Raw genomic sequence first — 45810 nt, 5'->3', positions numbered from 1 at the left:
GGGCCGCATGAGCACGCCGCTGACCCTGAGGGTGCTGGGCACCTCGGTGACACTGCTCGAACCCATCCGCCAGCGGGCGGAGGCGGAGCTGGGCATCCGCCTGGTCTACCAGATCCATGACGTCCAGACCGCCCAGCGCATCGCGGTGCTGGAGCCGGGCAGCTACGATCTCTATGACCAGTGGTTCCACAACGTCGACTTCGTCTGGCCGGCGCGGGCGATCCAGCCCATCGACATCCGCCGCATCGCGCTCTGGGAGGAGATCAACGACCTGCCCAAGCGCGGCCGGCTGCATGCCACCGATCGCCTGGCGCCCGGTTGCCGGCCGTGCGACCGCCTCTATGTGCAGCACGACGGCAGCCTGGGCGGCCAGCCCAGCGAACGCATCAGCATGCTGCCGCTGACTCACAACGCCGACAGCTTCGCCTATCGTCCGGAAAGTCTGCCTGCCGCCTTGGCGGGTCAGCAGGAGAGCTGGGCCTGGCTGATCGACGAAGGCTGGTGTGGCCACAGCGCCCTGCAAAGCGACGCCGCCATCGGCGCCCTGGACGCCGCCCTGGCGATCCAGGGCGCCGGTCTCGCCCGTTTCGACGACATCGGCAATCTGCGCCTGGAGGAGATCGACCGTCTGGCCGAATTGCTGGTGGAGCGCCAGCGCCATCGGCATTTCGCGGCGTTCTGGTCCGACGACCGCAGCGCCGGCGAGCTGACCCTGGCCGCCGGGGTGGACATCCAGAGTCTCTGGTCGCCCATGCTCATGGCCCTGCACCGGGCGGGGGTGGACTACCGGGTGGCGGTCCCGCGCGAGGGCTACCGCGCCTGGTTCGGCGGGCTGTCGCTGTCGCGCTGCGCGGAGGGGCGGGTGCGCGATGCCGCCTATGCCTACCTCAACTGGTGGCTGGCCGGCTGGCCCGGGGCGGTGATGGCGCGCCAGGGGTTCTATATCGCCAATCCGGTGCGGGCGCGGGATCACCTGAGCGCCGCCGAGTGGGACTTCTGGTACGGCGGCCTGCCGGCCCGTGAAGAGCTCGCCGGCAGCGACGGCCTGCCGCTGATCGAGGTGGGTCAGCGTCGCGAAGGCGGTTCCTATGCCGAACGCATGAGCCATATCGGTGTATGGAATTCGGTGATGGACGAGCACAACTATCTGGTGCGGCGCTGGAGCGAATTCCTGCGCACCACGGCCGCCTGAGGCGACATCCTCTAGGCGAGAACCGCGCGCCAGACGCCTTGCTGCGCTGTTGCCCAGGCGACAGCAGCTGGACAGCTGCCCTTGGCGCTACACCTGAAATTGTCTTACATTTGATCGCAAGTTATTGATGTAAAACGAATTTTTGACTTGGTTCGGTTCTTGATTGAAGGCTCAGGGTCACTGTTTCGCTCGTCCTCGTGGCGAGCCCAACCCGGAGAGCCCTTGCATGTCGCAGAACCCCGTCAAATTCGCCTATTGGGTCCCCAACGTCAGCGGCGGCCTGGTCGTCAGCACCATCGATCAGCGCACCCACTGGGGCATCGACTACAACCGCACCCTGGCCCAGCTCGCCGAGCGGGCCGGCTTCGACTACGCCCTGACGCAGATCCGTTTCACCGCCGGCTACGGCGCCGAATACCAGCATGAATCGGTGGCCTTTAGCCATGCGCTGCTGGCCGCCACCGAGCGGCTCAAGGTGATCGCCGCCATCCTGCCCGGCCCCTGGAATCCGGCGCTGGCGGCCAAGCAGCTGGCGACCATCGACCAGCTCACCAACGGCCGGGTCGCCATCAACCTGGTGTCCGGCTGGTTCAAGGGTGAATTCCACGGCATCGGCGAGCCCTGGCTGGAGCACGACGAACGCTATCGGCGTTCCGAGGAATTCATCCGCGCCCTCAAGGGCATCTGGACCCAGGACAACTTCAGTTTCGCCGGCGACTTCTATCGCTTCCGCGACTACACCCTGAAACCCAAGCCGCTGCAGCAGCCGCACCCGGAGATCTTCCAGGGTGGCAGCTCGCGGGCCGCGCGGGACATGGCGGCACGGGTTTCCGACTGGTACTTCACCAACGGCGGCACCCGCGAGGAGATTCGCGCCCAGGTGCAGGACCTGCGCGCCAAGGCCGCGGCGGAGGGGCGTGAGGTCAAGGTCGGGGTGAATGCCTTCATCATCGCGCGCGACACCGAGGCCGAGGCGCGCGAGGTGTTGCGGGAGATCGTGGCCAAGGCCAATCCGGAGGCGGTCAAGGCCTTTGGCGATGCGGCGCGCCAGGCTGGTGCTGCCAGCCCGGAAGGCAAGGGCAACTGGGCCAATTCCAGCTTCGAGGATCTGGTGCAGTACAACGACGGCTTCAAGCCGAACCTGATCGGTACGCCCGAGCAGGTCGCCGAGCGCATCGTGGCGCTCAAGGCCGAGGGCGTCGACCTGGTGCTGGCCGGCTTCCTGCACTTCCAGGAGGAGGTGGAGTACTTCGGCCAGCGCGTGCTGCCGCTGGTGCGCGACCTCGAAGCCCGGGCCGCGGCCCAGGCGGCGGCCTAGGCTGAGCCAGCCGAATCGAGGCCAGGCCAGACCAGGAAAGCTGCCAAGAGCGAGAGGCAGGGCCGGAAGCCGGCGGCTGGGTGGGCTAAGCTCCCGGGACGACCAGGGAGCCCATGCCATGAACAAGACCTCCTACAACGCCATCGCCGACACCTTTCGCCAGGCCCGCGTCAGCCTCAGGGACGACGAGCGTCGCTATCTGGACGTGCTCCTGGAAAAGCTCGAACCCGGCGCCACCCTGCTCGATCTGGGCTGTGGCACCGGCACCCCGGTGGCCGCCGCCATCCTCGCCCAGGGACATCGCGTGCTGGGGGTTGACCAGGCGGCCGCCATGCTGGCCCATGCGCGGCGGGAATTTCCCAAGCAGCGCTGGATCGAGGCGCGGCTGGAAACCTACGCCTGCGCCGAACGCTACCAGGGTGCGCTGCTGTGGGATTCGCTGTTCCATCTGGAGCGCCGCTGGCACGCGACGCTCCTGGCGCGGGTGATCGCCGGGCTCCCGCAAGGGGGACGACTGATGCTGACGGCGGGCGGCTCGGCGGCGGATGCCTTCGTCGATACCATGTTCGACCAGCCGTTCTTCTACGACTCCCACCCGCCGGAGGAGCTGCGCGCCCTGCTCTTGGGGCAGGGCGTGCGCATCCTCATCGACGAATTCATGGACCTGCCCGACGGCGACCGCAACCGTGGACGCTGTGCCTTCGTCGTGGAAAAGCTCTGACGCTCCAAGAGAACGAGGCGCGAATCACTCCTTCCAGCCCGGCTGGTAGAGGCTGCCGTGGGCCTGGTCCAGGGCGGCGCGGACCTTGGGCGAGTGCTGGTAGAGATCGATCAGCTTGGCCAGGCGCGGATCGTCCCGGTTGTCCGGGCGGGCGACGAACTGGATGACGTACTCCGGGTGGTCGAGGCCATCGAAGAGCAGGGCCTGGTTGGGATCTATGGTCTTGGCCAGGCGCAGGTAGTGCGGATAACCCTGGGCCACGTCGACGTCGTCCAGCGAGCGGGCCAGCTGCACGGCCTCCAGTTCGACGATCTGGATGTCGCGCGGATTGCCGGTGATGTCCGCCAGGGTGGCGTGGTAGCCGACGCCGGGCCTCAAGGTGATGAAGCCGGCCTTCTCCAGCAGCAACAGGCCACGGCCGCCGTTGATGGCATCGTTGGCGATGGCCACCCGTGCGCCCTGGGGGACCTCGGCCAGGGTGCGGTACTTCTTCGAATAGAGCCCGACGTTGTTGATGATCCCCGGCGCCACCGCCACCAGGTCATAGCCGGCGGTGCGCTTGGCGTTCTCCAGGAAGGGGATGTGCTGGTAGTAGTTGGCGTCGATATCGTGGTTGGCGAGGCTGGTGTTGGGGGCGATCCAGTCGCTGAATTCGACGATCTCGACGTCCACCCCGGCGGCCCTGGCCTCCTGCACCGCGACTTCCAGCGGCGGGGCGAAGGCGGCGGTGGTGCCGATCTTGAGCGGCGCGGCCAGGGCTGCGGTGCTGCAGAGGCCGAGGGCGAAGAGCAGGGGTTTGAGGCGGGTCATGGGGCGTCCTTGAGGGGTCGGTCCTGGCGGAAACGGCTGCCGAAATGGCGGGTGTCGAGGTGGTCGCCGCGGCCGAACAGCTTGTGTCTGAAGCTGCCCTCGGCATAGGCGGTCTTGTAGCGACCCCGGCTCTGCAGCTCCGGGATCACCAGGTCGATGAAGTCGCCGTAGCACTCGGGGGTGACGGTACGCGCCAGGTTGAAGCCGTCCAGCCCGGTTTCGTCGATCCAGCCGAGCAGGGCATCGGCCACCTGCCCGGGATCGCCGACCAGGGCGGTGTAGCGGCCACCGAGGGCGTGCTGCTCCAGCAGCTTGCGGCGGGTCCAGCCGGCGTCCTTGGCCACCAGGCGCTTGAGCGCCGATTCGATGGCCTCGGTCCGTTGCGGGCGGATGGGTTCGTCGAGGCCATATGCGGCGAGGTCTATGCCCACCGAGGCCGAATGGTGGGCGACGCCGGCCTCGGGGCTGGCGTAAGTCAGGTATTCGACGTGCTTGTCGCGGGCTTCAGCAGCGGTGGGGGCGACGATCACCGTGAGGCCCATGAACAGCTTGACGTCATCCGCGCGGCGGCCGGCGGCCACTGCCGCGCCCCGCACTCGCTCGACCTGGGCGCGGGTGGCGGCCTGGTCCTGCCCGGAGATGAACACGCACTCGGCATGACGCCCGGCAAAGGCCAGGCCGCGATCCGAGGCGCCGGCCTGGAACAGCACCGGGGTGCGTTGCCGCGAGGGCTCGCAGAGGTGATAGCCCTCGACGTCGAAGAATTCGCCATGGTGCGCGACCTTGCGCACCCGCTCGGGACGGGCATAGATCCGCTGGACGCGATCGCGGACCACCGCATCGTCGGCCCAGCTGCCTTCGAGCAGCTTGTAGAGCACTTCCAGGTATTCGTCGGCCTGGTCGTAGCGCCGGTCGTGGGCGATCTGCCGGTCCAGGCCCATGGCGCGGGCGGCGCTGTCCAGGTAGCCGGTGACGATGTTCCAGCCGACGCGGCCTTCGCTCAGGTGATCCAGGGTGGAAAGGCGGCGGGCGAAGGGATAGAGCGGCTCGTAGGTGAGGTTGGCGGTGAGGCCGAAACCCAGGTGCCGGGTGCTGGCGGCCATGGCCGAGACCAGCAGGAAGGGATCGTTGACCGGCAACTGGATGGATTCGCGCAGGGTCAGGTCGACATTGCCGTCATAGACGTCGTAAACGCCGAGGATGTCGGCGATGAACAGCCCGTCGAACAGCCCGCGTTCCAGCAGCTGGGCCAGTTCGGTCCAGTAGCCGAGGGTGTGGTAGCGGCTGGAGGTGTCACGCGGATGGGTCCAGAGGCCGTGGTTGATGTGACCCACGGTGTTCATGTTGAAGGCGTTGAGCAGCACCTGCTTGGCGGGAGCAGTCATGGGGCGGGCGCCCCCATGGGGAGAAGAGTCCGGAGCACGGCCATGGGATCCTCGGGTTCAAGGCGAAAGGAGAGATCCGGTGGTCCGGTGGTTATACGTTAGCTTCAAGATATACAGGGCTATAAATAGCTTTTCGGAATAACGTTAAGACGTTCACGGGCGTGGGGTTCGCCTCTAACCAAATTCCAAATCGGTATTAATATGACCTTTGCTTATTCCTTATCGTGGCCGGCACCCATTCGCCGCCCGCTGAGGAATTCATGGCCGCTATCCGCTTTTCGTTCCGCGCAGGTCTTCTCCGCCGGGGCCTGCTCGCGCTGGGTCTGCTAGGCCTCGCCAGCACCGTCCAGGCCGATACCAACCTGCGTATCGGCTACCAGAAATCCTCCACCCTGCTGGTGCTGCTCAAGGAGCAAGGCACCCTGGAGCGGGATCTGGCAGCCAAGGGCATCACCGTCAGCTGGCATGAGTTCTCCAGCGGCCTGCCGCTGCTGGAATCCCTCAACGTGGGCAACGTGGATCTCTCCGCCGACGTCGCCGACACCGTGCCGGTGTTCGCCCAGGCGGCGGGTGCCAAGCTCACCTATTTCGCCCGGGAAACGCCATCGCCCCAGGCCCAGGCCATCCTGGTCCCGGAAGGCTCGCCGCTGCAGAGCGTTGCCGATCTCAAGGGCAAGCGCATCGCCGTGACCAAGGCCGCCGGTAGCCACTACCTGCTGATCGCCGCCCTGCAGCAGGCCGGTCTGACCTTCGCCGACATCCAGCCGGCCTATCTCACTCCGGCCGACGGTCGCGCCGCCCTGGAGAACGGCAAGGTGGACGCCTGGGTGACCTGGGAGCCCTTCGTCGCCAGCGCCCAGCACCCAGCGCCAGCAGCACGTTCGCATCCTCGCCTCGGGCGAGGGCCTGGCCAGCTACCAGCGCCACTACCTGGCCGCCACGCCCTATGCCCAGGCCCACCCCGAGGTGTTGGCCCTGGTCTTCGCCGAATTGCAGCGCACCGGCCAGTGGGTGAAGCAGCATCCCGCCGCGGCGGCACGCATCCTCGGTCCGCAGTGGGGCCGCCTGGACGAGGCCACCGTCGAACTGGCCAACAGCCGCCGCAGCTACGCTGTCCAGCCGGTCAGTCGCGCGGCCCTCGGCGAGCAGCAGCGCATCGCCGATGCCTTCCATGCCGCCAAATTGCTGCCCACTGCGGTGGACGCCAGCGCCGTGGACCTCTGGACCCCCAGCGCTCCCCTGCCTTCTCGCTAGCGGACAAGGAACTCGAGATGCACAAGACCACGCTACGCTGGGCCGCCGGCCTGGCCCTGCTCGGCAGCGCGCTGCTGGCGCAGGCCGCACCGCCCAAGGAAGTCCGTCTGGACTACGCCTACTATGCCCCCACCAGCCTGGTGCTCAAGGAGCAGGGCCTGCTGGAAAAGCGCCTCGCCGACCAAGGCATCGCCGTGCGCTGGGTGTTCAGCCAGGGCAGCAATCGCTCGCTGGAATACCTCAACAGCGGCAGCACCGATTTCGCCTCCACCGCGGGCCTCGCGGCGCTGCTCAGCCGCGCCAATGGCGCCCCGATCGAAACCCTCTATCTCGCCAGTCGCCCGGAATGGACCGCCCTGGTGGTACCCAAGGATTCGCCGCTCAAGTCCCTGGCCGATCTCAAGGGCAAGAAGATCGCCGCGACCAAGGGCACCGATCCCTATCTGTTCCTGCTGCGCAGCCTGCGCGAGGCGAGGCTGCAGAAGGGCGACGTGGAAATCGTCCATCTCCAGCACCCGGACGGTCGCGCCGCCCTGGAGCGCGGCCAGGTAGACGCCTGGGCCGGTCTCGATCCGCACATGGCCGCCAGCGAATTGCAAGCGGGCTCGCGCCTGCTCTATCGCAATCTCGACTTCAACAGCTATGGCGTGCTGAGCACTACCGAGACCTTCGCCAAGGCCCAGCCGGAGCTGGTCAAGGCGGTGCTGGGCGCCTATGAAGACGCCCGCCACTGGACCCTGGCCCATCCGCGGGAGACCGCCGAGTTGCTGGCCAAGGCGTCCGGCCTGCCGCTGGAAGTCGCCCGGCGCCAGCTCGCCCGTACCGATTTCGGCCAGCCGCTGCCGGGGCCGCAATTCATCGCCGCGCTCAAGGACGCCGCGCCGCTGCTGGCCGAAGAAGGCCTGGTACGCCCTGGCGTGGACGCCGTCGCGGCGGTCGATTCCCTGGTCCAGCCCGAACTGGCCCAGGCCGTGCTCAAGGGCGAACCCGCCGTGGCCAAGGTGACCGCGCCGTGAGCGATGAACTGACCCAGGCCGCGCCGCTGGTCCAGGCCGCCCGACCCGCCCGCGGTGCGGATGGCCGCTGGCGCGGCGCCGTGCTGCCCCTGGGGCTGGTGGCGGTGCTGGAAGCGGTGGTGCGCCTGGGCTGGCTGCCGGCCTACCAGATGCCACCACCCAGCGAGGTGCTGCGGACCTTATGGCTGCTGGGGGAAGGGGAGTTGTGGCGGCACCTGGCGGCCAGTCTGGCGCGGGTCGCCAGTGGCTTCGCCCTGGGCGCGGGTCTGGCGCTGCTGATCGGCGCCTGGGTCGGGCTGTCGCGCCGCGCCGAGGCCTATCTCGATCCGCTGTTCCAGGCGCTGCGCGCCATTCCCAGCCTGGCCTGGGTGCCCCTGCTGCTGCTCTGGCTGGGCATCGATGAAACGCCCAAGATCGTGCTGATCGCTCTGGGTGCCTTCTTTCCACTGTACCTGGCGCTGGTCAGCGGCATTCGCGACGTCGATCGCCGCCTGGTGGAAGTGGGGCGCCTCTATCGCCTGTCGCGCCCGGCGCTGATCCGCCGCATCCTGCTGCCGGCCGCCCTGCCCAGTCTGTTCACCGGCCTGCGGGGAGCCCTGAGCATGAGCTGGATGTTCCTGGTGGCCGCCGAATTGATCGCCGCCACCGCCGGCCTCGGCTACCTGCTCAGCGACGGTCGGGAGACCTCGCGACCGGACGTGGTCATCGTTGCCATCCTGGTGCTGGCGGTGCTCGGCAAGCTCAGTGACGCATTGCTGCTGCGCCTGGAACGCCGGGCGCTGGCCTGGCGCGACACCTACCAGGGTGGCCAGTGATGAGCGAACCCCTGCTGTCCCTCGAACGCATCGGCAAAGCCTTTGCCGGACGCCGGGTGCTGGAAGGCGTCGACCTGACCCTGGCCGCCGGCGAGGTGGTCAGCCTGCTGGGTGCCAGTGGCTGCGGCAAGAGCACCCTGCTGCGTATCGCCGCCGGGCTGGACGACGCCTTCAGTGGCCACATGACCCTGGCCGCGGCCAGCCAGGGCGTCGGCGTGGTGTTCCAGGAGCCGCGGCTGATGCCCTGGCTGGACGTGGCCGCCAATGTTGGTTTCGCCGACGGCGCGCGCTTCGATCGCGCCTGGACGGCGCAGTTGCTCAGTGACGTCGGGCTGGAGGGGCAGGGCGCCTTGCTGCCCAGGCAACTCTCTGGCGGCATGGCGCAGCGGGTCGCCATCGCCCGCGGGCTCTATGGTCGCCCACCGCTGCTGTTGCTCGACGAGCCCTTCAGCGCGGTGGACGCCTTCACCCGCTGGCAATTGCAGGATCTGGTGCTGCGCCTGGTGGCCCGGTATCACATCGGCGTGCTGCTGGTGACCCACGATCTGGACGAGGCCTTCTACCTGGGCGACCGCGTCCTGGTCCTGGGCGGCGCGCCCTCGCGCGTGCAGCGCCGCTTCGCCGTTGCGGCGCCCCATCCGCGTGAGCGGCGCAGCCCCGCCTTGCTGGCCCAGGCCGCCGAGGCCTATGAGGAATTGCAGCGGCTCAGGGTGTGAGGCAACGAGCACGGAAGGGTCGACGAAGGCGTGCGCAATCGCCCGCGAGCGGGCAGTATCGGATGGCCGCGGCGAGCCCCAGCCGCACCCCGACAGTCGACCCCTCCAAGGAGCTTCCATGAGCCCATCCGCAGCGGTATTGGCCGAACTGGCCCCCCAGGGCGTTCTGCGCACCGCGATCAACTACGGCAATCCGGTGCTGGCGCAACGCGGCGCCGATGGTGAGCCGGCCGGCGTCTCGGTGGCCCTGGCCCGGGCGCTGGCCGAGCGCCTGGGCGTGCCGGTGCAGTTCACGACCCACGATGCCGCCGGCAAGGTCTTTGCCGCGCTGCAGGAAGACGCCTGGGACCTGGCCTTTCTCGCCATCGAACCGGTGCGGGCGGCGCAGATCGCCTTCAGCGAACCCTATGTCATCATCGAGGGCACCTATCTGCTGCGCGCGGACGATCCGGCCCAGGGTGTCGTCGAGCTGGACCAGGCCGGGCGCCGCATCGCTGTGGGACAGGGCGCGGCCTATGACCTCTATCTCAGTCGCACCCTGACCCAGGCGGAGCTGATGCGAGCGCCCACCTCGCCAGCGGCCATCGACTGGTTCGTCGAGCAGCGCCTGGATGCCGCCGCCGGGGTCCGCCAGCCCCTGGAAGCCTATGCCGCGGCTCATCCGGGCTACCGCGTGTTGGCCGACAGTTTCACCGAGATCCGCCAGGCCATGGCTGTGCCCAAGGGGCGCGCCGCCGCGGCGGCCTTCGTGCAGGACTTTCTCGATGAGCAACTGCGCAGCGGCCTGGTCGCCCGCGAACTGGCGGCCAGCGGTCAGGGCGACGTGCGGATCGGCGCGCCCTCGACGGGCGGCTAAAAGGGTCGCCCGGCGCCAGAGGGAATCGGTCCGCGGCGCCGTTTCGTCGGCTGGATGACAGCTTGGGGCGCTATTCTTGGCGCTACGGCAGGGGCTGGATGAAATCATCGACGCCCCCTGCTGCCAAACGCCTGTCCCAGCACCCTTAGCTTCGAGGTCGATCTTGCTCGCCACCCTGTCCGATCCTGCCTTTCTCGCCGGTCTCCTGCAGATCGTCGTCATCGATATCCTGCTCGGCGGCGACAACGCCGTGGTGATCGCCCTGGCCTGTCGGCGGTTGCCGGAGGCGCAACGGCGCAAGGCCATCCTCGGCGGCGTTGCCGGCGCGGTGATCCTGCGTATCCTGTTGCTGTTCGTCGCCAGCTATGTGCTGGGCTGGCCGCTGCTCAAGGTGGTCGGCGGCGTGCTGCTGCTGTGGATCGGCATCAAGTTGCTGACCCCCGAAGAGGACGAGGCCAACGTCAAGGCCGGTACCACCCTGGGCCAGGCCATCTGGATCATCATGGTGGCCGACGTGGTGATGAGCTTGGACAACGTCATCGCCGTGGCGGGCGCTGCCCAGGGGCACCTGGGCCTGGCCATTACCGGGGTGCTTATCAGCATCCCCATCATCATCTTCGGCAGCCAGCTCATCCTGAAACTCATGGAAAGGTTTCGCTGGCTGGTGGTGGCCGGCGCGGCGCTGCTGGGCTGGATCGCCGGCAAGCTGATCGCCAGCGACGAACTGCTGCAGGGCTGGCTGGGCTTTGCCGATGTGCACTGGGTGCCCTATGCGGCCGGGGCGATCGGCGCGGCCTTCGTGCTGGCGGTGGGTCAGCTGCTGGCGCGGCGCGCGGTCACCGCCTGAGCTTCGCCAGCTGCTCTGGAGCTGCTGAGCGGCAGCTCCCAAGTGAGGGCGTAACCCGCGTCTGCATCGTCACTGCATATCGTTAGTCAAATTCCGTCTTTACCAAAAGTTATAACAGCTCATTAGCCTATAACGCTTTCGGATGGCCAGTCGGCACGGAGCGTAAGGATGAGCAGGGTAGGGAAGGGCCTGGCAGTTATCGCTGCCATGATGGGTGTCCTGGGCTTCGCGGGCAGTGCCGCTGCCGAGGGCAGGATCAGCATTGCCCAGCAATTCGGCATCGGCTATCTGATCCTCGACGTGGTGCGCGATCAGCAATTGATCGAAAAGCACGGCAAGGCCGCCGGCCTGGACATCCAGGTGGACTGGAACAGCATCTCCGGCGCCACCGCCATGAACGAGGCGCTGCTGGCCGGCGCGCTGGACGTGGTCTCCGCCGGGGTACCGCCGATGCTGACGGTCTGGGATCGCACCCGCGGCCGGCAGAACGTCAAGGCCATCGCCGCCCTGGGCGCCATGCCCAACTACCTGTTGAGCAATCGCGCCGAGGTCAGGTCAATCAGGGACCTGACCGACCAGGACCGCATCGCCGTGCCGGCGGCGGGCGTGGGCTCCCAGTCGCGCACCCTGCAGATCGAGACGGCCAAGGTCTTCGGCGACGCCCAGTTCAAGAAATTCGATGCCATCAGCGTAAGTCTGCCGCACCCCGATGCCAGCGCCGCCCTGATGGCGGGCGGCTCGGAGATCACCACCCACTTCTCCAGCCCGCCGTTCCAGTACCAGGCGCTGGAGAATCCTCGGGTCCACCGCATCCTCAGCAGCTACGACGTCCTTGGCGGACCGGGCACCTTCAACGTGCTCTACACCACCGAGAAATTCCACGACGAGAATCCCAAGACTTATCGCGCCTTCTACGGCGCCCTGGTAGAGGCTGCCGCCTTCATCCGCGCCAACAAGGCCGCGGCCGCGGAGGCCTATATCCGCGTCGAGCATTCCAAGCTGCCGCTGGCCCTGGTACAGCGCATCGTCGAAGACCCGGAGATCGACTTCACCGTCGAGCCCCAGCGCACCTTCGTCTACGCCCGGAAGCTGCATGAGCTGGGCGTGCTGAAACACCAGGCTGCCTCCTGGCAGGACTACTTCTTCCCCGCAGCCCACGAGCGTCCCGGCAGCTGAGCTGGACCACCAAGGAGAACACTCCCATGACTCTCGCATCCCCCCGTCCGGCCGGCGGCCAGACGTTCGAGATCCGTCCCTTCGGTAACCTGGGGGCCGAGATCCTCGGTATCGATCTGGCCCAGCCGCTCAATGCCGACGACTTCGCCCGCGTTCATCGCGCCCACCTGGACCACCATGTGGTGGTGTTCCGCGACCAGCGCATCTCCCCTGAGGAGCAGATCGCCTTCAGCCGCCGCTTCGGCGCGTTGCAGATCCATGTGCTCAAGCAATTCCACCTGGCCGGCCACCCAGAGATCCTCATCGTCTCCAACATCGTCGAAGACGGCCAGCCCATCGGCCTGGGCGATGCCGGCAAGTTCTGGCACTCCGATCTCTCCTACAAGGAGCTGCCGAGCCTGGGTTCCATGCTGCATGCTCAGGAGTTGCCGGAGGTGGGCGGCGATACCCTCTTCGCCAACATGCACCTGGCCTACGACACCCTGCCGGCGGCGCTCAAGCGCCAGGTCGAGGGTCTGCAGGCCGAGCATTCCTACACCGCCACCTACGCCAAACCCAAGTTCGAGGGCAACTGGCGGCCGACCCTGACTGCCGCACAACTGGCCGAGGTCAAGGCGGTGGTGCATCCGGTGGTGCGCACCCATCCGGAAAACGGCCGCAAGGCGCTGTTCGTCAGCGAGGGCTTCACCACCCACATCGTCGGCCTGCCGGAAGACGAGAGTCGCGAGCTGCTGGCCGAGCTCCATACCCACAGCGTCAAGCCCGAGCACCTCTATCGCCACCAGTGGCAACCCCACGACCTGGTGTTCTGGGACAACCGCTCGCTGCTGCACCTGGCGGCCGGCTGCCCCAATCATCTGCGGCGCAAGCTGTATCGCACGACCATCCAGGGCGATGCGCCTTTCTAAAGGATGAGACGACCATGAACGCTCCCCTCGCTTCCCGTCCGCACCTGACCCTGGCACAGACCCAGCCGTTGCTGCAGGTGCAGGATCTCGACCTCGATTACCGCACCCGCGAGCGCCGGGTGCGGGCTACCCACCAGGTGTCCTTCGAGGTGCATGGTGCCGACCGTTTCGTGCTGCTCGGCCCGTCCGGCTGCGGCAAGTCGAGTCTGCTCAAGTCGGTGGCGGGTTTTCTGCCGCCGCTGCACGGCAAGATCCGCCTGGATGGCCAGCCGATCAAGGGCCCTGGACCGGATCGCATCGTGGTGTTCCAGGAATTCGACCAGCTGCCGCCCTGGAAGACGGTGCTGGAGAACACCATGTTCCCGCTGCTCGCCAGTCGCCAGGCCAGTCGTGGCGAGGCGCGCGAGCGGGCGCTGCATTACCTCGACAAGGTCGGCCTGGCGCGCTTCGTCGATGCCTATCCGCATCATCTTTCCGGCGGCATGAAGCAGCGGGTGGCCATCGCCCGCGCCCTGGCCATGCAGCCCAAGATCCTGCTGATGGACGAACCCTTCGCCGCCCTGGACGCCCTGACCCGGCGCAAGATGCAGGAAGAATTGCTGGCGCTCTGGGACGAGGTGCGCTTCACCCTGCTGTTCGTCACCCACTCCATCGAAGAGGCGCTGGTGGTGGGCAATCGCATCCTGCTGTTGTCGCCCCATCCGGGCCGGGTGCGCGCGGAACTCAACTGCCACCAGTTCGGCCTCGAAGACTTCGGCGGCGCCGAATTCCAGAGCACCGCGCTGCGCATCCACAACCTGCTGTTCCCCGACGACGTCCAGACCCTGCCGCCGGAGGTCGCCGACGAGCGCCTGCGCCTGCAGCAGGCCATCGTCCAGGGGCGCATTTCCTACTAGTTTCGAGGTAGACCCATGACTCGACAGCCCCCGGTGCGGGCCGAATACCAACGCGACCTCGCGCCCCTCGACGACTTGCCGCTGGCGGTGGAGCTGCCCCTGGTGACGCGCCTGTGGAGCCAGGCCTGGCTACGCAAGCTGGTGATCCTGGCGATCCTGATGCTGGCCTGGGAAGTGGCCGCCCGCTGGCAGGGAAACGACCTGCTGCTACCCAGCTTCCTGCAGACCGCCGCGGCCTTCTGGGATGGCCTGGTGACCGGCGAATTGCCGGCCAAGGTCGCCATTTCCCTCGGCACCCTGCTCAAGGGCTATCTGCTGGGCGTGGTCCTGGCCCTGGCGTTGAGCGCCCTGGCCGTGTCCACCCAGTTCGGTCGCGACCTGCTCGGCACCCTGACCTCCATGTTCAACCCGCTGCCGGCCATCGCCCTGCTGCCCCTGGCACTGCTCTGGTTCGGCCTGGGCGAGAACAGCCTGGTGTTCGTGCTGGTGCATTCGGTGCTCTGGCCCATGGCGCTCAACACCTACTCGGGCTTTCTCGGCGTCTCCGACACCCTGCGCATGGCGGGGCGCAACTACGGCCTCAAGGGGCTGAGGTACGTCGGGCTGATCCTCATCCCGGCGGCGCTGCCGGCCATCGTCTCGGGCCTGAAGATCGGCTGGGCTTTCGCCTGGCGCACCCTGATCGCCGCCGAGCTGGTATTCGGTGCCTCCAGCGGCAAGGGCGGTCTGGGCTGGTACATCTTCCAGAATCGCAACGAGCTCTACACCGACCGCGTCTTCGCCGGTCTCGCCGCGGTGATCATCATCGGCCTGCTGGTGGAAGGCCTGGTGTTCGCCACCCTGGAACGGCTGACGGTGAAGAAGTGGGGCATGCAGCGGTAGGGTCTGGCGCCTTTTTGTTGGGCTTCGCTGCGCTCAACCCAACCTACGGGATAGCATCGTGGGTTGGGCTGAGACGGCTCCACCGTCGAAGCCCAACAGACCACCGACTTTGCCCCGGGAGCAGCAGCATTCAACCCTCGCTCGGACCACCCCTCTCCCTCTGGGAGATGGCTAGGGTGAGGGCGCCCTTCGCAGCGAAGTCCTCCAGTGGAAAAGGCTGCGCCGTTTTCCACGCTACGGTGCTCAACCCTTACTCGGACCACCCCCTCTCCCCCTGGGAGAGGGCTGGGGTGAGGGCGCCCTTCGCAGCGAAGTCTTCCAGTGGAAAAGGCTGCGCCGTTTTCCACACTACGGCGGCTGATCGCGGCCGTGGGCCGCTCCTACAGTAGCCGGATATCCCATAGGAGCGGCCCATGGCCGCGATCAGCACAATGCTGAAGTCTCGTAGGAACGGCCACGTGCCGGACCGCCAAGACCGTGATAGAAAATCTAGTACCCCATGTCTTTAAATGCGCGTTATAAATAAATCTCGCATTTGGATATGCGCATAAGGAATTTCCTTCTTATGCCCTGGCTGCCTAAGGTGAACCCCAGCCAACGCCCTTCCCAAAAGGCGTCCCCTTTAACTCGGCACGGGATTTACCACCATGAGCGTTCAGTTCCTCGGCATGATCGGCCATCGCCTCACCTCGGAGATCATCGCCCCCTCCGGTCCCATCTTCGACAAGGGCTATGTCACCCGCTTCGCCCAGGCCCACGAGCAGGCCGGCTTCGACCGCATCCTGGTGGGCTACTGGTCCGATCAACCCGACGGCTTCCTGGTCACCGCCCTGGCCGGGCAGGTGACGCAGACGCTCAAGTTCCTGCTGGCCCATCGGCCCGGTTTCGTCGCCCCGACCCTGGCGGCGCGCAAGCCGGCGACCCTCGACCATCTGCTCGACGGCCGCCTGGCGGTGCACATCATCAGCGGCGGTAGCGACGGCGAGCAGCGCAAGGATGGCGACTGGCTCGACCACGACCAGCGCTACGCCCGCACCGAGGAATTCCTCGACGTGGTGCGCCAGGAGTGGACCAGCACTCAGCCCTTCGACCACGAGGGCGAGCACTACCGGGTGGCGAAGGGCTTCTCCGCCATCAAGCCGCTGCAGCAGCCGAGCCTGCCGGTCTATTTCGGCGGCTCCTCGCCAGCCGCCCTGCGGGTGGCCGGCAAGCACGCCGATGTCTTCGCGCTCTGGGGCGAGTCCCTGGCCCAGACCCGCGAGACCATCGCTGCGGTCCGCGCCGAGGCGGCGCGCCATGGCCGCACCCCCAGCTTCAACGTCTCCTTCCGGGTGATCCTCGGCGATACCGAGGACGCAGCCTGGGCCAAGGCCGAGGCCATTCGCCAACAGGCCAGGGCGCGCCTGGCCGCTGAAGGCGCCGTGCATCCGGCCAAGCCGGAAGCGGTCGGGGCCCAGCGCCTGCGCGATACCGTGGCCCTGGGCGATCGCGTGGATCGCCGGCTCTGGACCGGCATCGCCGCCCTGGTCGGCGGCGGGCACAACTCCACCGCCCTGGTGGGCACCGCCGAGCAGGTGGCGGATGCCTTGCTGGACTATTACGACCTGGGCGTCGACAGCTTCCTGATCCGCGGCTTCGATCCGCTCAACGACGCCGTCGAATATGGCCGCGAGCTGATCCCCCTGACCCGGGAGAAGGTCGCCGCGCGCCTGGCCGGAGCCCGTCGCACCGGCTGAAGCCTGCTGGCCCACTAACCGCGCGACCGTACCCACGGAGCGCTCCCGATACCTTCGAGGAGACGCCTTCGTGATCAAGGGATTGCTATTCGCCGCCGGCCTGCTGGCCGGCACCTCCGTCAGCCTGGCCCAGGCGGTCACCCTCACCATCGGTGACCAGTTCTACTACAGCAGTACCCTGCTGGAGCAGGCCGGCGAGCTGAAGGACCTGCCGTGCCAGATCCAGTGGAAGAGATTCAACGCCGGGGGGCCGGTGGTGGAAGCGCTCAATGTCGGCTCCATCGACCTGGGCATCGTCGGCGATACCCCGGTGATCGCCCTGGCCGCGCGCGGGGGGCCGGTCAAGGTGGTGGCGGTGACCCGCAACCGCCCGGACGGCACCGCCATCGTGGTCGGCAAGGATTCGCCGATCAGGACGGTGGCGGACCTGGCGGGCAAGCGCGTGGCCATCTGGAAGGGCTCCTGGAGCCAGCAGCTGGTCTATTCGGCGCTGGAACAGGCCGGACTGCCCAGCGACGCCCCGCGCTACAGCTACCTGATGCCCACCGAGGCCGTCGCCGCCCTGAGCCAGGGCACCCTGGACGCCACCGCCACCTGGGAGCCCTATGTCAGCATGGTGGAACGCCAGGGCGGACGGGTGCTGGTCACCGCCAAGGACCTGATGCCGGCCCCGGTCTATGTGGTGGCCAACACCCAACACCTGGAGGAGAACCGCGCCGCCATCGGCGATTTCGTCGCCCGCCTGCAACGCGCTCGCAGTTGGGCCCGCGACCACGTCGACGTCTATGCCCAGGCCTGGGCCAGGCGCAACAACTCCGATCCAGCCATCGCCGAGCGCTGGTTCCGGCGCGATGCCACTTGGGTCGAGCCAATCAGCGCCCAGACCCTGAGCGATGGCCAGAAGACCGCCGATTTCCTGGTCAAGGCCGGGGTGCTGCCGCAGCCCTATGACGTCAAGTCGCTCTATGACCAGAGCTTCAATCGCTACCTGCAAGCGCCCCGGGAGGCCAGCCGATGAGTCGCCACCTGCACCTCGCCGGCTTTCTGCTGGCCGGTCCCGTCGTCCATAGCCACGCCGTCTGGCGCCATCCCGAGACCCAGGGTGATTTCCTCGACCCGGCCTACTACGTCCGCGCGGCCAAGGCGCTGGAGGAGGGGCTGTTCGACTTCCTGTTCTTCGCCGACCGCCTGGCCGTAGGCGACCAGCTCGGCGGCTCACGGGAGACCGCCCTGCGCCTGGGCGCCCAGGACGCCACCCGACTCGATCCGCTGCCGCTGTTGTCCTATTTGGTGGCCCACACCCGCCACCTCGGGCTGGGTTGCAACCGCTCCACCACCTACTATGAACCCGCCCATATCGCCCGGGCCTTCGCCACCCTGGATCACCTTTCCCGGGGGCGGGCGGCCTGGAACATCGTCACCTCGATGAACGACAGTGAGGGGCGCTTGTTCGGCAAGGACCGCCACCTGGAGCACGATCTGCGCTACGACCGCGCCGACGAATTCGTCGAGGTGGCCATCAAGCTGTGGCGCAGCTGGGGACCCGCGGCGCTGCGCCTGGATCGGGACGCCGGCGTGCTGGCCGATCCCGCGCAGGTGCGCGCCCTCGATCACCAGGGCGACTGGTTCCGCGTGGAAGGCCCGCTCAATATCCCGCGCAGTCCCCAGGGGCGCCCGGTGCTGATCCAGGCCGGTTCCAGCGGCCGCGGCCGGCGCTTTGGCGCGCGCTGGGCCGAGGCCATCTTCACCATCCAGCCGAATCTGGCCGCCATGCGCGCCTTTCGCGACGACGTCCGCCGCCAGGTGCGGGAGCAGGGGGGTCGCCCGACGGCTGCAAGATCCTCACCTCGGTCATGCCCTTCATCGGCGGCAGCGAAGCCGAGGCGCGCGCCAAGCAGGAAAGACACAACGCCCTGGCGCAACCGGAGGTGGGGCTGATCACCCTCTGCTCCCAGCTCAACATCGACCTGTCGCGCTTCACCCTGGACACCGCCCTGGGCGAGGTGGTCGAGGTCGGCGACCTGCCGCCGGCCGCTGCCGAGAAGCTCCTGGCGCTGGGGCCGCGCACCACCCTGGCCGAACTGGGTCGCAGCTACGCCGCCAGCGTCCGGGTGCCGCAGCTGGTGGGTACCGCTGCCCAGATCGCTGACCAGCTGGCCGAGTGGTTCGAGGCCGGCGGCTGCGACGGCTTTGTGATTTCCCCCGGCTACCTGCCGGGTTCCTTCGTCGAATTCAGCGAGAGCGTGGTGCCGCACCTGCAGCGTCGCGGGCTGTTCCGGCGCCAGTACCAGGGTTCGACCCTGAGAGATCACCTGGGCCTCGGCCCCCTGGAGGACTAGATGAGCACGATCGAGGATGTCGCTGGCTGGCTGACGCTGGCCCGCGAGATCGGCGCGGAATTCGCCGCGAGGGTGGTGGCCGACGAACGCGAGCGCCTTCGTCCCGACGCCCAGCTGCAACGAATCAAGGACAGCGGCCTGACCAACCTTGGTCATCCCCGTGCGGCTCGGGGGTGCCGGCCAGCCCTGGTCGCTGGCCATGCGGGTGCTGCGCGAGATCGTCGCCGGCGACGGCTCGGTCGGCCTGCTCTTCGGCTATCACCTGCTCAATACCGTGAACCTGCGCCGCGAACCCCAGCCGCGGCGCGATCGGCTGCTGGCGGAGATCGCCGAGGGACGGCTGTGGCTGGCCGGGGTGGTCAATCCACGCGATGACGACATCCTCGCCACGCCGAGCCCTGGCGGCGGTTATCGTCTGACCGGGCGCAAGGGCTTCTGCAGCGGCGCCGCCTTTGCCGATCGCCTCACCATCAGTGCCCGTGATCGGGAAAGCGGGGCGCGCCTGATGGTCACCCTGCCGGCGGACCGGCCGGGACTGGCCTACGCCGACGACTGGGACCACTTCGGCGTGGCCCGCAGCGACAGCGGCAGCTTCACCCTTGACGACGTCTGGGCCAGCGCCGAGGAGGTCCAGATCTGCGACCTGGAAGACGCTGACGACTTCGCCGCGGTGATCCGCACCCCGGTCAACCAGTCGGCCTTCACCCAGTACTACCTGGGCGCCGCCCAGGGCGCGTTGCGCGAGGCGCGGCGCTATCTGCATGCAGAAGCGCGACCCTGGGTGCATTCCCTCGCCGCCAGCGCCAGCGAGGATCAACTGGTGCTGAGCCAGATGGGCGAACTCTGGATCGCCCTGCAGGGCGCCGTGGCCCTCGCCGACGTGGCGGCGGGGCGGGTGGATGCCTTGCTGGCCGCCGATGACGCCTTCACCGCCGAGCTACGCGGCGAGACGGCCATTGCCGTGGCCAGCGCCAAGGTGCTGGCCGCCCGCACCGCCCTGGACGTCACCACCCGGGTATTCGATGCCCTGGGTGCCCGCGCCACCCACAACCGCCTCGGTCTGGATCGCTTCTGGCGCGATGTGCGCACCCATAGCTTGCACGACCCCCTGGCCTACAAGGTGCTGGAGGTCGGGCGCTATGCGGTCAGTGGTCAGTACCCCGATATCCGCGCCTATACCTGACTAAAGCCGGCCTGCTCTGGATTCACCCATTGGCCGGCGCAACGCTGAACCCAATACAGGCGAGGGGCTTGCGTTATGCTTGAGGCGCATGTCCAGCAACGGGAAGTCAGACGCCTCCTCATGAAGACCGACGATATCGAAGCCTTTGTCGCGGTGCTCCGCAGCGGTTCCCTCAATGCCGCTGCCCTGTCCCTGGGACTTACCCAGCCAGCCATCACCCGCCGGCTACAGAGCCTGGAACAGGATCTGGGTGTCGAGTTGCTCGACCGCCACACCAAGCCGCTCAAGCCGACGCGCCTGGGTCAGGAGGTCTACGGCCACTGCCGCGCCATCCTGCGCGAGATGGACGCCCTGCGCGAGCGGGTGGCGGGCGATGCCCCGCCGTCCGGACTATTGCGCCTGGGCGTGCCCCAAACCCTAGGCGATGCGCTGTTGCTGGAGGCGGTACGGGAGATCCGCGCCCGCTATCCGGAGTTGCGCCCCCAGGTGGCGACGGGCTGGGGCAGCGTGCTGGTCAGCCGTATCGAGCATGGCGAGCTGGACGGCGCCCTGGTGCTGTTTCCGGCCAACAAGGTGTTCCCCGACAACGTCGAGGCCCAGGCCCTGGGCACCATGCCACTGCAGGTCGTATGCCCCCGCGACCAGGCGCCGGCCAGGGCGCAGCGGCTGGCCGATATCCAGGGCCAGGGCTGGGTACTCAACCCCGACGGCTGTGGCTTTCGCGCCAGCCTGCAACGCACCCTGGCCGATCAGGGCCAGGCGCTGCGCATCAACCTGGAGACCTATGGCACCGAACTCCAGCTCGGCCTGGTGGCGGACGGCCAGGGCCTCGGCCTGGTCCCGGCACCGCTGCTGGCCCGCAGCGCCCACCGCGAACGCCTGGCGGTGATCCCGCTGAAGGATTTCAAGCCGGAAATCCAGCTGTGGCTGATCCACCCGCGCTTTCTCGGACCGCTCCAGGAGGTAGTCGAGGGATTCGGGCGGGAGGCGAGTCAGCTGTTGGCAGCCTCCTGACAGCAGAACGCCCGGCAGCCAAGCTGCCGGGCGTCCGTTGGCGCCAGGTTAGGCCGCAGGCTTCGCCAGGAACTCCCGCAGCACGTAGTGCAGGATGCCGCCGGCCTTGAAGTAATTCACCTCGTTTAGCGTGTCGATTCGGCAGAGCACCTCGACGCTTTCCAGGCTGCCATCCTCGCGGGTGACTTCCAGGGTCAGCGGCATGTGCGGGCGCAGCTCGACACCGTCGATGCCCAGCACGGCGATCTTCTCCTTGCCGGTCAGCCCCAGGGACTTGCGATCGACGCCGTCCTTGAACTGCAGCGGCAGCACGCCCATGCCCACCAAGTTGGACCTGTGGATACGCTCGAAGCTTTCGGCGACCACGGCCTTCACGCCCAGCAGGTTGGTGCCCTTGGCCGCCCAGTCACGGGAGGAACCGGTGCCGTATTCCTTGCCGGCGATGATCACCAGCGGGGTGTTTTCCAGTTCGTACTTCATGGCCGCGTCATAGATCGACAGCTTTTCGCCCGTGGGGACGTGGAAGGTATTACCGCCTTCCTCGCCACCGAGCATCTCGTTCCTGATGCGGATATTGGCGAAGGTGCCTCTCATCATGACTTCGTGGTTGCCACGGCGCGAGCCGTAGGAGTTGAAGTCGGCATAGTCGACGCCATGCTCGGCCAGGTAGCGGCCGGCCGGACTGTCCTTCTTGATGTTGCCGGCAGGGGAGATGTGGTCGGTGGTGACCGAATCGTCCAGCAGCGCCAGGATGCGGGCATCGTGGATATCGGCGATGCGCGGCGGATCGCCGGCAATGGTCTCGAAGAAGGGCGGGTTCTGGATGTAGGTGGAGTCGGCATCCCAGACATAGGTCTCGGCATCCGGCACCTGGATCGCCTGCCACTTCTCGTCACCGTCGAACACGGCGCCGTATTGCTTGTGGAACATGGCGGTGTCGAGCTTCTGCACGGCGTCGGCCACCTCCTGCTGGGTGGGCCAGACGTCCTTCAGATAGACCGGCTGGCCATCGTTGCCGGTGCCCAGCGGCTCCTGGGTCAGATCGACCTTGACGCTGCCGGCCAGCGCATAGGCCACCACCAGCGGCGGCGAGGCCAGCCAGTTGGTCTTGACCAGCGGATGCACCCGGCCTTCGAAGTTACGGTTGCCGGAAAGCACTGAGGCGACCGTGAGGTCGGCGTCCTGGATGGCTTTCTCGATGGGGTCGAGCAAGGGGCCGGAGTTGCCGATGCAGGTGGTACAGCCGTAGCCGACCAGATCGAAACCGAGGTCGTTGAGATAGGGGGTCAGGCCGGCGGCGTTGTAGTAGTCGGTCACTACCTTGGAGCCGGGGGCGAGGGACGACTTGACCCAGGGCTTGCGCATCAGGCCCTTCTCGGCGGCCTTCTTCGCCAGCAGACCGGCGGCCATCATCACGCTGGGATTGGAGGTGTTGGTGCAGGAGGTGATGGCGGCGATCACCACGGCACCGTCCTCCAACTGGAAGGTCTGGCCGTCGAGCTGGACTTCCACGCCACTGCCAGCCTTGGGGGCCTCGGCTTTTTTCGGCGCCAGGGCAGTGAAATCGCCGAAGGTCTTGGCGACCTCGCCGAGCAGCACACGATCCTGCGGTCGCTTGGGGCCGGCCAGGCTGGACTGGACTTCACCCATGTCCAGCTCCAGAACGTCGGTGAACACCGGCTCGTCGCCGGGATTGCGCCACAGGCCCTGGGCCTGGGTGTAGGCTTCCACCAGTTGCACGGTCTCCTCGGGGCGACCGGACAGGCTCAGGTAATCCAGGGTGATCTGGTCCACCGGGAAGAAACCGCAGGTGGCGCCGTACTCCGGCGCCATGTTGCCGATGGTGGCGCGGTCGGCCAGGGGCAGAGTGGCCAGGCCATCGCCGAAGAATTCGACGAACTTGCCCACCACGCCCTTCTTGCGCAGCATCTGGGTCACGGTCAGCACCAGGTCGGTGGCGGTGATGCCCTCGCGCAGCTTGCCGGTGAGCTTGAAGCCCACCACCTCGGGGATCAGCATGGACACCGGCTGGCCGAGCATGGCCGCCTCGGCCTCGATTCCTCCCACGCCCCAGCCCAGCACGCCCAGGCCATTGATCATGGTGGTGTGGGAGTCGGTGCCGACCAGGGTGTCGGGGAAGGCATAGGTGCGGCCGTCCTCGTCCTTGGTCCAGACGGTGCGGCCCAGGTACTCCAGGTTGACCTGGTGGCAGATACCGGTGCCCGGCGGGACCACGCGGAAGTTGTCGAAGGCGTTCTGGCCCCAGCGCAGGAAGGCATAGCGCTCGCCATTACGCTCCATCTCGATCTCGACGTTCTCGTGGTAGGCGTTTTCGCTGGCGTAGCGGTCCACCATCACCGAGTGATCGATCACCAGGTCGACGGGGGAAAGCGGATTGATCCGCTGCGGATCGCCACCGGCCTTGGCCACGGCTTCACGCATGGCGGCCAGGTCGACCACTGCCGGTACGCCGGTGAAGTCCTGCATCAGCACCCGTGCCGGCCGGTACTGGATCTCGCGATTGGCGGAGCGGGTCCTGGTCCAGTCGGCCAGGGCCTGGAGGTCCTCGCCGGTAACCGTCTGGTTGTCTTCCCAGCGCAGCAGGTTCTCCAGCAGCACCTTGAGGGATTTGGGCAGCTTGTCGAGATTGCCCAGGGTCTGGGCCGCGTCGGGCAGGCTGTAATAGTGGTAGGTGCGCTCACCGACCTGCAGGGTCTTGAGGCTTTTGAGGCTGTCCAGGGCTGGCATCAGGGGTCTCCTTATCGACGGTTCGACGGTTGCCCGCTGGCCGTACGAGCCTCGAAACGTGAAGGAGACCCGTACCAGCGCTGGGCGGACTGATTTTTCTAGGTGTAGTACTGGACCGATAGGCGCCGCTGGCGTTCCCCAGCGGGCGCGCTGGGGTATAGTGCGCGCCCTGCGTGACCCCTTGAGGAAGCCCCGTCGTGAATACCCTGTTGCTGCTGTGCCGTACCGGATTCGAAGGCGAGGTCTGTGCCGAGCTCGGCGAGCGGGCGGCGCTGCTCGGCGTGGCCGGTTATGCCAAGGGCAAGCCGGGTGCGGCCTATGCCGAATTCGTCTGTGGCGACGCCGAGGGTGCCGCCCGGTTGATGCAGAACATCACCTTCGCCGAGCTGATCTTTCCCCGTCAGTGGTCGCGTGGCGCCTTTCTCAGCCTGCCCGAGCAGGACCGCATCGGCCCGCTGCTGGAGCTGCTGGCCGACTATCCTGTCTGCGGCAGTCTGGCCCTGGAGATGCCCGACACCAACGATGGCAAGGCGCTCTCCACCTTCTGCAAGAAATTCGAGCGCCCCCTGACCCTGGCGCTGCGCAAGGCCGGCCGCCTGGTGGATGATGCCCGGGCGCCACGGCTGCAGCTGACCTTTCTCAGCGGGCGCGAGGTTTTCGTCGGCGTGGTCGAACCGGGCAACGCCGCGCTCTGGCCCATGGGCATCCCGCGGCTGAGATTTCCCCGCGAGGCCCCCAGTCGTTCGACCCTCAAGCTGGAAGAGGCCTGGCACCACTTCATCCCGCGTGCCGATTGGGAAACCCGCCTGTCCTCCGAGATGCGCGCTGTCGATCTGGGCGCCGCCCCGGGTGGCTGGACCTGGCAGCTGGTGGCCCGCGAGATGCTGGTGACGGCGGTGGACAACGGCCCCATGAACGAGGCGTTGATGGATACCGGCCTCGTCGAGCACCTGCAGGTCGACGGCTACGCCTTCGTGCCCAAGCGCCCGGTGGACTGGATGGTCTGCGACATCGTCGAGAAGCCCGCGCGCACTGCGGCGCTGATCGAGCGCTGGATCGGCGAGGGCCACTGCCGCGAGGCGGTGGTCAATCTCAAGCTGCCGATGAAGCAGCGCTATCGCGAAGTGGCCGGCATCCTCGAACGCCTGCACGCCCATTTCGCCGGGCGCGGCCAGCGTGTCGCCATCGGCTGCAAGCAGCTGTACCACGACCGCGAGGAAGTGACCTGTCATCTTCGCCGGCTGGATCGGAAACCCTAGGCCGCCATCAGGCTCTGAATGCAGATCGCTGTAACCGTTCTATCCCTGGAGACCCCATGACCCTCGAAGCCGATGCCACCCTCGATGCCAGCGGGCTGAACTGCCCGGAGCCGGTGATGATGCTGCACAACAAGGTGCGCGACATCGCCCCCGGCGCCCTGCTCAAGGTCATCGCCACCGATCCCTCCACCCAGCGCGACATCCCCAAGTTCTGCGTCTTCCTCGGCCATGAACTGATGGAAAAGAGCGAAGAGGAAGGGCGTTATCTGTACTGGATTCGCAAGAAGGTGGAGTGAGGGTGCTTCGCCTGGGCCGAGATGGTGCCATCGTCGGAGCCCGACGGTGCGCTGCGAAGTCTGGCCTGTTGGGCTTCGCTTGCGCTCAGCCCAACCTACGATGCACCGCCGCGCAGGCCCGGCTCTCGTAGGTTGGGTTGAGACGGCTCCATCGTCGAAGCCCAACAGGCGCTGCGAAGTTCGGTCTGTTGGGCTTCGCTTGCGCTCAACCCAACCTACGATGCGCCGCCGCGCGGGCCCGGCTCTCGTAGGTTGGGTTGAGACGGCTCCATCGTCGAAGCCCAACGGACCGATGCCAAGCGAGTCGTAGCGTGGAAAACCGCGCAGCGTTTTCCACTGTGTGGTCTCCCGTCCGCGGACAAGGCTGCGCCATTGTCCACGCTACGCTCAGGCGCTTGCGGCCGCTCTGACCACCTCCACCAGATGCTCCCCCAACCGCCGATGCTGGTCCGCCTCGAAATGCACGCCGTCCACCGGACTCACCTGGATGATCTCGCCCGCATCGACGAAGGCTGCGTCCTGGGCTTCGGCCACCTGGCGATAACGTGCGGCCAACTCGCGGGACTTGGCCGCACCGCCGGCGAAGATCTCGCCGAGAAAGCCCACTTCCTCGATGGGCGCCGGCGCCATGACGATCAGCCTGGGTGGGGCGCCGTCCGGGCCGGCATTGCAGCGCCTGATCTCTTCCAGCAGCACCTGCAGGGCACTGGCGATGTCCGCCGGGGCCACCGAAAAGCGCGCCTTGAGGTCGTTGGTGCCCAGCATCAGCAGCAGGACATCCACCGGCAGCTGACTCTCCAGGCAGGGCCGGAGATAGCTCAGGCCGTTCTTGTGGCGGCCATCGATGGGGTCGTCGTGCACCGTGGTGCGGGCGGGCAGGCCTTCCTCGATCACCCGCCAGTCGGCGCCAAGCCCGGAGGCCAGGACGCCAGGCCAGCGCTCGTCCCAGCCGAAGCGTTCGAGTACCCCAGGCTGGGTTAGGGGCCGGGTACCGTGGGTGTTGGAGTCGCCATAGCAGAGCAGGGTGCGCAAGGGCATGGGAAAGCCTCGTCGGGACAGGTCATCCTCACCCTAGAGGCTATTCCCGCCGCTCGCGAGGGCCGGCGGTCGTACCAGCGCAGCCGGGTCAGCCCTCGCTCGGCGCCTGGCCGCCCCGCGCCGCCTGATCCAGCGGCGAGCCGCCTACCTCGTAGCGCACGTTCATGCGTGGCGAGGCCAGCTCGATGCCGGCGTCGTCCAGGTAGCGCTTGAGCTTCAGGTTGAAGGCCCGCGAGACCTCCCATTGCTTGATCGGCGCGGTCTTGAAGCGGAATCTCAGAATCGCCATGCCGGAATCGAAGCTCTCCACCCCCTGCAGCTCCAGCGGCGACCAGATGTCGCGGCCGATGAAGGGATCCTGGCGCAGGGTGCGACCCACTTCCTGGACCATCTCGATGGCCTTGTCCACCGACAGCGCCTGGGGGATCGGCAGGCGGAAGATGGCGTAGCCGAACTGCCGCGAGTAGTTCTGGATGCTCTTGATCTCGCTGAAGGGGATGGTATGGACGATGCCGTCGATATCCCTCAACCGCACGGTGCGGATGGTCAGGCCCTCGACGGTGCCGAGGTGGTTGCCGACGTCGACGTAGTCGCCGATGGCCAGGGAGTCCTCGATGATGATGAACAGCCCGGTGATGAGGTCGGCCACCAGACTCTGGGCGCCGAAGCCCACTGCCAGGCCGATGACGCCGGCACCGGCCAGCAGCGGGGTGACGTTCACGCCCATGTTGGCCAGGGCGACGATCAGGGCGATGACGAAGATGGTCAGGAACAGCACGTTGCGGATGAGCGGCAACATGGTCTGGGCGCGGGCATTGTTCGGGCTGACGCGATGCAGATTGAGGCCGCGATGGATGGCGGTATCGGCCAGGATCCACACCAGCCAGGCCAGCAACAGGGTGCCCCCCAGGCCAAAGAACTTGCTGGCGACCGCATGGCCGTCACCCTGGCTGAATCTCAGCAGCGAGAGATTCCAGGCGCGCAGGGCCAGCTCGATCCCCACCAGCCAGATGACGATGCCCAGCACCAGCACGAAGAAGGCCCGCAGCCGTTCGGCATAGGCCTCCTGGATGCGGCCGTGCGGTCGCCGGCGCAGCAGCCGCGCCCGCACCAGGGCGTTGAGGCCCAGGGCGGCGCCCATGGTCACGGCGAACAGCAGCGCCCGGCGCAGGGCGTCGCTGGTGTCGCCGGCGGAGACGAAGGTGGCCACCACCGAGACCGCCACCAGGATCAGCAGCGGCAGGTGCCAGAGGCGGGCGATCAGATGGCGCACGCCCTGCAGACCGTGCAGCGCCTGGCGCTTGGCCAGCGGCTGGTTGCGGATCAGGTGGGCGATGGGCCGGCGGAATCTCAGGGCGAACTGGGCGGTGAGCAGCGCTGCGCAGATGTTGGCGCCGATGGCGATGACCGCCGCCAGGTGTGGCCCCAGGGTCTCGGCCAGGTGTGGATCGCTGGCGGCGCCACCCAGGGCCGCCAGGCTGCCGATAATCCATAGCGGGCGAAAGGCGCGGCGGCGCAGGATCAGCAGCGCCCGGCTGCGATGGGCGCCGCTGGGCAGGGAGCAGATCACCACCACCGTGGCGGCGAACAGCGGGCCGGTGACCGCGGAATAGGCCAGCGCGACGGCGACGGTCTTGCCCAGGGAGTCCGGCAGCCAGAGGGACACCACCAGGGTCAGGATGAAGGCCAGCAGCCAGGGCGCCAGCTTGCGCAGGGCGAAACGAACCAGATCCAGGGTGCGTGGCCTGAGTGGCAACTCCTCGGACAGCCCGAATCTCACCCGCAGGCGATGGCTGATGGCCTTGAGCCCCAGGGCGCAACCAGCCCAGAAGGCCAGGGTGACGACGAAGCCGGAGAGCAGGCTGAGGCGCTGTTCGGGCGCCGGCGTCAGCGCGGCCAGCTCGGCGCCGGCCTGGTCCAGCTGGTATTGCCAGCGTTCGCGCAGGTTGTCGCGCTGCAGCTGCTCTTCGACCACCGTCATGGTGTCGGTGATCAGCCCGATCACGCCTTGGGAGGCGCTGGGCTCGGCCTTGGCCTGGGCCGCCTGCAGCTTCTTGAGATCCGCCAGCAGGCGATTGCGCTGCTGCTCGCTTTCCAGGGTCTTGATCACCTGGTCCAGGGACGGGCCGAATTGCGGATCGACCTGATCCTTCTGGGCGCCCGGCAGCCCGGGCAGGGCAGCCTGGACCGGGCCGATGAGCAGGAAGCAGAGGCAAAACAGCTGTAGCAGGCGAAAGATCATCGAAGCCGCACGCTCGCGAAGGGGGGGAAGCGCCCGTCCTGAACGGCCTGGGGCCGTCCGACGAGAGGGGGTCAGTGTAGCAAGGGCTTGGCGCTGTGGATGCGTCGCCGGGCGCTGCGCGCCAGCCGTACCGCCAGCAGGATGGCCGCGCAGGTCAGGCCAAGCACCAGACCCTGCCAGAGCCCGGCCGGGCCTCGCGGGGCGCCGAACCAGTCGCTCAGGCCCAGCGCCCAGCCCACCGGCAGGCCCACGCCCCAGTAGGCCAGCAGGGTGATGATCATGGTCGCGCGGGTGTCCTGATAACCGCGCAGGGCGCCCGCGGCGGTCACCTGGATGGCATCGGAGAACTGGAAGATGCCGGCGAACACCAGCAGCGAGGCCGCCAACTGGATCACCGCCTGGTCCTGGGAATAGAGACCGGCGATGGCCGTGCGCGCGGTAAGCATCAGGGTGCAGGAAACGCAGGCACAGAGCAGCCCGGCGGCCATGCCGACCCCGGCGGAAAAGCGCGCCTCGCGCGGTTCGCCGCGCCCCATCGCCTGGCCGACCCGCACTGTCACCGCCATGCCCAGGGCCAGGGGCACCATGAACACCAGACCAGAGAAGTTGAGCGCCACCTGGTGCCCGGCGACCACGGTCGGACCCAGCTCGCCGATCAGCAGGGCCACCACGGAAAAGATGCTGGATTCGGCGAACACCGCGATACCGATGGGCACGCCGATGGCCAGCAGGGCGCGCAGCGTTGGTCCATGCGGCCGCTCGAAGCGGGCGAAAATGGCGCAGGCGCGATAGCGCTCGGTGCGGATGATCGCCAGCATGGCCAGCAGCATCGCCCACATCACCGTGCCCGAGGCGAAGCCGCACCCGGCGCCGCCCAGGGCTGGCAGGCCCAGGTGCCCATGGATGAAGATCCAGTTCAGCGGCACGTTCAGTGCCAGCCCGGCAAGGCCCACCAGCATCGCCGGCCGGGTACGCCCGAGGCCGTCGCTGAAGCAGCGCAGCACATAGTAGAAGGCCGTGGCGGGCAGACCCATGGCGATGCCCTTGAGATAGAGCAGGGTCGGGCCGATCAGCTGGGCGTCGACATGCATGGCCACCAGCAGTGGTCGGGCATTGAGCAGCAGCAGGCTGGCGATGAGGCCACACCCCAGGGCCAGCCAGAGCGCCTGGCGCACCAGCGGACCGATCTCCTGGCTGCGCCCGCCGCCGTGGCGCTCGGCCACCTTGGGCGTGGTCGCCAGCAGGATGCCGGTCATCAGCAGGAACACCGGAATCCACACGGAATTGCCCAGGGCGACGGCGGCGAGGTCCAGCGGGCCGACACGGCCGGCCATGACGGCGTCGACGAAGCCCATGGCCGAATGGGAGAGCTGGGCGATGACGATGGGCGCGGCCAGGGAGAGCAGGGCGCCGAATTCACGTCTGATGCGGGGCAGGGAGGCGGTCACTTGATCGTTCGGTCAGCTTCGGGGCCGATAGTCTATTCCTCATGGCCCGGGTGGCAACCCTCGCCGCGACCGTTGCCTGCTGCCGGCGGCCTGCTAAAGTGCCGGTCCCCGCCCTTGCGAGTGCCCAGGCATGCACATTCTTGCCGACGAAAACATACCGCTGCTGGACGCCTTCTTCGGCCCCCACGCCACCCTCGAACGCCTTCCCGGTCGCGCCTTCGACCGCGCCGCCGTGAGTCGCGCCGATGCGCTGCTGGTGCGCTCCATCACCCGCGTCGACGAGACGCTGCTGGCCGGATCTCGGGTTGGTTTCGTCGGCACCTGCACCATAGGCACCGATCATCTGGACCTCGGCTATCTGGATCAGGCGGGCATCCGCTGGAGCAATGCGCCCGGCTGCAACGCCCGCGGCGTGGTGGACTGGGTGCTCGGCGCCTTGTTGGCGCTGGCCGATGGCGCTGGCGCCGACCTGGCCCGGCGCACCTATGGCATCGTCGGCGCCGGCCAGGTCGGGGGCCGCCTGGCCGAGGTGCTGCGCGGACTGGGCTGGACGGTGCTGGTCTGCGATCCGCCCCGCCAGGCTGCGGAGGGCTGCGGCTTCCACAGTCTCGAAGAATTGATCGAGCGTTGTGATGTGCTCTGTCTGCATACCCCGCTGATCCGTGACGGCGAACAGCGCACCCTGCACCTGTTCGATGCGCAGCGCCTGGCGAGGTTGCGCCCGGGCAGCTGGCTGCTCAACGCCTGCCGGGGCGAGGTAGTCGACAACGCCGCGTTGCGTGCCCATCTGGCCAGCGGCGCCGAGCTGGCGGTGGCCCTGGATGTCTGGGAAGGCGAGCCGGGTATCGATCCTGAATTGGCCCGTCTCTGTCAGCTGGTGACACCCCATATCGCCGGGCACAGCCTGGAAGGCAAGTGGCGCGGCACGGCGCAGATCTACGCGGCTTTCTGCGCCTGGACCGGGGAAACACCGCGGCTGGGTCTGAGCGACCTGTTGCCGCCGCAGCAGCTGGAGCGCCTGGTGTTCGGTGCGGATACGCCCGAGGCGACGGCCTTCAGGCGCGTCTGTCGTGCGGTCTATGACCCGCGCGACGACGATGCGGCGCTACGCGCGACCCTCGCCTTGCCGGGCCTGGCGCGGGCCCAGGCGTTCGACGCCCTGCGCAAGGGTTATCCCATGCGTCGGGAGATTCCGGGGCTGGTGCTCGAAGGGATGGGCGTGGCTCGGCTGGCGAGGGCCCTGGGCTGCAGCTGGCGACATGGCGACGACTCCGAAAGCGGCGGTGTCGCTTAGGACCGAGGCGAAGCGGAAGCGTTCAGGCGGGAAAACGGACTCCCGCCACCCGGTCCGCACGGCCGAATGACGGAGCCTAAGGCGAGGGAGCCGTACGGCTCCCCGAGCTTAGTGGTATTCGCAGAGATAGGCGGTGTCTTCCGCGACCTTGAGCTGGAACTTCGCATTGGCCGGCACGGTGAACTGGCTGCCCGCGGCGAAGGTTTCCCAGGTCTCGCTGCCTGGCAGCTTGACGGTCAGGGCGCCGGCCACCACGTGCATGACTTCCAGCTGGCTGGTGCCGAATTCGTATTCGCCGGGGGCCATGACGCCCAGGGTGGCAGGCTTGGACTTGAGGCTGAAGGCGATGGATTTGACGGTGCCGTCGAAGTATTCGTTGACCTTGAACATCGGATTTCCTTGTGCGAGAGCGGTTGGGACCGTCGGCGAGTATGCCCAAGGCCGAGGCCCACTGTCACCGCTCCAGACGAGGCTAGCGCGCCAGGGCCGGCAGGCTGGCGGGTATCAGCTTGGCGGTGTTGCGCGCGTCGGTCTCGGCGCGGTGCAGTACCCCGGTAAAGGCCAGTCCCGCCGATTCCAGGGCGGCGGTGAGACCCAGCGGACGCGCCAGACCACGGGCCTTGGCGAAGGCCTGCTTGAGATTGCGATGCGGGACGCGGGCGAGGTGGGTGTGCAGATCGTATTCGCGCCAGGCCCGCTCCAGCAGACGGCGGTCGAAATCGCCCCAGCTGCACCAGCCGGCGAGAGTGGTCTCATAGGCGCCCAGCCAGGCCTCGAACGTCGGCCAGGTGCTTTCCAGGGGTCCGGCGCCATCGACATCGGCCTGGCTGATATGGGTGAGGTCGCGGCAGAAGGGCGTCAGCAGCGGCAGCCGCCGGGGCTGGACGAAACTCTGATAGCGATCGAGCTCCTGTCCTGCGGCATCCACCATGACCGCGCCGATCTCGATGATCTCCATCAACTCCAGGGGCCAGCCGCCTTCGTCGGTGGTCGCTTCCAGGTCCAGCACCAGCCAATGCTTCATCGTCACGCCCTCGGGCCAGCCGCCTCGCTCATCGCAGATAAGACGGTGGAAAGGCCGCGGGGTTGCGTGGCGAGGTGCGAATGAATGTTACATTCATGACTCGATGGAGACATCTGGTCACGATTCGCTTGTGAGGCCCCGGCCTTGCTCTTAAGCTTGAAGCCTCTTTATCTGCGAGTTTCACCCATGGAGTGCCGTCCGGGTTGTGGCGCCTGTTGCATCGCGCCCTCGATCTCCTCACCGCTGCCACGCATGCCCCAGGGCAAGCCCTCCGGGGTGCGCTGCGCCCATCTGGACAGCACCAACCGCTGCGACCTGTTCGGCTCGCCGCTGCGCCCTGCGGTGTGCGGCGGCTTCCAGGCCGAGCTGGCGTTCTGCGGCACCAGCAGTGCCGAGGCCATGGCCATCCTGCTGCGCCTCGAAGGTGAAACCGCCGCCTGATCCGGTTTTGAATCGCGCTCTCCGACAACCACAACAACAAGGGACGTCCCATGCACAAGCCGCTTCGCTCCATCCTCGCCCTGACCCTGCTCGCAGCCACCGGCCTGGCCCAGGCCGAGGACTGGCAACTCGCCAAGCAGGAAGACGGCATCCAGGTCTATACCCGGGCCGTCGCCGGCTCCAAGTACAAGGCCTACCGTGGCGTGGTCCAGATCAAGGCCGATCCGGCCACCATCGCCAAGCTGCAGGACGATCCCGTGGGTTCCTGCAAATGGATCTTCCGCTGCCAGTCGCTGCAGGTGCTCAAGCGTCAGGACAACCAGGCCTGGACCTACATGCGCATCGACATGCCCTGGCCGGTGACCGCCCGTGACGTGGTGCTGCACATCACCGAGCAGAAGACTCCCGATGGCGGCTTCACCCGCACCCTCGAAGGCCAGCCGGACTATCGTCCTGCCGCCGACGGCTACGTACGGGTCGCGAGCTTCCAGGGCCAGTGGCGCGTGGTGCCGAAGAACGGCGGCTCGGAAGTGACCTACGAGGCCCAGAGCGAGCCGGGTGGCAGCGTGCCGTCCTGGCTGGCCAACAGCTTCGTGGTGGATGCCCCGCTCAACACCCTGAAGGGCCTGCGCCAGGCCGCGCAGCGCTGAGCGACCGCCCTCGGGCAGCGGCCTGGCCCACTGACGCCAGGCCTGTTTATTACCACCCCTGTGCCAAGCAGTGGCGGTCCGCCCGCATTCCTGGGCACACGCTCTTAATACCACCCCTATGATTTTGAGGCATGAAGGGCGAACCCCTCTGCCTTGGCGGTGGCAATCAATGAGCAGATACGGTTGTTGCCCGACTGCGTCTCTTACGGCGCCAGCCATCCACCAGCCGGAAGGCCAGCAGCGCGGCGCCGATGGTGGCGTAGAGCGCCCACTCTTCCAGGTCCGAGCGCACGATCCAGAGGTAGTGCAGCAGCCCCAGGCCCAGCACCAGATAGGCCAGCCGGTGCAGCTCCTTCCAGCGCTTGCCCAGGCGGCGCATGGCCGGGCGATTGGAGGTGACGGCCAGGACCAGCAGGATCAGCAGGGCCGCGGCACCGACGATGATGTAGGGGCGACGCTGCAACTCCACGCCCAGTTGCGACAGGTCGAAGCCCAGCACGAAGGCCAGGTAGCCGAGGAAGTGCAGCAGGGCATAGGTGAAGGTCCAGAGGCCAAGCTGACGGCGGATCACCGGCCAGAGCTTCCAGCGGGTGAGGCGCGACAGCGGCGTCAGACTCAGCGTCAGCAGCAGCAGCACCAGGGCGCCGGTCCCCAGTTTGTCCACCAGCGCCTTGCCCGGATCCGGGCCGAGGGCAAAGATCCAGGCCTGGTACAGCCACCACAGCGGCGGGCAGAGTGCGGCGACGAACACCGCGACCCGCCAGAGCAGCAATCCCATCAGTAGTTTCTCCGCAGATCCATGCCGCTGTAGAGCGAAGCCACTTCCTCGCCATAGCCGTTGAACATCAGCGTCGGCCGCACGTTGGGGCTGAACAGGCCACTGGGCAGGCGCCGTTCGCGGGCCTGACTCCAGCGCGGGTGGTCCACTTCCGGATTGACGTTGGCATAGAAGCCGTACTCGTTGGGCGCCATGCCCTGCCAGGTGGTGCGTGGCTGCTCGGCCACCAGGCTGATGCGGACGATGGACTTGATGCCCTTGAAGCCGTACTTCCAGGGCACGATCAGCCGCAGTGGCGCGCCGTTCTGGTTGGGCAGCACGCGGCCGTACATGCCCACCGTCATCAGCGTCAGCGGATGCATGGCCTCATCCAGGCGCAGGCCTTCCACATAGGGCCAGTCCAGCAGGGCGAAGCTGGAATTCATGCCGGGCATGTGCTGCGGGTCCTTGAGCGTCTCGAACCTCACATAGCGCGCCTTGCCGGTGGGTTCGACCCGCTTGAGCAGGCTGGCCAGCGGAAAACCCAGCCAGGGGATGACCATTGACCAGGCCTCGACGCACCTCATGCGGTAGATGCGCTCTTCCAGGGTGTCGGGGCCGAAGAGGTCTTCCAGGCCGTAGGTGCCGGGTTTGCCCACCTCGCCATCGACCACCACGCTCCAGGGCTGGGTGGGCAGCTGCGCGGCATGGGCGGCGGGATCGCTCTTGTCCGGCCCGAACTCATAGAAGTTGTTGTAGTGGGTAGCGTCCTTGAAGGGCGTGATGTCCTCGCCCTTGACCGTGGCCGCCTGCCAGCGGGTATCCGGCAGCTTGCGTTCGAACCAGTCCGGGCCCTTGGCGGCTTCGACGTCGCCATAGCTGGAAGCGGCCGCCAGCGCCCAGCCGGGCAGGGCGGCGCCGGCGAGCAGGGCGCCGCTGGCACCGAGCAGCTGGCGCCGGGACAGGTAGACGGCTTCGGGGGTGATCTCCGACCCCAGGCAGGCAGAGCGCGGAACGATCTTGATCGGCATGACGGACCTCGGTGGGGTGCGCTCGCAGGAGAGCGGCTGGCTAACAGCGTGAGACATCCCGGTCGTGAAAAGCTTCCCGGGCCCACGATAGCCTGCCGCCCCGGTCCGGCGGAAGGCCGTTACGCGCCTGTCAGCCGGCCGTTCAGGTCGCTGCCAGGCAGGCCCGGGACCCCGTGCCATACTGCCGCGACCTCGCGCCCTCAGGAGTCCCCGATCAAGAAGCTGATCAATAGCCCCACCGCGGTGGTTCGCGAACTGCTCGAAGGTCTCGTCAGCCTGGATCCCGGCCTGGCCCTGCTGGCCGCGGAACAGGTCATCCTGCGCCAGCCCCTGGCCGCTACGGGAGATCGCCTGGTGGCGGTGATTTCCGGCGGCGGCAGCGGCCACGAACCGGCCCATGCCGGCTATGTGGGCGAGGGCATGCTGACCGCCGCGGTGGCGGGAGACGTCTTCACCTCCCCCAGCGTCGATGCGGTACTGGCCGCGATCCGGGCGGCCGCCGGTCCTGCCGGGGCCCTGCTGGTGGTCAAGAACTACACCGGCGACCGTCTCAACTTCGGCCTGGCCGCCGAATTGGCGCGCAGCGAAGGCATTCCGGTCGAGACGGTGCTGGTGGCGGACGACGCCGCCTTGCGCCATACCGTGGCGCCGGAAAAGCGCCGGGGCATCGCGGGCACCGTGCTGATCCACAAGCTCGCGGGCGCAACAGCCGCCGCCGGGCGCCCCCTGGCTGAGGTAGGTGCCCTGGCCCGCGCCGCGAGTGCCGACCTGGGCAGCATGGGGGTCGCCCTGGGCGCCTGCACGGTGCCGGCGGTGGGGCACCCGGGTTTCCAATTGGCGGACGACGAGGTGGAATGGGGCCTCGGCATCCACGGCGAGCAGGGCGTCGATCGCGGTCCCCGACTGGGCGCCGACGGCACCGTGGCGCGACTGCTGGATACCCTCATCGAAGACGGCGGCTATCCCGCTGGCACGCGCCTGGCGCTGCTGGTCAACGGCCTGGGCGCGACGCCGCCGCTGGAACTCGCCCTGGTGGCGCGGGCGGCGCTGAGCCAGTTGCGCCAGCGGGGCCTGGTGGTGGAACGCGCCTGGACCGGTACCTTCCTCAGCGCCCTGGACATGCCCGGCTGTTCGCTGTCGCTGCTGCCGGTGGACGAGGCGCGCCTGGCGCTGCTCGATGCGCCGACCCGGGCGCGGGCCTGGCCGGGTGACGGCCGGGTCCCGGCGGCGCCCACCCTGCTGCCCGCACCCGCGGCGGCAGCCGAAACTACTCCTCATACCCCCGGTCCCCTGGCAGAGCGGCTGCAGGCGGCGGCAGATGCCGTCGTCGCCAGCCTGCTGGCCAACGAGGCCCGCCTCACCGATCTGGACAGTCGCGCCGGGGACGGCGACCTGGGCGCCAGCCTGGCCCGTGGCGCTGAAGCCATGCGCGCCTTGCCCGCCAGCGTCTGGTACACCCCGGCCAGCGCCCTGGCAGCCACGGGTCAGGCACTGCGCCGGGCCATCGGTGGCAGCTCCGGACCCTTCTACGCCTGCGCCCTGATCCGCGCCGCTCAACTGCTGGACGGGGTGGAGCGACCCACGCTGGCGCAATGGGCCCAGGCCCTGGATGGTGGCGTCCAGGGCCTGGCCGAACTGGGTGGCGCCCAGCCGGGCCAGCGCACCATGCTCGATGCCTTGCGCCCGGCCGCGGATGCCCTGCTGGCCGGTGCCCAGGCGGGCGCCAGCCCGGCACAGGCCTTTGCCGCGGCGCTCGCCGCCGCCCGTCAGGGCGCCGAGGCCACCGCCGGGATGCTGCCGGCCCAGGGCCGCGCCAGCTACCTGGGCGAACGCGCCCGCGGCATTCCCGATGGCGGCGCCGTGGCGGTGGTCTGCTGGCTGGAGGCCCTGGAACCGGTGATCACCCGCTAGGTCGAGCCAGAGCCCTGGCCGGTGCCGCGGCGTCCGGGCCAGCCATGGCGGCAGCCCAGCGAGAGCAGGGCGCCGAGAAAGGCCAGCACGAATTCCAGGGCCACATAGGCGCTCCGCCAGCCGCGCAGACCGCTCAGGCCCTGGACCACCTCGCGAACGGGGCGCGCCAGCAGCAGGCCATAGGCGAAATGCACCAGCCGGTCATAGTGATTGCGCCTCAGACCCAGCGCCTCGTCCAGGCGAAAGCCGGTCAGGGCCTGCCAGGCCTCCTCGTAGGGCACCTGGGAATAGGTGTAGAGAGCGCCAATCTGGTGCAGCACCAGAAAGCCGCAGAGTTGCAGACTGGCGCTGGCCGGCAGCTGGAAGCGCCGCTGCACGAGGGCGACGCCCGCCAGCACAGCGATCACCAGCAGCTGCTCGATCATCCAGGTAAGACGGTCGCTGGGTGCCCAGCCGAGCGTCAGGGTCAGTAGCGCGAGCATCAGCAGCAGGGCGAGTTGCAGGCGAGAGCAGTGGGTGGTGTTCAAACAGCGGCACCTTGTGCGGAAAGCGGAGCACCGCGACGGCGATCCCGGCAGCATGGACCGGTCTTGGCGCGCTGCCGTTCGAGCGCAGCGGCCCGGTATCGGCGCGGCTTCGCTGGTAAAACCGCAAGCGCGACGGAGGCACCGGCGCCGCTTGCCGGCGGTCCCACGGGCAGGTCTATCCGTTATTCTGGAGCTCCTCCGATGCCCATCGTGCCCAAGCTCCCGGCCTTCGATTCGAGCCTGGCACTGCTGCGCGAAGGCTATGCCTTCATCAGCAATCGCTGCGAACGCCTGGAAAGCGATGTCTTCGCCCTGCGCCTGATGCTCCAGGACATGACCTACCAGGTACCGACCCAGGACCTGCGCATCGACCTGGCCCGCATGCCGATGCGCCCGGCCAGCGGCCTGATCCTGAGCGAGGTTCAGGCGGTGCAGCGGACGCGCAGTTCGGTCAGCTAGGCGGCCCGCGCCGCCACCTGGGAGCGCGCTGTCAGCAGACTCACCACCACGAAGCTGACCAGGCTCAGGCCGAGGCTGAAATAGATCGGTGTATTGGCCTCCAGACCGTCCTTGAGCATGAAGACGATGGCCGCACCGGAACCCAGCAGCATGCTGGCCAGGGCACCCGCCGTGGTGGCGCGCGGCCAGAGGATGGCCCCCAGCAGCGGTACCAGGATGCCACCGACCAGCAGGTTGTAGGCCAGGGTCAGGGCGCCGATGACGTCATTGACCAGCAGGGCGATGGCGAGCACGGCGAGACCGGTGAGCAGGGTGAACAACCGGGCCATGCCCAGGGTCGAGGCCCGGCCGCCACGCAGTCGCGGCAGCAGGTCCTCGGTCAGGGTGGTGGAGGCCGCCAGCAGGCCGGCACTGGCGGTGGACATCATGGCGGCCAGGGCGGCGGCGATCACCAGGCCGCGGATGCCATCCGGCAGGGCGCTGCGGACGATGGCGGCGAAAGCGTTGTTGGCGTCGGCGAGATCCGGCAGCAGCACCCGGGCGCACATGCCGATCAGCGCGCCGACCAGGCCGTAGATCACGCAATAGACGCCGGCCAGGCTGCCCGCCACACGCGCCACGCCCTCGCTGCGCGCGGTGAAGACCCGCTGCCAGATGTCCTGGCCGATAAGGATGCCGAAGAAGTAGATCAGGAAGTAGGTGAAGATGGTGTCGTAGCCGAGGGTGGTCAGGGCGAAGGCGCTGGCCGGCAGCTTGGCCACCAGGGCATCCCAGCCACCGACCCGGGTCAGGCAGATCGGCAGCAGCACGAACATCAGGCCCGCGGTCTTGATGACGAACTGGACGATGTCGGTGAGCGTCAGGGACCACATGCCGCCGATGCTGGAATAGATCACCACCACGCTGCCACCGAGCAGGATGGCGCTCCAGAAGGGCAGCTCGAACAGCACCTGGATCACCGTGCCCATGGCCAGCACCGAGACCACGCTCAGCATCAGCGCATAGACGAACATGATGATGGCGCTGGCCTGCCGGGCCAGGGGCGTATAGCGCCGTTCCAGCACCTGGGTCACGGTGTAGATGCGCAACTTCAGCAGGGGTTTGGCGAGAAACAGATTGAGCACCAGGATGCCACCGCCCAGCATGGCGCACAGCCAGAAGCCGGACAGCCCGTGGACGTAGCCCAGGCGCACCGTGCCCACGGTGGCGGCGCCACCCAGCACCGTGGCGGCCATGGTGCCCAGGTAGCAGGCGGGGCCGAGGTTGCGACCGGCGACGAGGAATTCTTCCTGATTGCGGGCGCGGCGCATGCCGTACCAGCCGAGCAGGAGCATGGCCAGGGCGTAGGCCAGAACGACGGAAATATCCAGGAGCATGATGGAGTCTCTTGCAGGACTAGACAGGGCCGGGCGCACCGACCCCGTGACAGGGTTCAGGTATCAGGCGGCGCGGATGCTCGGGAGCGCGGTGCGGGCACGACTGCGTCTGGGGCGGCGCGGGCCGGCCGGGCCATAGACGGCCGCCGGTTCCGGGAACAGCCGGAGCAGCAGCAGATAGAGCAGGGCGGCGCTGCCCAGGGCCAGCGGCAGGCTCAGGTCGATGCCGCCCGCCAGTTCACCCAGAGGCCCGACGAACTGACCGGGCAGATTGACGAAGGCGAGGCCGAGCAGGGCGCTGGGAATCCAGGCGCCCATGCCGCGCCAGTTCCAGCCATGCTGGAACCAGTAGCGGCCACCCTGCTCGCCGCGGGTGAACACCTGCAGGTCGTCCGGGCAATAGAAGCCGCGGCGGACCACCAGCCCGAGGATCATGATCACCATCCAGGGACTGGTGCAGGTCACGATCAGCACGGCAAAGGTGGAGACGCTCTGCACCAGGTTGAAGCTGAAGCGTCCGATGAAGATGAAGGCGATGGCCGCCAGCCCGATCAGCAGGGTCGCCCGTACCCGGGTCAGCAGCCGGGGCAGCACGCTGGAGAGGTCCAGGCCGGTGCCATAGAGCGCGGTGGTGCCGGTAGACAGGCCACCGATGATCGCCAGCAGGCACACCGGCAGGAAGTACCAGGCGGGCGCGATGGCCAGCAGGCCGCCCACATAGTTGTTTTGCGCGATGTAGTCCGGCGCCCGGGTCGCCACCAGCGAGGCGGTAGCCAGGCCGAACAGGAAGGGGATCAGGGTGGCGGCCTGGGCCGCGATCACCGCCAGCAGGATGCGCAGGCGGGGCGTCTGCCGCGGAATGTAGCGCGACCAGTCGCCGAGAAAGGCGCCAAAGGACACCGGATTGCTCATGGCCACCAGGGCCGCGCCGATGAAGGCTGCCCAGAAACCCGGCTGGCCCGCTTGCAGGGTGCCGGCGTAACCGGCGTCGAAGCTGCCGGCGAAGGCCGGGATGCCGAGCAGGAACAGCAGGCTGGCACTGACCACGGCGATCTTGTTGACCCACAGCATGAAGCGAAAGCCATAGAGGCACACCGTCAGCACCAGCACGGCGAACAGCCCGTAGGCCAGTCCCAGGCTGAGCGCGTTCTCCGGCAGTCCGACCAGGCGCTGGGCACCGCCCACCAAGGCATCGCCGGAACTCCAGACCGACAGCGAAAAGAAGGCGATGGCGGTCAGCAGCGAGAGAAAGGAGCCGACGATCCGGCCGTGGACGCCGAAATGAGCACCGGAGGAGACGGCGTTGTTGGTGCCGTTGAGCGCGCCGAACAGGCCCATGGGCGCCAGGATCAGCGCGCCACACAGGACCCCGCTCGCGATGGCCAGTACCCCGGCCTGGAAGGACAGGCCGAACAGGATCGGAAAGCTGCCGAGCACGGCGGTGGCGAAGGTATTGGCGCCGCCGAAGATCAGGCGGAACAGGTCGAAGGGGGTGGCATGGCGTTCGTGGTCGGGAATCTGCTCGACGCCAAAGGTTTCGATACGGGTGATGCCGTCATGATGGTCCATGGATGACGCCTCGACACGGTTATACGCAGGCCGGACCCGCGTTCTTGTTGTCAGCGGACCAGGCGGTCCGCCGGTGTTCGGCAGCGAAAAGACAGCGGGTGGGCGACCGTCATGGCGGGTCGCCGCACCTTGGAGCGTCAGCGGTAGGCGACCCCCGGGAGCACGCAGAGCATCTCGTAGAGCAGGTTGGCACCGAGCAGCGCGGTATTGCCGGTGGTGTCATAGGGCGGCGAGACCTCGACGAGGTCGCAACCCACCAACTCGAGCCCTCGGCAGCCGCGGATGATCTCCAGTGCCTGGATGGTGGTCAGGCCGCCGATCTCCGGCGTGCCGGTCCCCGGCGCCCAGGCCGGGTCGATGCTGTCGATGTCGTAGGACAGATACACCGGGCCGCCCCCGACCCGCTCGCGCACCTCGGCCATCAGCGGCGTCAGCGATCTGTGCCAGCATTCCTCGGCCTGGACCACCCGAAAGCCCTGCTCGCGGCACCAGTCGAAGTCGTCGGCGGCGTAGCCCTGGGCGCGCAGGCCGATCTGCACCACCCGGTCGCAGTCGAGCAGGCCTTCCTCCACGGCGCGGCGGAAGGTGGTGCCATGGGCGATCTTCTCGCCGAACATATGTTCGTTGACGTCGGCATGGGCATCTACGTGCACCAGGCCGATCTTGCCATACTTCTTCTTCATGGCGCGCAGGATCGGCAGGGTCAGGGTGTGATCGCCGCCCAGGGTGAGGGGGATGACGTCGTGCTCCAGCACCTGGTCGTAATGGGTCTCGATCAGCCGCACCGTATCGAGCAAGTTGAAGGTGTTGATGGCCACATCGCCCAGGTCGGCGACACTCAGGGAGTCGAAGGGCGCCGCACCGGTGGCCATGTTGTAGGGCCGGATCATCACCGATTCGCTGCGCAGCTGGCGCGGACCGAAGCGGGTGCCGGAGCGCAGCGAGGTGCCGATGTCGAGCGGGATGCCGATAAAGGCGGCATCGAGGCCTTGAGCGGAGGTGAGGTGGGGCAGTCGCAGCATGCTGGCGATGCCGCCGAAACGGGGCATCTCGTTGCCGCCCAGCGGCTGGTGCAGGATCTTTTCCACGGGTCATCCTCGTCGTTGTGATGCCCCGATTGTGCAAAGCCGATGGCGGCTGAAGAATCGGCCCGGGCAAAAAATCACTTCAGAGATTTCTGAACTAATGGCTAGACTGCCGGGCTGCGTCCACTGGAGTCCGCCATGGCCAATGCCCTCCACGACATCCGCCTGCTCAAGCTGTTCGCTTGCGTGGTCCGCCACCAGGGGTTCGCCGCGGCGCAGCAGGAATTGAACCTGTCAACCTCGGCCATCAGCACCTACATGAGCCAGCTGGAGGGGCAGCTCGGCGTCACCCTCTGTCATCGCGGCCGGGGCGGTTTCGCCCTGACCAGCAAGGGTGAACTCTTCCATCAGGAAACCCTGCGCATCCTGGGCGAGATCGAGGGCTTCGAACGCTATGCGACCACGCTCAAGGGCGAACTGAGCGGCACCCTCAATCTCGGCGTGCTGGATTCGCTGTCCAGCGAACCGGCGTTGCCGCTGGCCCAGGTGATCGGCCGCTATACCCATGACTATCCCGGCGTGCACCTGCACCTGGCCGTGACCAGCCCCTATGAATTGCAGCTCGGCGTCCTGGAGGGACGGCTGGATCTCGCCGTGGGCGCCTTTTCCGCGCGGATGAGCGGGGTGGTCTATCAGCCGCTGTATCGCGAGCAGCATTGGCTCTATTGCAGCGATCGGCATCCACTGTTCCAGGAGCGGCGCATCCCTGCCGAGATGATCACCCGCCAGCGGATGGTGCGACGCGGCTACTGGAGTCAGGCGGAGCTGGCTCGCCATGGCTTCAAGGAAAGCGCCGCCACCGTGGAAAGCATGGAGGCGCAGCTGATCCTGATCCTCTCCGGCGCCTATATCGGTTATCTCCCGGAGCACTATGTCCACGCCTGGGTCGACCAGGGGCGGCTCAAGGCCCTGCAACCGGCCACCTTCGGTTACCAGGCGCCGTTCTCCCTCATCAGCCGTCGAGGGCGCGGAAAGGAGCCGCTTATCCAGAGTTTTCAGCGCATCCTTAAAGCCCAGATGCAACATGCCGATAGTTAGTATGGCGATAACCAAATGGTTACCGTCGGCACCTGTGACGGCAGTTGGCCACTATTGAACTGGTTGATGTCGCACGGAGTAGATAACCCGCTAGATAAGGCACCCGCATGCGCACGAATTTGCCGGTCACCCAGCAAGGCCGTACCTTCAAGCAAGAGGAACGACTCATCTCCACCACTGATCTGCAGGGGAACATCACCTACTGCAACGAGGCCTTCATCGCCATCAGTGGCTATACAAGGGAGGAGCTGATCGGCAGTCCGCACAATCTGGTGCGTCATCCCGACATGCCGCCGCCGGTGTTCGGCCACATGTGGGCGACCCTCAAGGAAGGCAAACCGTGGATGGGCATCGTCAAGAATCGCTGCAAGAACGGCGATTTCTACTGGGTGAGTGCCTATGTCATCCCGATCCTCGAACAGGGCCGGGTGATCGGCTACGAATCCGTGCGTTCGCTGCCCAGCACCAGCGAAGTCCGTCGCGCCGGCGAGCTCTATGCCCGCATCAATGCCGGCAAGGCCCCCGTGCCCATGACTCGCCGCCTGGGCAGCGCCATCGCCGCCTGCTGGTCGACGGTGGCAGCCACTGGCGTCATCCTCGGCGGCCACTTCCTGCTTGATGACACGTCTCAGGCGGTCCTCATCGTCGCGGCGCTGCTGGGTATCAGCGGCCATCAGGTCTACCGCCAGCGCGCCAGCATCGAGCGCATCCTCGCCGATCATCCGAAGATGTTTTCCAGTGCCGTGGTCGCCCCGACCTACAGCGACCAGTGCGGCGCCCCGGCCCGCCTGGACCTGGCGCTGCACAGTGAAGCCGCGCGTCTGCAGACGGCCCTGACCCGGCTGGCCGACGTGGGCGACAGCGTGCGCGTCAAGGCGCGCGAATCCTCCCAGCTGGCCCAGTCCGAGGCCGAATTGCTGGATCAGCAGCGCCACGAGACCGACCAGTCCGCCGCGGCCATCACCCAGATGACCTCCACCATCCACGAGGTCTCGCAGAACGTCCAGGAGACCGCCCAGGCGGCGGCCAACGCCGAGAGCCTGGTGCACTCCGGGCGTGACAAGGCAGAAGAGAGCCTGACGTCCATGCGTGAACTCGGCGCGGCGGTCAGCGACATCGGCCAGGCCGTGGGCGAGCTGGCCAGTTCGACCCAGAGCATCGGCAGCGTCGCCGATGTCATCACCGCCATCGCCGAACAGACCAACCTGCTGGCGCTCAACGCCGCCATCGAGGCCGCCCGTGCCGGTGAGGCCGGTCGCGGCTTCGCCGTGGTGGCCGATGAGGTCCGCTCGCTGGCCTCGCGTACCCGTGAATCCACCGAGCAGATCCACCAGATCATCGCCAACCTGCAGGCCAATGCCGACCGCGCCGTGGCCACCGCCAGTCGTGGCGAAGAGACCTCCCGCCAGAGCGAACGCCATTCGGCGGCGGTGCGCGAATCCCTGGAAGGCATCAGCGAATCGGTCAGCCTCATTACCGCCATGAGCCAGCAGATGGCTACCGCGGTGGAAGAGCAGAGTCACGTGTCCGAGGATATCAACCGGCAGATCAGCCGCATCGCCGATCTCTCCGACCACAGCTCGGCCCAGGCCCGTCGCGGCTCGGAACTGAGTCGCGAACTGGAAGGCATGGCCGACTACCTGCACGACCTCACCGCCCGCTTCAATCGCTAGGGCGGAGCAGGGCGGCGGTGATCCGGTATGATCGCCGCCCCGATTCGCTCCGGAAGTCCCGATGTCCCGTCCCGCCTGCGCGCGCTGTCAGCGTCCCCTGTCACTCGGCCTGTGCGCGCTGATCCCCTCGCTGGCCAGTCGCACGCGGGTGCTGTTGCTGCAGCATCCCAGTGAGCGCCGTCACCCACTCAACACGGCACGCCTGGCCGCGCTGGGACTCAGCAATGCACGCCTCGAAATCGGTGAAACCTTCGCCGAATTGCCGCTCTGGCTCGCCGGCCATGACGCCTGGCTGCTGTTCCCCGGGCCCGAGGCGATGCGGGTGGATCTGCTGCCGCCCGCCGCTGCGACCGAGTCGCGACGGCTGCTGGTGATTCCCGACGGTACCTGGCGCAAGGCACGCCTGCTGCTGCATGCCAATCCGTTGTTGGCGGCCTTGCCCAGGCTCACCCTGCCACCCGGGGCGCCGTCGCGTTACCGGGTACGCAAGGCGCCGGCGGCGGCTGCGCTGTCGACCGTGGAGGCCGTGGTCGCGGCGTTGAATGCACTGGAGGCTCCGTCCCGCTTCGACGCCTTGCTGGCGCCTTTCGAGGCGCTGATCGACGGCCAGATCGCCGCCATGGGACCGGAAACCTTTGCTCGCAATCATGGCCGGGCAGCGCCAGGCGATTGAGGGAATTACCCTGCGGCCGGAAGACTCTACCTAGGGAGCCAGCAGAGGAGTCACCCCATGTCCCGCTTCCCGATCCGCCAGCACAGTGAATTCGCCAGCGTTACCGCCCTGGTCCAGCCCCGCGCGGGCGGTGAGCCCGATCAGCCCGATCCGGCGCCCATCCAGCCCAGCGAACCGGGCGAGCCCACCGTCCCCGATCAGGCGCCC

Annotated in this window: 40 protein-coding genes and 3 pseudogenes; 29 read left to right on the top strand and 14 right to left on the bottom strand. The window is 67.6% G+C overall.

What is annotated here, in order from left to right:
* The first annotated feature begins 7 nt into the window (after window positions 1–7).
* From GSQ95_RS12690 to GSQ95_RS12680, 3 genes are all read left to right on the top strand, one after another.
* Complete coding sequence (locus GSQ95_RS12690; protein ID WP_158896895.1) at window positions 8–1192, top strand: PotD/PotF family extracellular solute-binding protein; 1185 nt, start codon at window positions 8–10, stop codon at window positions 1190–1192.
* A gap of 226 nt (window positions 1193–1418) precedes the next feature.
* Window positions 1419–2510, top strand: a complete 1092-nt coding sequence (gene sfnG, locus GSQ95_RS12685; protein WP_158896894.1) for a dimethylsulfone monooxygenase SfnG — start codon at window positions 1419–1421, stop codon at window positions 2508–2510.
* A 118-nt stretch (window positions 2511–2628) separates the two neighbouring features.
* Window positions 2629–3231: a trans-aconitate 2-methyltransferase gene (locus GSQ95_RS12680; RefSeq protein ID WP_158896893.1), complete on the top strand. Its 603-nt coding sequence runs from the start codon at window positions 2629–2631 to the stop codon at window positions 3229–3231.
* Between the two features lie 24 nt (window positions 3232–3255).
* Here GSQ95_RS12680 and GSQ95_RS12675 read toward each other — a convergent pair whose 3' ends face one another.
* Window positions 3256–4041, bottom strand: a complete 786-nt coding sequence (locus GSQ95_RS12675; protein ID WP_158896892.1) for a MetQ/NlpA family ABC transporter substrate-binding protein — start codon at window positions 4039–4041, stop codon at window positions 3256–3258.
* Window positions 4038–5426, bottom strand: a complete 1389-nt coding sequence (locus tag GSQ95_RS12670) for an LLM class flavin-dependent oxidoreductase (protein ID WP_158896891.1) — start codon at window positions 5424–5426, stop codon at window positions 4038–4040. Before GSQ95_RS12670 ends, GSQ95_RS12675 begins: the two co-directional genes overlap by 4 nt.
* A gap of 260 nt (window positions 5427–5686) precedes the next feature.
* Here GSQ95_RS12670 and GSQ95_RS12665 point away from each other — a divergent pair.
* The 15 genes and pseudogenes from GSQ95_RS12665 to GSQ95_RS12595 all read left to right on the top strand — a co-directional run bounded on the left by GSQ95_RS12665 (window position 5687) and on the right by GSQ95_RS12595 (window position 21064).
* A pseudogene (locus GSQ95_RS12665) lies at window positions 5687–6680 on the top strand (aliphatic sulfonate ABC transporter substrate-binding protein).
* A gap of 17 nt (window positions 6681–6697) precedes the next feature.
* Window positions 6698–7696, top strand: coding sequence for an aliphatic sulfonate ABC transporter substrate-binding protein (locus GSQ95_RS12660; RefSeq protein WP_158896890.1), 999 nt, complete (start codon window positions 6698–6700; stop codon window positions 7694–7696).
* An 8-nt stretch (window positions 7697–7704) separates the two neighbouring features.
* Window positions 7705–8511, top strand: a complete 807-nt coding sequence (locus GSQ95_RS12655) for an ABC transporter permease (RefSeq protein WP_372240124.1) — start codon at window positions 7705–7707, stop codon at window positions 8509–8511.
* Window positions 8511–9227 (top strand): ABC transporter ATP-binding protein, encoded by a 717-nt coding sequence (locus GSQ95_RS12650; RefSeq protein WP_158896888.1) that lies wholly within the window; start codon window positions 8511–8513, stop codon window positions 9225–9227. The genes GSQ95_RS12655 and GSQ95_RS12650 overlap by 1 nt, the downstream gene beginning before the upstream one ends.
* Window positions 9228–9345: 118 nt before the next feature.
* Entirely contained in the window at window positions 9346–10083 is a 738-nt protein-coding gene (locus GSQ95_RS12645) for an ABC transporter substrate-binding protein (RefSeq protein ID WP_158896887.1), read from the top strand.
* Between the two features lie 163 nt (window positions 10084–10246).
* Entirely contained in the window at window positions 10247–10930 is a 684-nt protein-coding gene (locus tag GSQ95_RS12640; RefSeq protein WP_158896886.1) for a TerC family protein, read from the top strand.
* 168 nt (window positions 10931–11098) lie between these two features.
* Window positions 11099–12106: an ABC transporter substrate-binding protein gene (locus GSQ95_RS12635; RefSeq protein WP_158896885.1), complete on the top strand. Its 1008-nt coding sequence runs from the start codon at window positions 11099–11101 to the stop codon at window positions 12104–12106.
* A gap of 26 nt (window positions 12107–12132) precedes the next feature.
* Entirely contained in the window at window positions 12133–13014 is an 882-nt protein-coding gene (locus GSQ95_RS12630) for a TauD/TfdA family dioxygenase (protein WP_158896884.1), read from the top strand.
* 14 nt (window positions 13015–13028) lie between these two features.
* On the top strand, window positions 13029–13910 hold the full coding sequence (locus tag GSQ95_RS12625) for an ABC transporter ATP-binding protein (RefSeq protein WP_158896883.1): 882 nt from the start codon (window positions 13029–13031) through the stop codon (window positions 13908–13910).
* A 15-nt stretch (window positions 13911–13925) separates the two neighbouring features.
* Window positions 13926–14792 carry an ABC transporter permease gene (locus GSQ95_RS12620; protein ID WP_158896882.1) on the top strand — a complete coding sequence of 289 codons (867 nt, stop codon included), beginning with the start codon at window positions 13926–13928 and terminating at the stop codon, window positions 14790–14792.
* A 647-nt stretch (window positions 14793–15439) separates the two neighbouring features.
* Window positions 15440–16528, top strand: coding sequence for an LLM class flavin-dependent oxidoreductase (locus GSQ95_RS12615; RefSeq protein ID WP_158896881.1), 1089 nt, complete (start codon window positions 15440–15442; stop codon window positions 16526–16528).
* A 70-nt stretch (window positions 16529–16598) separates the two neighbouring features.
* Complete coding sequence (locus GSQ95_RS12610; RefSeq protein WP_158896880.1) at window positions 16599–17546, top strand: ABC transporter substrate-binding protein; 948 nt, start codon at window positions 16599–16601, stop codon at window positions 17544–17546.
* A pseudogene (locus tag GSQ95_RS12605) lies at window positions 17543–18867 on the top strand (LLM class flavin-dependent oxidoreductase). Before GSQ95_RS12610 ends, GSQ95_RS12605 begins: the two are co-directional and overlap by 4 nt.
* Before the next feature lie 148 nt (window positions 18868–19015).
* Complete coding sequence (locus GSQ95_RS12600) at window positions 19016–20050, top strand: acyl-CoA dehydrogenase family protein (protein WP_256664568.1); 1035 nt, start codon at window positions 19016–19018, stop codon at window positions 20048–20050.
* A gap of 120 nt (window positions 20051–20170) precedes the next feature.
* Window positions 20171–21064, top strand: coding sequence for a LysR family transcriptional regulator (locus GSQ95_RS12595; protein ID WP_158891637.1), 894 nt, complete (start codon window positions 20171–20173; stop codon window positions 21062–21064).
* 48 nt (window positions 21065–21112) lie between these two features.
* Here GSQ95_RS12595 and acnA read toward each other — a convergent pair whose 3' ends face one another.
* On the bottom strand, window positions 21113–23812 hold the full coding sequence (acnA, locus tag GSQ95_RS12590) for an aconitate hydratase AcnA (protein ID WP_158891639.1): 2700 nt from the start codon (window positions 23810–23812) through the stop codon (window positions 21113–21115).
* A gap of 197 nt (window positions 23813–24009) precedes the next feature.
* On the opposite strand from acnA, the gene rlmM reads away from it, so the two are divergent.
* Together rlmM and tusA are read left to right on the top strand one after the other, a co-directional pair.
* A complete protein-coding gene (rlmM, locus tag GSQ95_RS12585; RefSeq protein WP_158891641.1) occupies window positions 24010–25071 on the top strand; it encodes a 23S rRNA (cytidine(2498)-2'-O)-methyltransferase RlmM in 1062 nt (353 codons plus the stop codon).
* 56 nt (window positions 25072–25127) lie between these two features.
* Complete coding sequence (gene tusA / locus GSQ95_RS12580) at window positions 25128–25367, top strand: sulfurtransferase TusA (RefSeq protein ID WP_158891643.1); 240 nt, start codon at window positions 25128–25130, stop codon at window positions 25365–25367.
* 387 nt (window positions 25368–25754) lie between these two features.
* On the opposite strand, the gene GSQ95_RS12575 is transcribed toward tusA, so the two are convergent.
* The 3 genes from GSQ95_RS12575 to GSQ95_RS12565 form a co-directional block, all read right to left on the bottom strand.
* The gene (locus tag GSQ95_RS12575; protein WP_158891645.1) at window positions 25755–26405 is read right to left on the bottom strand and encodes an SGNH/GDSL hydrolase family protein; all 651 of its coding nucleotides are present in this window, start codon (window positions 26403–26405) and stop codon (window positions 25755–25757) included.
* 88 nt (window positions 26406–26493) lie between these two features.
* Entirely contained in the window at window positions 26494–28647 is a 2154-nt protein-coding gene (locus GSQ95_RS12570; protein WP_158891647.1) for a mechanosensitive ion channel family protein, read from the bottom strand.
* Window positions 28648–28718: 71 nt separating this feature from the next.
* Window positions 28719–30095 carry an MATE family efflux transporter gene (locus tag GSQ95_RS12565; protein WP_158891649.1) on the bottom strand — a complete coding sequence of 459 codons (1377 nt, stop codon included), beginning with the start codon at window positions 30093–30095 and terminating at the stop codon, window positions 28719–28721.
* A gap of 130 nt (window positions 30096–30225) precedes the next feature.
* Here GSQ95_RS12565 and pdxB point away from each other — a divergent pair, with 130 nt between their 5' ends.
* Window positions 30226–31389 carry a 4-phosphoerythronate dehydrogenase PdxB gene (pdxB, locus tag GSQ95_RS12560; RefSeq protein ID WP_158891651.1) on the top strand — a complete coding sequence of 388 codons (1164 nt, stop codon included), beginning with the start codon at window positions 30226–30228 and terminating at the stop codon, window positions 31387–31389.
* Window positions 31390–31497: 108 nt separating this feature from the next.
* Here pdxB and GSQ95_RS12555 read toward each other — a convergent pair whose 3' ends face one another.
* Window positions 31498–31779, bottom strand: coding sequence for a pyrimidine/purine nucleoside phosphorylase (locus GSQ95_RS12555; RefSeq protein ID WP_027597776.1), 282 nt, complete (start codon window positions 31777–31779; stop codon window positions 31498–31500).
* Between the two features lie 82 nt (window positions 31780–31861).
* Window positions 31862–32413 carry an exonuclease domain-containing protein gene (locus GSQ95_RS12550; RefSeq protein ID WP_158891653.1) on the bottom strand — a complete coding sequence of 184 codons (552 nt, stop codon included), beginning with the start codon at window positions 32411–32413 and terminating at the stop codon, window positions 31862–31864.
* Between the two features lie 186 nt (window positions 32414–32599).
* Between GSQ95_RS12550 and GSQ95_RS12545 the strand changes: the two genes are divergently transcribed.
* Window positions 32600–32854, top strand: a complete 255-nt coding sequence (locus tag GSQ95_RS12545; protein ID WP_027597778.1) for a YkgJ family cysteine cluster protein — start codon at window positions 32600–32602, stop codon at window positions 32852–32854.
* A gap of 50 nt (window positions 32855–32904) precedes the next feature.
* The gene (locus GSQ95_RS12540) at window positions 32905–33504 is read left to right on the top strand and encodes an START domain-containing protein (RefSeq protein ID WP_007162268.1); all 600 of its coding nucleotides are present in this window, start codon (window positions 32905–32907) and stop codon (window positions 33502–33504) included.
* A gap of 166 nt (window positions 33505–33670) precedes the next feature.
* Here the strand turns inward: GSQ95_RS12540 and msrQ are convergent, their stop codons facing one another.
* Window positions 33671–34282: a protein-methionine-sulfoxide reductase heme-binding subunit MsrQ gene (msrQ, locus tag GSQ95_RS12535; protein WP_158891655.1), complete on the bottom strand. Its 612-nt coding sequence runs from the start codon at window positions 34280–34282 to the stop codon at window positions 33671–33673.
* The gene (gene msrP, locus GSQ95_RS12530) at window positions 34282–35292 is read right to left on the bottom strand and encodes a protein-methionine-sulfoxide reductase catalytic subunit MsrP (RefSeq protein ID WP_158891657.1); all 1011 of its coding nucleotides are present in this window, start codon (window positions 35290–35292) and stop codon (window positions 34282–34284) included. The genes msrQ and msrP overlap by 1 nt, the downstream gene beginning before the upstream one ends.
* A 213-nt stretch (window positions 35293–35505) precedes the next feature.
* Between msrP and GSQ95_RS12525 the strand changes: the two genes are divergently transcribed.
* Window positions 35506–37203, top strand: coding sequence for a dihydroxyacetone kinase family protein (locus tag GSQ95_RS12525; protein WP_158891673.1), 1698 nt, complete (start codon window positions 35506–35508; stop codon window positions 37201–37203).
* On the opposite strand, the gene GSQ95_RS12520 is transcribed toward GSQ95_RS12525, so the two are convergent.
* Window positions 37200–37730: a DUF2238 domain-containing protein gene (locus GSQ95_RS12520; protein WP_158891659.1), complete on the bottom strand. Its 531-nt coding sequence runs from the start codon at window positions 37728–37730 to the stop codon at window positions 37200–37202. The genes GSQ95_RS12525 and GSQ95_RS12520 overlap by 4 nt on opposite strands.
* Window positions 37731–37931: 201 nt before the next feature.
* Between GSQ95_RS12520 and GSQ95_RS26495 the strand changes: the two genes are divergently transcribed.
* A complete protein-coding gene (locus tag GSQ95_RS26495; protein ID WP_256664567.1) occupies window positions 37932–38189 on the top strand; it encodes a hypothetical protein in 258 nt (85 codons plus the stop codon).
* Here GSQ95_RS26495 and GSQ95_RS12510 read toward each other — a convergent pair.
* The 3 genes from GSQ95_RS12510 to speB form a co-directional block, all read right to left on the bottom strand.
* Window positions 38186–39565 carry a sodium:solute symporter gene (locus tag GSQ95_RS12510; protein WP_158891661.1) on the bottom strand — a complete coding sequence of 460 codons (1380 nt, stop codon included), beginning with the start codon at window positions 39563–39565 and terminating at the stop codon, window positions 38186–38188. The genes GSQ95_RS26495 and GSQ95_RS12510 overlap by 4 nt on opposite strands.
* 63 nt (window positions 39566–39628) lie before the next feature.
* Window positions 39629–41134 carry a cytosine permease gene (locus GSQ95_RS12505; protein ID WP_158891663.1) on the bottom strand — a complete coding sequence of 502 codons (1506 nt, stop codon included), beginning with the start codon at window positions 41132–41134 and terminating at the stop codon, window positions 39629–39631.
* Window positions 41135–41271: 137 nt separating this feature from the next.
* Entirely contained in the window at window positions 41272–42222 is a 951-nt protein-coding gene (speB, locus tag GSQ95_RS12500) for an agmatinase (protein WP_158891665.1), read from the bottom strand.
* 135 nt (window positions 42223–42357) lie between these two features.
* Between speB and GSQ95_RS12495 the strand changes: the two genes are divergently transcribed.
* The 4 genes and pseudogenes from GSQ95_RS12495 (at window position 42358) to GSQ95_RS12485 (ending at window position 45603) form a co-directional block, all read left to right on the top strand.
* Complete coding sequence (locus GSQ95_RS12495; protein ID WP_158891667.1) at window positions 42358–43257, top strand: LysR family transcriptional regulator; 900 nt, start codon at window positions 42358–42360, stop codon at window positions 43255–43257.
* 107 nt (window positions 43258–43364) lie between these two features.
* A pseudogene (locus GSQ95_RS27155) lies at window positions 43365–43694 on the top strand (PAS domain-containing protein); the annotation flags it as partial.
* Window positions 43695–43787: 93 nt separating this feature from the next.
* The gene (locus GSQ95_RS12490; RefSeq protein ID WP_372240052.1) at window positions 43788–44930 is read left to right on the top strand and encodes a methyl-accepting chemotaxis protein; all 1143 of its coding nucleotides are present in this window, start codon (window positions 43788–43790) and stop codon (window positions 44928–44930) included.
* A gap of 61 nt (window positions 44931–44991) precedes the next feature.
* Entirely contained in the window at window positions 44992–45603 is a 612-nt protein-coding gene (locus GSQ95_RS12485) for a tRNA-uridine aminocarboxypropyltransferase (RefSeq protein WP_158891671.1), read from the top strand.
* Window positions 45604–45810: the final 207 nt, after the last annotated feature.

Source organism: Pseudomonas sp. BAV 4579, from assembly GCF_009765395.1.
Taxonomy (GTDB): Bacteria; Pseudomonadota; Gammaproteobacteria; order Pseudomonadales; family Pseudomonadaceae; genus Chryseomonas; species Chryseomonas aestiva.
The sequence above is the reverse complement of the archived record's forward strand: the minus strand, read 5'-3'. Positions and strand labels throughout refer to the sequence as shown.

Bases quoted from the DNA above. Each gene is read 5' to 3' on its own strand.
- GSQ95_RS12690 (WP_158896895.1), top strand. From the start codon at position 8: ATGAGCACGCCGCTGACCCTGAGGGTGCTGGGCACCTCGGTGACACTG.
- sfnG (WP_158896894.1), top strand. From the start codon at position 1,419: ATGTCGCAGAACCCCGTCAAATTCGCCTATTGGGTCCCCAACGTCAGC.
- GSQ95_RS12680 (WP_158896893.1), top strand. From the start codon at position 2,629: ATGAACAAGACCTCCTACAACGCCATCGCCGACACCTTTCGCCAGGCC.
- GSQ95_RS12675 (WP_158896892.1), bottom strand. From the start codon at position 4,041: ATGACCCGCCTCAAACCCCTGCTCTTCGCCCTCGGCCTCTGCAGCACC.
- GSQ95_RS12670 (WP_158896891.1), bottom strand. From the start codon at position 5,426: ATGACTGCTCCCGCCAAGCAGGTGCTGCTCAACGCCTTCAACATGAAC.
- GSQ95_RS12660 (WP_158896890.1), top strand. From the start codon at position 6,698: ATGCACAAGACCACGCTACGCTGGGCCGCCGGCCTGGCCCTGCTCGGC.
- GSQ95_RS12650 (WP_158896888.1), top strand. From the start codon at position 8,511: ATGAGCGAACCCCTGCTGTCCCTCGAACGCATCGGCAAAGCCTTTGCC.
- GSQ95_RS12645 (WP_158896887.1), top strand. From the start codon at position 9,346: ATGAGCCCATCCGCAGCGGTATTGGCCGAACTGGCCCCCCAGGGCGTT.
- GSQ95_RS12635 (WP_158896885.1), top strand. From the start codon at position 11,099: ATGAGCAGGGTAGGGAAGGGCCTGGCAGTTATCGCTGCCATGATGGGT.
- GSQ95_RS12630 (WP_158896884.1), top strand. From the start codon at position 12,133: ATGACTCTCGCATCCCCCCGTCCGGCCGGCGGCCAGACGTTCGAGATC.
- GSQ95_RS12625 (WP_158896883.1), top strand. From the start codon at position 13,029: ATGAACGCTCCCCTCGCTTCCCGTCCGCACCTGACCCTGGCACAGACC.
- GSQ95_RS12620 (WP_158896882.1), top strand. From the start codon at position 13,926: ATGACTCGACAGCCCCCGGTGCGGGCCGAATACCAACGCGACCTCGCG.
- GSQ95_RS12615 (WP_158896881.1), top strand. From the start codon at position 15,440: ATGAGCGTTCAGTTCCTCGGCATGATCGGCCATCGCCTCACCTCGGAG.
- GSQ95_RS12595 (WP_158891637.1), top strand. From the start codon at position 20,171: ATGAAGACCGACGATATCGAAGCCTTTGTCGCGGTGCTCCGCAGCGGT.
- acnA (WP_158891639.1), bottom strand. From the start codon at position 23,812: ATGCCAGCCCTGGACAGCCTCAAAAGCCTCAAGACCCTGCAGGTCGGT.
- tusA (WP_158891643.1), top strand. From the start codon at position 25,128: ATGACCCTCGAAGCCGATGCCACCCTCGATGCCAGCGGGCTGAACTGC.
- GSQ95_RS12575 (WP_158891645.1), bottom strand. From the start codon at position 26,405: ATGCCCTTGCGCACCCTGCTCTGCTATGGCGACTCCAACACCCACGGT.
- GSQ95_RS12570 (WP_158891647.1), bottom strand. From the start codon at position 28,647: ATGATCTTTCGCCTGCTACAGCTGTTTTGCCTCTGCTTCCTGCTCATC.
- pdxB (WP_158891651.1), top strand. From the start codon at position 30,226: ATGCACATTCTTGCCGACGAAAACATACCGCTGCTGGACGCCTTCTTC.
- GSQ95_RS12555 (WP_027597776.1), bottom strand. From the start codon at position 31,779: ATGTTCAAGGTCAACGAATACTTCGACGGCACCGTCAAATCCATCGCC.
- GSQ95_RS12550 (WP_158891653.1), bottom strand. From the start codon at position 32,413: ATGAAGCATTGGCTGGTGCTGGACCTGGAAGCGACCACCGACGAAGGC.
- GSQ95_RS12545 (WP_027597778.1), top strand. From the start codon at position 32,600: ATGGAGTGCCGTCCGGGTTGTGGCGCCTGTTGCATCGCGCCCTCGATC.
- GSQ95_RS12540 (WP_007162268.1), top strand. From the start codon at position 32,905: ATGCACAAGCCGCTTCGCTCCATCCTCGCCCTGACCCTGCTCGCAGCC.
- msrQ (WP_158891655.1), bottom strand. From the start codon at position 34,282: ATGGGATTGCTGCTCTGGCGGGTCGCGGTGTTCGTCGCCGCACTCTGC.
- msrP (WP_158891657.1), bottom strand. From the start codon at position 35,292: ATGCCGATCAAGATCGTTCCGCGCTCTGCCTGCCTGGGGTCGGAGATC.
- GSQ95_RS26495 (WP_256664567.1), top strand. From the start codon at position 37,932: ATGCCCATCGTGCCCAAGCTCCCGGCCTTCGATTCGAGCCTGGCACTG.
- GSQ95_RS12510 (WP_158891661.1), bottom strand. From the start codon at position 39,565: ATGCTCCTGGATATTTCCGTCGTTCTGGCCTACGCCCTGGCCATGCTC.
- GSQ95_RS12505 (WP_158891663.1), bottom strand. From the start codon at position 41,134: ATGGACCATCATGACGGCATCACCCGTATCGAAACCTTTGGCGTCGAG.
- GSQ95_RS12495 (WP_158891667.1), top strand. From the start codon at position 42,358: ATGGCCAATGCCCTCCACGACATCCGCCTGCTCAAGCTGTTCGCTTGC.
- GSQ95_RS12490 (WP_372240052.1), top strand. From the start codon at position 43,788: ATGACTCGCCGCCTGGGCAGCGCCATCGCCGCCTGCTGGTCGACGGTG.
- GSQ95_RS12485 (WP_158891671.1), top strand. From the start codon at position 44,992: ATGTCCCGTCCCGCCTGCGCGCGCTGTCAGCGTCCCCTGTCACTCGGC.